Origin of the sequence: Citrobacter sp. wls829 (assembly GCF_005280825.1) — a bacterium.
Taxonomy (GTDB): Bacteria; Pseudomonadota; Gammaproteobacteria; order Enterobacterales; family Enterobacteriaceae; genus Citrobacter; species Citrobacter gillenii.
On the sequence record NZ_SZWP01000052.1, the window covers coordinates 57672 to 115342 of the forward strand.

The 57671-nt window shown below is 52.9% G+C and carries 52 protein-coding genes, 1 tRNA gene and 1 pseudogene (2 of these 54 cut by a window edge); 28 read left to right on the forward strand and 26 right to left on the reverse strand.

The genetic code is table 11. The features are described from left to right. Together FDW88_RS08105 and FDW88_RS08110 are read left to right on the forward strand one after the other, a co-directional pair. Positions 1 to 1345: the 3' portion of an ABC-F family ATPase gene (locus FDW88_RS08105; protein ID WP_135912347.1), read on the forward strand. The gene continues 248 nt to the left of window position 1, outside the view; the window shows 1345 of its 1593 coding nt (coding positions 249-1593); its start codon lies off the left edge, out of view; the stop codon is at positions 1343 to 1345. Between the two features lie 167 nt (positions 1346 to 1512). Continuing rightward, positions 1513 to 2367 carry a hypothetical protein gene (locus FDW88_RS08110; RefSeq protein ID WP_249354879.1) on the forward strand — a complete coding sequence of 285 codons (855 nt, stop codon included), beginning with the start codon at positions 1513 to 1515 and terminating at the stop codon, positions 2365 to 2367. Between the two features lie 69 nt (positions 2368 to 2436). Here FDW88_RS08110 and FDW88_RS08115 read toward each other — a convergent pair whose 3' ends face one another. Continuing rightward, positions 2437 to 3699, reverse strand: coding sequence for a DUF1479 domain-containing protein (locus tag FDW88_RS08115; protein WP_137362349.1), 1263 nt, complete (start codon positions 3697 to 3699; stop codon positions 2437 to 2439). A gap of 270 nt (positions 3700 to 3969) precedes the next feature. Between FDW88_RS08115 and FDW88_RS08120 the strand changes: the two genes are divergently transcribed. Beyond that, entirely contained in the window at positions 3970 to 5901 is a 1932-nt protein-coding gene (locus tag FDW88_RS08120) for a M48 family metalloprotease (RefSeq protein ID WP_137362350.1), read from the forward strand. Between the two features lie 39 nt (positions 5902 to 5940). On the opposite strand, the gene FDW88_RS08125 is transcribed toward FDW88_RS08120, so the two are convergent. The 3 genes from FDW88_RS08125 to FDW88_RS08135 all read right to left on the reverse strand — a co-directional run bounded on the left by FDW88_RS08125 (position 5941) and on the right by FDW88_RS08135 (position 10294). After that, entirely contained in the window at positions 5941 to 6756 is an 816-nt protein-coding gene (locus FDW88_RS08125) for a Cof-type HAD-IIB family hydrolase (protein WP_137362351.1), read from the reverse strand. Between the two features lie 200 nt (positions 6757 to 6956). Next, complete coding sequence (locus FDW88_RS08130; protein ID WP_137362352.1) at positions 6957 to 9389, reverse strand: formate C-acetyltransferase/glycerol dehydratase family glycyl radical enzyme; 2433 nt, start codon at positions 9387 to 9389, stop codon at positions 6957 to 6959. Positions 9390 to 9394: 5 nt separating this feature from the next. Then, complete coding sequence (locus tag FDW88_RS08135) at positions 9395 to 10294, reverse strand: glycyl-radical enzyme activating protein (protein WP_115258979.1); 900 nt, start codon at positions 10292 to 10294, stop codon at positions 9395 to 9397. A gap of 132 nt (positions 10295 to 10426) precedes the next feature. Between FDW88_RS08135 and fsa the strand changes: the two genes are divergently transcribed. After that, a complete protein-coding gene (fsa, locus tag FDW88_RS08140) occupies positions 10427 to 11089 on the forward strand; it encodes a fructose-6-phosphate aldolase (protein WP_117341685.1) in 663 nt (220 codons plus the stop codon). Between the two features lie 85 nt (positions 11090 to 11174). Here the strand turns inward: fsa and moeB are convergent, their stop codons facing one another. Beyond that, the gene (gene moeB / locus FDW88_RS08145; protein WP_137362353.1) at positions 11175 to 11924 is read right to left on the reverse strand and encodes a molybdopterin-synthase adenylyltransferase MoeB; all 750 of its coding nucleotides are present in this window, start codon (positions 11922 to 11924) and stop codon (positions 11175 to 11177) included. Further along, on the reverse strand, positions 11924 to 13159 hold the full coding sequence (moeA, locus tag FDW88_RS08150; protein WP_137362354.1) for a molybdopterin molybdotransferase MoeA: 1236 nt from the start codon (positions 13157 to 13159) through the stop codon (positions 11924 to 11926). Before moeA ends, moeB begins: the two co-directional genes overlap by 1 nt. 201 nt (positions 13160 to 13360) lie before the next feature. Here moeA and iaaA point away from each other — a divergent pair, with 201 nt between their 5' ends. The 5 genes from iaaA to gsiD are packed head-to-tail and all read left to right on the forward strand — an operon-like array spanning position 13361 to position 19628. After that, positions 13361 to 14326 carry a beta-aspartyl-peptidase gene (gene iaaA, locus FDW88_RS08155; protein WP_096757735.1) on the forward strand — a complete coding sequence of 322 codons (966 nt, stop codon included), beginning with the start codon at positions 13361 to 13363 and terminating at the stop codon, positions 14324 to 14326. Continuing rightward, complete coding sequence (gene gsiA / locus FDW88_RS08160; protein ID WP_115258974.1) at positions 14313 to 16184, forward strand: glutathione ABC transporter ATP-binding protein GsiA; 1872 nt, start codon at positions 14313 to 14315, stop codon at positions 16182 to 16184. The genes iaaA and gsiA overlap by 14 nt, the downstream gene beginning before the upstream one ends. A gap of 23 nt (positions 16185 to 16207) precedes the next feature. Continuing rightward, a complete protein-coding gene (gsiB, locus tag FDW88_RS08165) occupies positions 16208 to 17746 on the forward strand; it encodes a glutathione ABC transporter substrate-binding protein GsiB (protein WP_096757733.1) in 1539 nt (512 codons plus the stop codon). A gap of 47 nt (positions 17747 to 17793) precedes the next feature. After that, entirely contained in the window at positions 17794 to 18714 is a 921-nt protein-coding gene (gene gsiC, locus FDW88_RS08170; protein ID WP_137362355.1) for a glutathione ABC transporter permease GsiC, read from the forward strand. A gap of 2 nt (positions 18715 to 18716) precedes the next feature. Next, positions 18717 to 19628, forward strand: coding sequence for a glutathione ABC transporter permease GsiD (gene gsiD, locus FDW88_RS08175; protein WP_096757731.1), 912 nt, complete (start codon positions 18717 to 18719; stop codon positions 19626 to 19628). Between the two features lie 59 nt (positions 19629 to 19687). On the opposite strand, the gene rimO is transcribed toward gsiD, so the two are convergent. Next, complete coding sequence (rimO, locus tag FDW88_RS08180) at positions 19688 to 20995, reverse strand: 30S ribosomal protein S12 methylthiotransferase RimO (protein ID WP_115258973.1); 1308 nt, start codon at positions 20993 to 20995, stop codon at positions 19688 to 19690. Positions 20996 to 21466: 471 nt separating this feature from the next. Here rimO and glgP point away from each other — a divergent pair, with 471 nt between their 5' ends. Further along, positions 21467 to 23917, forward strand: a complete 2451-nt coding sequence (gene glgP / locus FDW88_RS08190; protein ID WP_137362356.1) for a glycogen phosphorylase — start codon at positions 21467 to 21469, stop codon at positions 23915 to 23917. Positions 23918 to 23949: 32 nt separating this feature from the next. On the opposite strand, the gene FDW88_RS08195 is transcribed toward glgP, so the two are convergent. After that, the gene (locus tag FDW88_RS08195; RefSeq protein ID WP_096757727.1) at positions 23950 to 24876 is read right to left on the reverse strand and encodes a LysR family transcriptional regulator; all 927 of its coding nucleotides are present in this window, start codon (positions 24874 to 24876) and stop codon (positions 23950 to 23952) included. A 207-nt stretch (positions 24877 to 25083) separates the two neighbouring features. Here FDW88_RS08195 and bssR point away from each other — a divergent pair, with 207 nt between their 5' ends. Both bssR and FDW88_RS08205 read left to right on the forward strand, forming a co-directional pair. Then, a complete protein-coding gene (gene bssR / locus FDW88_RS08200; RefSeq protein WP_096757726.1) occupies positions 25084 to 25470 on the forward strand; it encodes a biofilm formation regulator BssR in 387 nt (128 codons plus the stop codon). A gap of 102 nt (positions 25471 to 25572) precedes the next feature. Then, positions 25573 to 26685: a PQQ-dependent sugar dehydrogenase gene (locus FDW88_RS08205; protein WP_135912339.1), complete on the forward strand. Its 1113-nt coding sequence runs from the start codon at positions 25573 to 25575 to the stop codon at positions 26683 to 26685. A 16-nt stretch (positions 26686 to 26701) separates the two neighbouring features. Here the strand turns inward: FDW88_RS08205 and FDW88_RS08210 are convergent, their stop codons facing one another. Continuing rightward, on the reverse strand, positions 26702 to 27328 hold the full coding sequence (locus FDW88_RS08210) for a glutathione S-transferase family protein (protein WP_117341693.1): 627 nt from the start codon (positions 27326 to 27328) through the stop codon (positions 26702 to 26704). A 318-nt stretch (positions 27329 to 27646) separates the two neighbouring features. Here FDW88_RS08210 and dacC point away from each other — a divergent pair, with 318 nt between their 5' ends. Continuing rightward, a complete protein-coding gene (dacC, locus tag FDW88_RS08215) occupies positions 27647 to 28849 on the forward strand; it encodes a serine-type D-Ala-D-Ala carboxypeptidase (protein WP_115259972.1) in 1203 nt (400 codons plus the stop codon). 45 nt (positions 28850 to 28894) lie between these two features. Here the strand turns inward: dacC and deoR are convergent, their stop codons facing one another. Together deoR and ybjG are read right to left on the reverse strand one after the other, a co-directional pair. Next, positions 28895 to 29653 carry a DNA-binding transcriptional repressor DeoR gene (gene deoR, locus FDW88_RS08220; RefSeq protein ID WP_115258969.1) on the reverse strand — a complete coding sequence of 253 codons (759 nt, stop codon included), beginning with the start codon at positions 29651 to 29653 and terminating at the stop codon, positions 28895 to 28897. A 66-nt stretch (positions 29654 to 29719) separates the two neighbouring features. After that, positions 29720 to 30328, reverse strand: a complete 609-nt coding sequence (gene ybjG, locus FDW88_RS08225; protein ID WP_115258968.1) for an undecaprenyl-diphosphate phosphatase — start codon at positions 30326 to 30328, stop codon at positions 29720 to 29722. A 297-nt stretch (positions 30329 to 30625) separates the two neighbouring features. Between ybjG and FDW88_RS08230 the strand changes: the two genes are divergently transcribed. Then, positions 30626 to 31858 carry an MFS transporter gene (locus FDW88_RS08230; RefSeq protein WP_096757721.1) on the forward strand — a complete coding sequence of 411 codons (1233 nt, stop codon included), beginning with the start codon at positions 30626 to 30628 and terminating at the stop codon, positions 31856 to 31858. Between the two features lie 497 nt (positions 31859 to 32355). Here FDW88_RS08230 and FDW88_RS08235 read toward each other — a convergent pair whose 3' ends face one another. From FDW88_RS08235 to FDW88_RS08245, 3 genes are all read right to left on the reverse strand, one after another. Further along, on the reverse strand, positions 32356 to 32637 hold the full coding sequence (locus FDW88_RS08235) for a hypothetical protein (protein WP_371414755.1): 282 nt from the start codon (positions 32635 to 32637) through the stop codon (positions 32356 to 32358). A 108-nt stretch (positions 32638 to 32745) separates the two neighbouring features. Continuing rightward, positions 32746 to 33561, reverse strand: a complete 816-nt coding sequence (locus FDW88_RS08240; RefSeq protein ID WP_135912337.1) for a Cof-type HAD-IIB family hydrolase — start codon at positions 33559 to 33561, stop codon at positions 32746 to 32748. After that, complete coding sequence (locus tag FDW88_RS08245; RefSeq protein ID WP_096757718.1) at positions 33561 to 34769, reverse strand: MFS transporter; 1209 nt, start codon at positions 34767 to 34769, stop codon at positions 33561 to 33563. Before FDW88_RS08245 ends, FDW88_RS08240 begins: the two co-directional genes overlap by 1 nt. Before the next feature lie 85 nt (positions 34770 to 34854). Here FDW88_RS08245 and FDW88_RS08250 point away from each other — a divergent pair, with 85 nt between their 5' ends. Further along, positions 34855 to 35403 (forward strand): TetR/AcrR family transcriptional regulator, encoded by a 549-nt coding sequence (locus FDW88_RS08250; RefSeq protein WP_137362358.1) that lies wholly within the window; start codon positions 34855 to 34857, stop codon positions 35401 to 35403. Positions 35404 to 35408: 5 nt separating this feature from the next. Here the strand turns inward: FDW88_RS08250 and FDW88_RS08255 are convergent, their stop codons facing one another. Further along, on the reverse strand, positions 35409 to 36323 hold the full coding sequence (locus FDW88_RS08255; protein ID WP_137362359.1) for a LysR family transcriptional regulator: 915 nt from the start codon (positions 36321 to 36323) through the stop codon (positions 35409 to 35411). 102 nt (positions 36324 to 36425) lie between these two features. Between FDW88_RS08255 and FDW88_RS08260 the strand changes: the two genes are divergently transcribed. Then, the gene (locus FDW88_RS08260; protein ID WP_137362360.1) at positions 36426 to 37340 is read left to right on the forward strand and encodes a DMT family transporter; all 915 of its coding nucleotides are present in this window, start codon (positions 36426 to 36428) and stop codon (positions 37338 to 37340) included. Between the two features lie 289 nt (positions 37341 to 37629). Here the strand turns inward: FDW88_RS08260 and FDW88_RS08265 are convergent, their stop codons facing one another. Further along, positions 37630 to 39315: an aspartate:alanine antiporter gene (locus FDW88_RS08265; RefSeq protein WP_096757714.1), complete on the reverse strand. Its 1686-nt coding sequence runs from the start codon at positions 39313 to 39315 to the stop codon at positions 37630 to 37632. Positions 39316 to 39582: 267 nt separating this feature from the next. Between FDW88_RS08265 and FDW88_RS08270 the strand changes: the two genes are divergently transcribed. Then, on the forward strand, positions 39583 to 39963 hold the full coding sequence (locus tag FDW88_RS08270; RefSeq protein WP_096759440.1) for an inner membrane protein YbjM: 381 nt from the start codon (positions 39583 to 39585) through the stop codon (positions 39961 to 39963). Positions 39964 to 39997: 34 nt separating this feature from the next. On the opposite strand, the gene FDW88_RS08275 is transcribed toward FDW88_RS08270, so the two are convergent. Beyond that, entirely contained in the window at positions 39998 to 40261 is a 264-nt protein-coding gene (locus FDW88_RS08275; protein ID WP_096757713.1) for a GrxA family glutaredoxin, read from the reverse strand. Between the two features lie 172 nt (positions 40262 to 40433). Here FDW88_RS08275 and FDW88_RS08280 point away from each other — a divergent pair, with 172 nt between their 5' ends. The 10 genes from FDW88_RS08280 (at position 40434) to rlmC (ending at position 49293) form a co-directional block, all read left to right on the forward strand. Next, entirely contained in the window at positions 40434 to 40724 is a 291-nt protein-coding gene (locus tag FDW88_RS08280; protein WP_096757712.1) for a DUF1418 family protein, read from the forward strand. Next, positions 40708 to 41430, forward strand: coding sequence for a nitroreductase NfsA (gene nfsA, locus FDW88_RS08285; RefSeq protein ID WP_115258961.1), 723 nt, complete (start codon positions 40708 to 40710; stop codon positions 41428 to 41430). The genes FDW88_RS08280 and nfsA overlap by 17 nt, the downstream gene beginning before the upstream one ends. A 59-nt stretch (positions 41431 to 41489) precedes the next feature. Continuing rightward, positions 41490 to 42392: a 30S ribosomal protein S6--L-glutamate ligase gene (rimK, locus tag FDW88_RS08290; RefSeq protein WP_096757710.1), complete on the forward strand. Its 903-nt coding sequence runs from the start codon at positions 41490 to 41492 to the stop codon at positions 42390 to 42392. A gap of 90 nt (positions 42393 to 42482) precedes the next feature. Further along, entirely contained in the window at positions 42483 to 42959 is a 477-nt protein-coding gene (locus FDW88_RS08295; protein WP_096757709.1) for a YbjN domain-containing protein, read from the forward strand. A gap of 431 nt (positions 42960 to 43390) precedes the next feature. Further along, the gene (gene potF, locus FDW88_RS08300) at positions 43391 to 44503 is read left to right on the forward strand and encodes a spermidine/putrescine ABC transporter substrate-binding protein PotF (RefSeq protein ID WP_096757708.1); all 1113 of its coding nucleotides are present in this window, start codon (positions 43391 to 43393) and stop codon (positions 44501 to 44503) included. Positions 44504 to 44640: 137 nt separating this feature from the next. Beyond that, a complete protein-coding gene (gene potG, locus FDW88_RS08305; protein ID WP_135912335.1) occupies positions 44641 to 45774 on the forward strand; it encodes a putrescine ABC transporter ATP-binding subunit PotG in 1134 nt (377 codons plus the stop codon). A gap of 9 nt (positions 45775 to 45783) precedes the next feature. Continuing rightward, complete coding sequence (gene potH / locus FDW88_RS08310) at positions 45784 to 46737, forward strand: putrescine ABC transporter permease PotH (protein WP_137362361.1); 954 nt, start codon at positions 45784 to 45786, stop codon at positions 46735 to 46737. Then, complete coding sequence (gene potI / locus FDW88_RS08315; protein WP_137362362.1) at positions 46734 to 47579, forward strand: putrescine ABC transporter permease PotI; 846 nt, start codon at positions 46734 to 46736, stop codon at positions 47577 to 47579. The genes potH and potI overlap by 4 nt, the downstream gene beginning before the upstream one ends. 36 nt (positions 47580 to 47615) lie before the next feature. Then, the gene (locus FDW88_RS08320; RefSeq protein ID WP_096757704.1) at positions 47616 to 48125 is read left to right on the forward strand and encodes a YbjO family protein; all 510 of its coding nucleotides are present in this window, start codon (positions 47616 to 47618) and stop codon (positions 48123 to 48125) included. 40 nt (positions 48126 to 48165) lie between these two features. After that, positions 48166 to 49293 (forward strand): 23S rRNA (uracil(747)-C(5))-methyltransferase RlmC, encoded by a 1128-nt coding sequence (rlmC, locus tag FDW88_RS08325; protein WP_137362363.1) that lies wholly within the window; start codon positions 48166 to 48168, stop codon positions 49291 to 49293. A gap of 137 nt (positions 49294 to 49430) precedes the next feature. Here rlmC and FDW88_RS08330 read toward each other — a convergent pair. The 3 genes from FDW88_RS08330 to FDW88_RS08340 all read right to left on the reverse strand — a co-directional run bounded on the left by FDW88_RS08330 (position 49431) and on the right by FDW88_RS08340 (position 51222). After that, positions 49431 to 49518, reverse strand: a tRNA-Ser gene (locus FDW88_RS08330). Between the two features lie 149 nt (positions 49519 to 49667). After that, on the reverse strand, positions 49668 to 50345 hold the full coding sequence (locus FDW88_RS08335) for an isochorismatase family protein (RefSeq protein ID WP_137362364.1): 678 nt from the start codon (positions 50343 to 50345) through the stop codon (positions 49668 to 49670). Positions 50346 to 50361: 16 nt separating this feature from the next. After that, entirely contained in the window at positions 50362 to 51222 is an 861-nt protein-coding gene (locus FDW88_RS08340; RefSeq protein WP_137362365.1) for a pirin family protein, read from the reverse strand. 108 nt (positions 51223 to 51330) lie between these two features. Between FDW88_RS08340 and FDW88_RS08345 the strand changes: the two genes are divergently transcribed. Beyond that, on the forward strand, positions 51331 to 52242 hold the full coding sequence (locus tag FDW88_RS08345) for a LysR family transcriptional regulator (protein ID WP_096757700.1): 912 nt from the start codon (positions 51331 to 51333) through the stop codon (positions 52240 to 52242). Positions 52243 to 52320: 78 nt separating this feature from the next. Here FDW88_RS08345 and infA read toward each other — a convergent pair whose 3' ends face one another. The 6 genes and pseudogenes from infA to trxB all read right to left on the reverse strand — a co-directional run. Further along, positions 52321 to 52539 carry a translation initiation factor IF-1 gene (gene infA, locus FDW88_RS08350; RefSeq protein WP_002211347.1) on the reverse strand — a complete coding sequence of 73 codons (219 nt, stop codon included), beginning with the start codon at positions 52537 to 52539 and terminating at the stop codon, positions 52321 to 52323. Further along, positions 52467 to 52824 (reverse strand): annotated as a pseudogene (locus FDW88_RS08355) (hypothetical protein). Before FDW88_RS08355 ends, infA begins: the two are co-directional and overlap by 73 nt. Continuing rightward, on the reverse strand, positions 52825 to 53529 hold the full coding sequence (gene aat / locus FDW88_RS08360; RefSeq protein WP_096757699.1) for a leucyl/phenylalanyl-tRNA--protein transferase: 705 nt from the start codon (positions 53527 to 53529) through the stop codon (positions 52825 to 52827). Between the two features lie 43 nt (positions 53530 to 53572). Continuing rightward, the gene (gene cydC, locus FDW88_RS08365; RefSeq protein ID WP_137362366.1) at positions 53573 to 55294 is read right to left on the reverse strand and encodes a cysteine/glutathione ABC transporter ATP-binding protein/permease CydC; all 1722 of its coding nucleotides are present in this window, start codon (positions 55292 to 55294) and stop codon (positions 53573 to 53575) included. Then, the gene (gene cydD / locus FDW88_RS08370) at positions 55295 to 57061 is read right to left on the reverse strand and encodes a cysteine/glutathione ABC transporter permease/ATP-binding protein CydD (protein ID WP_137362367.1); all 1767 of its coding nucleotides are present in this window, start codon (positions 57059 to 57061) and stop codon (positions 55295 to 55297) included. Between the two features lie 114 nt (positions 57062 to 57175). Further along, positions 57176 to 57671 carry the 3' portion of a thioredoxin-disulfide reductase gene (gene trxB, locus FDW88_RS08375; RefSeq protein ID WP_096757696.1) on the reverse strand. The gene runs 473 nt beyond the window's last position, so the window shows 496 of its 969 coding nt (coding positions 474-969); the start codon falls outside the window, past its right edge; it ends in the stop codon at positions 57176 to 57178.

Sequence of the window (57671 nt, forward strand, 5' to 3'; positions counted from 1 at the left end):
CACCGTTATTATGGGTCACGCTGAACTGTGGGAAGTGAAACAGGAACGTGACCGTATCTATGCGCTGCCGGAAATGAGCGAAGAAGACGGCTACAAAGTTGCCGATCTTGAAGTTAAATACGGCGAGATGGACGGCTATTCGGCGGAGTCTCGCGCCGGTGAACTGCTGCTGGGCGTCGGTATTCCGGTAGAACAACATTACGGCCCGATGAGCGAAGTGGCACCAGGCTGGAAGCTGCGTGTGCTGCTGGCGCAGGCGCTGTTCTCTAACCCGGACATCCTGCTGCTCGATGAACCGACCAACAACCTGGACATTGATACCATTCGTTGGCTGGAGCAGACGCTGAACGAGCGTGACAGCACCATGATCATCATTTCGCACGACCGTCACTTCCTGAACATGGTCTGTACGCATATGGCGGATCTGGACTACGGCGAGCTGCGTGTTTATCCGGGTAACTATGATGAATACATGACGGCAGCAACCCAGGCACGTGAGCGTCTGTTGGCCGATAACGCCAAGAAAAAAGCGCAAATTGCCGATCTGCAATCCTTCGTCAGCCGCTTTAGCGCCAACGCCTCGAAATCTCGTCAGGCGACTTCTCGTGCGCGTCAGATTGATAAAATCAAGCTCGACGAAGTGAAAGCATCCAGCCGTCAGAACCCGTTTATCCGTTTCGAACAGGATAAGAAACTGTTCCGTAACGCGCTGGAAGTCGAAGCACTGACCAAAGGTTTTGATAACGGCCCGCTGTTTAAAAACTTCAATCTGCTGTTGGAAGTGGGCGAGAAGGTTGCCATCATCGGGGCTAACGGCGTGGGTAAATCGACCATGCTGAAAGTGCTGGTCGGCGACATGGCGCCGGATAATGGCACCGTTAAGTGGTCTGAGAATGCGCAAATCGGCTACTACGCGCAGGATCACGAATATGAGTTCGAAAACGATATGACCGTTTTCGAATGGATGAGCCAGTGGAAACAAGAAGGCGATGACGAGCAGGTTGTTCGCAGCTTCCTTGGCCGTCTGCTGTTCAGCCAGGACGATATCAAAAAGCCTGCTAAAGTGCTGTCCGGTGGTGAAAAAGGGCGCATGCTGTTCGGTAAGCTGATGATGCAGAAACCGAATATTCTGGTGATGGATGAACCTACCAACCACCTGGATATGGAATCTATCGAATCGCTGAACATGGCGCTGGAAATGTATCAGGGCACGCTGATCTTTGTTTCTCACGACCGCGAATTCGTCAGCTCACTGGCCACTCGCGTGATTGAGATTACGCCGGAACGCGTGATCGACTTCACTGGTAACTACGAAGACTATCTGCGTAGCAAAGGCGTCGAATAATTTTTCCGTCGTCTTTCGTGTTACAGGTGTGTTGGCTGCACCTGTTCACCCCGGTCACTTACTTATAATTCCACCCCCGCACTTTTCTGAAAAAAAATTCTGCTGATTAATCTTAGCCACAATTGTGGCTAAGATACTTTCCATAACTACCTACACAAGGAAAGGAAATGAGTCAGATGGAACCGCTTTCTTTAGCCAATCTTAAATTAAAATTACTGAGTTTAAACAACAACAACGAGCATCCTTTCATTTTATGTGAAGATGGCGATGATATCGTTGCATCCTGGAATATCGTAGATGCTGAGTGGAAAGATTATTTCAGTCAATACGGATTGCAAAAACAATATGAGCTAAGACTGTTTTTCAATGAAAGTAAAAATCAGATTAGCTATCGGGAAAAAACTACCGATGTTGAGTGGGATGCAGATTTGGGTGGGTTCAGATTGAGCAAATCTGTCCAAATCGGGAAACGTCTTGAGTTTTCTGCTGGGGGATCCTGGGGTAAAAAAGAAGACGGTAGCTTCGGTAAAATTGACAGCTATAAATTTACATCAACGGAAATTACGGACCCTATTTTTGATATGGCTCGTGATGCGGGATGGCAGGTTCGTGGTCTGTTAGCAGACAAGAAAAAAAGAAAATTTGTTATTGCGGGAGCGGTGATTGCCGCACTGATTATTTTTATTGGCTTGGGTACTTTCCTCTTTTCTTCGATGGGTGAATTGAAGGATGCTGCGCGATCAGAGATAGACTTGCTCCGTGATGGACAATATGTTCAGGCTTATCAGGCAAGCTCTTCTTCTCTGCAAAGACAAATGGACAGTGAGGATTTTAAGCTTGTAACCGAGTCTATTCATTTTGATGATATTAGTGAATACAGTTTTGATAGTTTCAACGTAGAAAATGATGTTGGTTCTTTGTCTGGAAGCGTTGTTTTTAAAAATGGAGAATCCGGCGAGATTAACGTTACTATGCTCAAAGAAAATGATAAATGGAAACTGGTTGCAGTATCAGTAGAATAAAAAAATATCCGGTTTTTATCACGTAATGAAGAAAACCGGACTGTTTTAAAGGCGTTGAAAGGGGAAGGATTATTCCATCCCCAGCGCGCGCTTACCGTGGATATTCAAATCCCCCAGGGTAAAGCGTCCTTCCCAGTTTGTTTCATAGTCTTCACGCGGGAAATCCCCCGGCGAGGCACCTTTCTCCAGCGCGGCCTTCACCTTGTGGGCATAGGCGAGATTTTTTTCGCACATTGGTGCGGCGGGAATATACATCACGTTGCCCCAGCCTTGTTGGTTCTCCACCGGCGCAACGGCGTGGATCACATCACAATGCCACCATACGGAATCGCCGGCTTCCAGTTGCGGAATGCTGGTTAACGCCTCGATGAGTAAGGGATGCCATTGCGCTGAAACCGGCAGCACTCTTCCTGGTGCGACGCCGCACAGTTCATCTTCCGGAACATCATCCAGCAGTGGGCGTAACAGCACATAAGCCATCGCTTCAGGAATGGGAACCACATGTAGCAACCCCTGGCCCGGTAACATATCGGAAAGCGCTGTCCAGCCCTGGAAGGTGCGAAACACCGAACATTTGGTGGTGTTATCGACCGTATACTCTTCGACGTCAGTGCGATGCGCCGCCTGCCACGGATCGTAATCGGCCAGATTGCCGTTAAAAACAGAAGCAAAAACGCGCTGATATGCCGGAAGCAACCAGCGCTCCAGTGCGCCGGAATCTGTATGTGCGCCGAGCCCTTTGGAGGTGGTTCCCGGCGGGCGGCGACGAATACGGTCAGGATAGATCACGCTGACGTCCGGGTTAAACCACTGCTTACCTTCGCTTTCAAAAGTCCACAGGCGATTAAGAAACGACTGTGCGTTAGCCATCTCTTCACTCTGGCGGGCCTGCATTTGTGCCTGTGACCAGTAGATCGGAAAGATTTCAGGACGCGATGCACTCAGGGTGCCGAAAAAATTGTCCCCCGGTCCTTTGTAGACCTCGTCAAAGCGGTTGCGGTCGAGATAATCGAGCATTGAGCGATCCCAACCCAGCGCCTGCTCGCGGGGGAAATGGCCCTTAATGACCGCACATCCACGACGTTTAATCTGTTCTCGCTGCACAGCGGTGACGGTGCCCGCCTGAATATCGGCGTATGGCAGTACCGGCCAGACCGCGTCACTCTGTGCTTTAAGCGCGTTGATCTCCGCCACGCGGGTGGCAATGGTCTCGCTAAGCTGGCTGAAGATCTGCTGGACGTCGCCAAGCTGCGCCCGCAGTTCCCGCTTCATCTGACGGATTGCCGCTTTGTGATCGGCAGGCAACGTGTCGCTGGTAAAAGTAAGAGCCATAACCACCTCGCATTAACTTTCATTCGAAACTAATTTAACTTGCAAATGATAATATAAGTTAAAAATAAGTTAATGCAAGTTTAAAAGTCAGTAAGGCGCGCGGGTGGGTAAGTGAGCGTTGGGCTGACCTATCGATAAAATGGGGGCTGGTGGATAAAAACGTTAACCGGCAACAAGTGGGACTATCTATACTTCTTTGCTCTGGGAGATTTTGCCCGCTAAAGGCCAGCACTAAGAGGGCGGTGCAGGTTGATAAAAGGATATTTTTCAATGGAAAGAAAAGGCACGCTTCATCTCTTCACTGTTCCAGTCTGCATTCTTAGTTATGCGCTATGGCAGTACTGGCGGGTAGCCGATGTTCTCGAAGGCGATGCTGAGGGGCTGCTCCGACAGACGCTAGCGATGTTGGCGATAGCGCTTGGCGGTGCGGCTTTGCTTGTTGTGGGGGCGGCAGTGGGGCTATGTACAACCAGCGCCCGCGCTTCGCGCCATTCCCAAAGCATCTTGATTCGCACATTTACGCGTTGCCGTCGCCTGTTGCCTTTTATGATGGCCGCTGAAATTATGACCTGCGGACTGGCGGTGATTTGTCTGGCGTTATCGGAAGTTACCTGGCTGATGTCGCATTTTGGCGGGGCGGGTGGGTTCAAATTGGCGGCGGTAATCCTGGTCGCCGTCGGCGCGATCCTCTGGATGCTATTAAAAAGTCTGACTTCCATCAGACGCTGTTTCGCTCTCTTTCAACCTGACGATACGGAGATTTACGGGGTGAATGTCACCGTCGCGAATAACCCGGCGCTCTGGCAATGGATACGTGACGTCACCCGGCGTGCAGAGTTGACGGTGCCTGACAATATCGTGGTCGGATTTTTTGACGGCTTCTTTGTCACCGCCAATACCGTACAAATTGAAGAGGGCAAACGACTTACGGGGAATACGCTCTACTTGCCGCTAACCTATATGGCATTGCTGGATGACGCGGAAGCGGCAGCGGTGATTGGCCATGAGCTGGGACATTTTACCGGCGAGGATACGCAATACAGCCTGCGTTTTGTTCCTCTGTATGCCGGGATGCAAAACAGTCTTGAACAGATGGCGAACAGCTCACAGGGGTTTTCATGGCTTGACCGCATCGTACTGCGCCCGTCACTGGATGTGGGGCTATGGTTTTTGCAGACCTTCCATGAAGCGGTCAGTGACTGGGCCAGGATCCGTGAATATGCGGCGGATAATATGGGTGCAAAAGTCTCATCTCCAGCGGCGTTCGCGTCGGCGTTACTGCGGATATCGGTGCTGGATGTGCCGGTTTCCCGATTTCTGGGGGAGCTTTTGCATGGGCGTGTGACCAGCACCAACTGGCTTGTCGATCTGCTTGTCGCGTTACAGAAAATCGGACCGTTTGCGCTGCAGAACAGTCTCGATAATGAAATAGCGCATCCAATGGATAGCCATCCGACGACGCGTGAACGTATTGCGGCACTGACAGTACCGCTCGATAGTGAACTTCTGGCGCGGTCTTTACGCCCGGTTGCCGCAGGTGATAACGCTTTTTTCGGTGGTCTATTCGCCGATGCGGATGTGTTGAGCCTATCGCTTTCACGCACCCTGTCGACAAAAATCACCGCGCAACGTAAGGTCTATCGCCAGACACTTGAAGCCGAAGCCGGGCTGGCAACAGGCTCGGTGGCGCTGTGGATGAGTGCGAAAGTGGCATGGTATATGATAATTGCGGGCCTGGTAATGCTGTTGGGCGGTGGGGCTTTGCTGCTGTTCAAAACGGTCAGCCCTTGGTGCGTGTTGATTCCTTTCGGCGGAATTGCCTTTGGGCTGTTGGGCATTATCACCTTACGACGAACGCGACAGCCGCTGCTGGTGCTGACGCAGGACGCGATCGCCAGCCCGTGGTTGCCTCAGCCGCTACCGCTAAAAAATATTGCCGACTATAACCTGACGATTATTTCCAGTTCGATGACGATTGAATTCTTCATGGACGATGATTACCAACCGACTCTCACCACCAAACGGTTTATGCAGGTTATTCGCTTTAACCCGCGAAAACATGCGGTTGCAATCGTGGTGGCCGGCGATGTGTTACGCCAGCAGGAAAATGGAAAGGTTAAGCTGGATGCGCAAGCGCTGCTGACGCTTATCGGGCAATACATTGTTTCTGCCCACGCTCGCGCTGAGCTGGAGGATTTCTGATGGGGATGTAAAACCCGGAGTACGGACTCCGGGTTTATGTCAGCCGTTAAACGGTGAGGTGTTGTCGAGTACGGCCTGAATCACGTTCAGTGCGCCCTGATGATTGTTGTCATCGGTCTGGTAGCGGGCAATTGCTTTAATGCTGTCGGCGGCATTAGCCATGGCAAAGGAATAGTGTGCCATTTTCAGCATTTCCGCATCGTTGCCGCTATCACCAATGGCAACTACATTCTGCGGTGACAGGTTCCAGCGTTTAAGCAGGCGGCTGATACCGTTGGCTTTATGTAAACCTGGGATTATCAGATCGATAAAGCCAAACCCGCTGGTCACCGGCTTCATGATACCGTCGAGGGCTGTATGCAAGTGGTCAATAACCAACGGGATTTGCCCATCAGGTAAATTCAGTGAGAACTTGAACAGCACATCATCGATGTCCTGAAAGTCCTTAACCGGTTTCAGGCGATGGTAGTGTTTTGACATCAGCGCCACAAACGCCTCCGGGGCATTTTCGCTGATGTAGGCGCTTTGCAGTCCGCAGGCGACAAAATTCAGCTGCTTATCCTTCAATAACTCGCCGATGACAATACGGGATTCGTGGCGGGTAAGCTCACCATGAAAAAGTTGTTTGCCGTGTTCATACACCAGCGCGCCGTTCTCTGCGACAAAAGAGATTTCGTCTTTGAGTTCAGGGAAAAAGGAGATCAACTGGTAATACTGGTTGCCGCTGGCCACGACAAATTCAATATCTCGTTGTTTCAATTGCTGATACTGCGCCATAAATCGCTGGCGATCGTACTGCTTGGCATCGTCGAGAAAAGTGCCGTCCATGTCGGTGACGATAACGTTGATGGTCATATATGCTCCTGGCTTTCACTGCAACCAGAAACATTTTAATAACAATGTGACCTTAAGCACAAATTTAATTTCGAATGAAAGTTTCCCCGTCGTCTATTACAGCACAGTTGTAGGCCGGATAAGCGTCAGCGCCATCCGGCATTGAGGCGGTATCGCTGCCGGATAGCGACGCGAAAACGTCTTATCCGGCCTACGGGAAATTACAGCATATGCTCTGTTCGGGCGATGATATCGTCCTGTGCATCCGGAGACAGGGCAGTGAAGAAGGCGGAGTAGCCAGCAACACGCACCACCAGGTCACGGTACTGATCTGGGTGTTTTTTCGCTTCCAGCAGCGTTTCACGAGAGACGATGTTGTACTGAATATGCCAGCCTTTGTGCTCTTCAAAGAAGGTACGCAGCAGGATCATTAACTTCTGCTTATCGGACTCATTTTCTAGTGTAGCCGGATTCAGCTTCTGGTTTAACAGCACCCCGCCGAGGATCGCGCCGGTCGGCAACTTGCCCACTGAGCCAATCACCGCCGTTGGACCGAGATGGTCGGTACCTGAGGCCGGGCTGGCGCCTTCTGCCAGTGGGGTATGCGCTTTACGGCCATCCGGCGTTGCCATTGTTGCCGCGCCAAACGGTACGTTTGCCGAGATGGAGGAGGTTCCGGCGTAATAGTTACCACCGATCGGACCGCGACCGTAACGCGGATTATGATATTGCTTCAGTTCGTCGATATAGGTCTGGTAAGCGCGGGCCAGCAGGGTGTCGACGCTGTCATCATCGTTACCGTACTTCGGTGCGCCGTTGATCAGACGCTGGCGTAATTGTTCATGCGTGAGGCCTGCAAAGTCATCTGCCAGGGCTGCCGCCAGCTGCTGCTGACCGATAACACCCTGATCGAAGACCAGCTTTTTCACGGCAGCCAGACTGTTGCCAAGGTTAGCAATCCCGACCTGCAAACCGGATACCCAGTCATATTTTGCGCCGCCCTGTTTAATGCTCTTCGCCCGCTCAATGCAATCATCCACCAGCGCAGAGCACAGGATGTCGTGGACGTTTTCTTCCAGCATGGTATCAACCACATACTCAATCTCGATGGATTTACGCGTGTAGTAGCGGATCTGCGTATCCCAGGCGGTCATCACCTCGTCGAAGTTGTGGAAGTTATCCGCCGAGAGCGCCTTTTCCTGCGGCAGGAAGACCTTACCGCTGGTGGCATCGCGACCACCTTCCAGCGCGGCCAGCATCACACGGGCAAAGTTAATAAAGCTCATGCCGGTGCAGCGGTAACCCCATTTCCCGCCCACGGCGGTTTCGATGCAGCCAATGGCTGCGTAGTCGTAGGCATCCTGCGGCTCAATACCCAGCTTAATGAATTCCGGGATAACAATTTCATCGTTGTTAAACGCCGGCATGCCAAAGCCGCAGCGAATGACCTGCACGCAGGCATCAAGGAAATCGTTACTCATCCCGGCATGATAACGCACGCTGAGGTTCGGCTGGGTTGAACGCAGACGACCGCAGGACTCCAGAATGGCATAGGAGAGCGGATTGACCGCGTCCATTGGCTGGCCGTTAACCAGATTCTGACCACCGATAGTGACGTTTTGATACAGCGGGCTGCCCGCGGATGCCTTCGAGTGGGAGCCGGAGCGGATTTTGTTCACTTCCAGCAGCTTCAACCAGCAGCTGTGCAGCAGCTCAATGGCGTGCTCGCGGTCCAGCGTCTGGTTCAGCTCCACGTCGCGACGATAGAACGGGTAGAGATACTGGTCCATGCGGCCAAACGACACCGAGTGCCCGTTCGATTCGATTTGCAGGATAAGCTGGATGAAATAGCACAGTTGCAGTGCCTGCCAGAAGGTTTTTGGCGGTTCGTGGGCGATGACATCGCAGTTTTCTGCCATTGCCAGCAGCTCATCGCGACGACTTTCACGGGTTTCAGTTGCTGCCATTTTACGTGCCAGGCTGGCGAAACGTTCGATATGCAGGCTGACGGCATCCAGTACGATATCAATGGCTTTCAGGAACTGATCGCCATGGAGATCGTCCAGGCAGGTCAGGTTAATGCGCGAACGACGCTCGTCGACTTTATGACGCAGACCATCAAGGCCTTTTTCCAGCAGTAGCGGGAAGTTCACCGCCAGGTGCGCATCGCCGGAAGTCATGTTGCCTTCGGCTTTGATGATGCCGGTTTCCAGCAGGCCTTTTTGTTCGTCGGTAAACATGCCGTAGCAGCGATCCTGTACGGTCTGACCGCGCCACCACGGGCAGATTTCATGCAGTACGTGCTTGTTCTCTTCGCTGACCGCAAAGCCGGCTCCTGGCCGGTCGGCCAAATCGTCGATCTCTTTTTCAATCCACGATACGGTGTATTCCGGGAAGATTGGTGCGGCGCGGACTTCGCTTGCCTGATTACCGATAATCAACTCGTCATGTTTGATCCAGATAGTCCGTTCCGCCAGATGATGCGCCAGCGCCAGCGCGCGGCGTACCGGGATCGGTTTGTCCAGATGCTGTTGATACATCTCGGTATAGTGCTGGGCGCGCTCGGTACACACCGGCGGCTTCACAATGTGGATCAGGGCTGTTTTGTGTGCGTTGATGCGGTCGCTGAGTGTATCCAGTTTCAGTGTGGTCATGGCGGTTATCCTCGTAGGGTCGCGGTTAAACCTTTATGGCTGGCATACTGCTGGGCAAATTCGAGCAGTGCAGGCGCATCCAGCGGTTTGTCCGGGGCGTTGTAGGGTTGGCTGAGTAAGTGGTATTTGTTGATGCCCAAGGTGTGATAGGGCAAAAAATGAATCTCACCGACGTGAAGTTCATCGGCGGCAAAATCGGTAATGGCTTTAATGGCTTCTTCGTTGGCATTGAAGCCCTGAATCAGCGGCACGCGAATAATCATTTTTTTTCCGGCAGTGGCCAGTTTTTTCAGATTATCCAGCACGCGAGCGGCGTTGCCGTCAGTCCACTGCTTAAACGGCACATCGGCGATGTGTTTTAAATCGGCAAGAAACAGATCGATGTACGCTAATGAAGGTTCAATGTACTTCCACGGTACGTGCAGGCAGGTTTCGACTGCAGTATGAATACCCGCCTCATGGCTGGCTTTGAACAACGCCGCAGCCAGCTCCGGCTGCATAAATGGCTCACCGCCGGAGAGCGTTACCCCACCACCGCTGCGATCGTAGAAGGGTTTATCGCGCAGCACGGTGGACATTATCTCCTCTACGCTTTTTACTTCACCACAGACGGTAAGCGCCTGGGTCGGGCAGCAGTGGGTCAGTGCGGTGAGCGACTTATCGGTCAATTTTTCACGATGAATAAGCAGGCCGTTCAGGGCGCGCTGAATGACGTCAGGCGCAGCCTGAACACACAGGTCACAGCCCTCCAGACACAGACGCGCGTCATACAGCAGATCCTGCGTACGGGCACGACTCTCCGGGTTCTGGCACCAGCGACAACCCAGAGAGCATCCCTTAAGGAAGACTACCGTGCGGATACCGGGACCATCGTGGGTGGAATAGCGCTGGATATTGAAAATCATAAGCGGCCTCTCTTCTTTCGTATAAAGATTAAATTACTTTCGAATGAAAGTTATATTGACGTGAGTCAACTAACCGCGCGGTTTCGTCGTGCTACCGTTGATTCATGCTAACGATCAGTTTGAGGAACGGTTATGGAACTCTATTTAGATACGTCTGATGTGGATGCGGTGAAAACCCTGGCGCGTATTTTTCCGCTGGCAGGTGTCACCACAAACCCGAGTATTGTGGCGGCAGGTAGAAAGGCGCTGGAGGTGTTACTCCCGGAACTGCATGACGCGATTGGCGGGCAGGGGCGTTTGTTTGCTCAGGTGATGGCAACGACCGCTGAGGGCATGGTCAGCGACGCGCATAAACTGCGGGCAATGATTCCCGATATCGTGGTGAAGGTACCGGTGACCGCAGAAGGGCTGGCGGCGATTAAGCTGCTGAAGAAAGAGGGGATCCCAACGCTGGGCACCGCGGTTTACAGTGCAGCACAGGGGCTGTTAGCTGCGCTGGCAGGGGCCGAATACATTGCGCCGTATGTTAACCGCGTGGATGCGCAGGGCGGGGATGGTATTCAGACGGTGGTTGATTTACAGAACTTACTGAAAATGCACGCGCCGCACGCCAAAGTACTGGCTGCCAGTTTTAAAACCCCGCGTCAGGCGCTGGACTGCCTGTTAGCTGGCTGTGAAGCCATTACGCTACCGCTGGATGTGGCGCAGCAGCTAATTAGCTCCCCGGCCGTGGATGCCGCCATGGCGAAATTTGCGCACGACTGGCAGAGCGCATTTGGACGTACGTCGATCTGATGCTGTTGCCGGGTGGCGCTAACGCTTACCCGGCCTACGTTCGAGCCGTTGTAGGTCGGGTAAGGCGAAGCTGCCACCCGACTTTTTACCGACTACAAACCTCACACCCCGGGTTGCGCATCAGCTTCATCTCCCGGAACTGGCAGGTCATCGCATCGTACATCACGATTTTACCGCTTGCCGGTTTACCGAAGTTTGTCAGTAACTTGATGGCTTCCATCGCTTGCAGCGACCCGATCACGCCAATCAGCGGTGACATCACGCCGGCCTCCACGCAGGTTAAGGCGTTTTCACCGAACAGGCGGCTCAAACAGCGGTAGCAGGCTTCACCTTCCTGATACGTAAAGACGGTGATTTGTCCTTCCATACGAATGGCCGCACCGGACACTAGTGGCACTTTTGCCGTAAAGCAGGCGGCGTTCAGCTGATTGCGCACGGCGACGTTATCGGTGCAATCCAGCACCAGGTCATGCTCTACAACCAACGCATGCATCGCAGCATCGTCAAGCAGCGCATTCACCGGTGTGAGGGTGATATGTGGATTAATCCGCGCCAGCGCATCGCGTGCCGATTCCACTTTTGGCTGCCCGACAGTCGCGTCGCTATGCAACGTCTGGCGCTGAAGATTGGAAACCGACACGGTATCAAAGTCGAGCAGGGTTAAATGCCCGATGCCTGCGCCCGCCAGATACTGAGTTGCGGCGCAGCCAAGTCCTCCGAGTCCTACGACCAGCACCCGCGCTTCTTTTAACGCTTCCTGACCGTCAAAGTCGAAGCCGCGCAGGATGATTTGCCGGTTATAACGCAGCATCTCCTGGTCGCTGAGTTCTGCCATTACAGGCCTCCAAACAGCGCGTTAAATGGCTCGACGTCTACCCATTCTCCGGCTTCAACGTTGCCGCGATCGCGTTCCAGAACGATAAAGCAGTTGCCAAGGCTAAAAGAGCTGAAAATATGCGAGCCCTGATGACCCGTGGTGGTGACCTCCAGTTCGCCGTCAGCCGTACGCTGCAATACGCCGCGCTGGAAATCCAGACGGCCAGGCGTTTTCTTCAGGCGTGATGCGGTCCGTACGCGCTGGCGTGGGGGTAATCCGCTGGCGGTATTTCCGCTCAGTTTTGCCAGCAGCGGTTGCACCAGCTGATAGAAGGTGAGGGCTGCAGAGACTGGATTACCTGGCAGGCCACAAAACCAGCTGTTGCTCAGTTTACCGAACGCGAACGGTTTACCCGGCTTAATCGCCAGTTTCCAGAAGGCAATTTCGCCGAGTTCTTCGAGAATGGTTTTGGTGTAGTCCGCTTCCCCGACCGATACACCGCCGGAACTTATCACCACATCGGCCTGACTGTCGGCTTCGATAAACGCCGCGCGCAGGGCGTGAGGATCGTCGCGGATAATACCTAAGTTGATGACCTCACAGCCCAGCTGTTGCAGCATCAGGTGTACGGCCAGGCGGTTGGTGTCATAAATCTGACCGTCACCCAGCGGTTGGCCTGGCAGCTGCAGCTCATCACCGGTAGAAAATAGCGCCACGCGCACTTTACGCACAACCTGCACATCGGCAATACCGAGCGAGGCCAGCACCGGGAGCTCAGCGGTTGTCAGACGTGTTCCTGCGGCAAACACCACCGCGCCGTGAGCAATATCTTCACCGCGCAGACGAATATTTTGTCCGGCGCGAACTTCTGCGGTAAAACGAATACCGTCATCAGTGTGTTCTGTTTGTTCCTGCATCACCACGGCTTCGCAGCCGGCGGGCACCGGTGCGCCGGTCATAATGCGGATGCAGGTTCCCGCAGGCCATTCCCCATGAAAAGGCTGACCGGCAAAGGCTTTACCTGCGACAGCAAGCGGCAGACCGGATTGCAAATCCGCTAAACGCACCGCGTAACCGTCCATTGCCGAGTTATCGAATCCCGGCACATCAATCGGTGAGACGACGTCGGTTGCCAGCACGCGACCAAAGCATTCCACCAGCGGCAGTGTTTCAACGGCGGTGAGTGGGGTAATCGACGACAGCATTTGTGAAAGTGCCGTTTCGAGCGGCATCAGTCCGGCGGTAAATTCCATGAGAAGACTCCTGCGAGGCAAAATCGAATCCGATCATTATGTCAGAAAACAGACGCAGACAGTATGCCACCTCAGTCTTAGGTACAGGCCTTTATCTTTACATGACGTCTGCATCTTTCTATATTCGAAAATCGAATCAATAACTCACCGAAATTCTGCTATTTATAACCACGTTTCCTGCCACCTAAATGGACGATAAAAATGGGCAAAGCAGTCATTGCAATTCACGGCGGCGCTGGCGCAATCACCCGCGCGCAGCTGAGTCAGGAACAGGAATTGCGTTATATACAGGCATTGTCAGATATCGTTGAAGTAGGGCAACGAATGCTGGAGGCGGGCCAAACCGCGCTGGATGTGGTGACTGAAGCCGTACGCTTACTGGAAGAGTGTCCTCTGTTTAATGCCGGAATCGGCGCTGTATTTACCCGTGATGAAACCCATGAGCTGGATGCCTGCGTGATGGACGGAAATACGCTGCAGGCAGGCGCCGTCGCTGGCGTCAGCCACCTGCGTAACCCGATCCTCGCGGCCCGTCTGGTGCTGGAAAAAAGCCCGCACGTTATGATGATAGGCGAAGGGGCAGAGAATTTTGCCCATGCGCAGGGCATGGATCGCGTGAGTGCGGATATTTTCTCGACGCCAGAGCGGTATGCTCAGCTACTGGCCGCACGTACAGCGGGGGAAACGGTGCTCGATCACGGCGGTACGCCGCTGGATGAGGGCAGCAAAATGGGCACCGTTGGCGCGGTGGCGCTGGATAAGTACGGTAATCTGGCGGCGGCGACCTCGACCGGTGGCATGACCAACAAACTGCCGGGGCGCGTCGGGGATAGCCCGTTAGTGGGTGCCGGTTGTTATGCCAATAATGCCAGCGTGGCGGTCTCGTGTACCGGAACCGGGGAAGTGTTTATACGCGCGCTGGCAGCATATGACATTGCCGCGCTGATGGATTATGGCGGGCTGAGCTTGTCAGAGGCCTGCGAACGCGTAGTTATGGAAAAATTACCGGCGCTCGGCGGTAGCGGCGGGCTTATTGCCGTCGATCATGAAGGTAACGTGGCCTTACCGTTTAACAGTGAAGGCATGTACCGTGCCTGGGGATACGCTGGCGATACGCCAACCACCGGTATTTACCGGGAAAAAGGAGATACCGTTGCCACACAGTGATGAGCTTGACGCCAACGATGTACTGGCGGTTAGCAATCTGAACATTGCGTTTGCGCAGGAGCAGAAGCGGGTCAGTGCGGTACGCAATTTGTCATTTCGCCTCAAGCGTGGGGAAACGCTGGCGATTGTTGGCGAGTCCGGTTCAGGAAAGTCGGTCACCGCGCTGTCACTGATGCGCCTGATTGAACAGGCGGGCGGAGAGGTGAGCTGCGATGAGATGTTGCTTCGGCGACGCAACCGGCAGGTGATTGAACTGGGCGAACAGAGCGCGTCGCAGATGCGTCATGTGCGCGGGGCGGATATCGCGATGATCTTCCAGGAGCCGATGACGTCGCTCAATCCGGTGTTCACCGTCGGCGAGCAAATAGCCGAGTCGATTCGTTTGCATCAGGGGGCTAGCCGTGAGGCGGCGATGGAAGAGGCCAAACGGATGCTCGACCAGGTGCGGATACCGGAGTCGAGGGCCATTTTATCGCGCTTTCCGCATCAGCTTTCTGGCGGTATGCGCCAGCGGGTCATGATTGCGATGGCGCTGTCGTGCCGTCCGGCGGTATTGATTGCCGATGAGCCGACCACCGCGCTGGATGTCACCATTCAGGCGCAGATCCTGCAGCTGATTAAAGTATTACAGCAGGACATGGCCATGGGGGTGATTTTTATCACCCACGATATGGGCGTGGTTGCCGATATTGCCGACCGCGTCCTGGTGATGTATCAGGGTGAAGCTGTAGAAACGGGCAGCGTGGAACAGATTTTTCACGCCCCGCAACATCCCTATACCAAAGCGCTGCTGGCTGCCGTGCCGCAGCTCGGGGCCATGAGCGGACATGAACTGCCGCGCCGTTTCCCGTTGATTTCGCTGCAGGACCCCGACCACCGTGAACCGCAGACTGAACAGGACACGGTGGTGGCGGGCGAGCCGATCCTGCAGGTGCGTAATCTGGTGACGCGTTTCCCGCTGCGCAGCGGCATTCTCAATCGCGTGACCCGCGAGGTGCACGCGGTGGAAAACGTCAGTTTTGATCTGTGGCCAGGCGAAACGCTCTCGCTGGTCGGGGAGTCCGGCTGTGGTAAATCTACTACCGGACGGGCGTTGTTGCGACTCGTGGAGTCTCAGCACGGGGAGATCACCTTTAACGGTCAGCGGATAGACACGCTGGCCAGCAGCAAGCTTCAGCCGCTCCGTCGGGATATTCAGTTTATTTTCCAGGATCCCTATGCGTCGCTCGACCCGCGTCAGACGGTAGGTTATTCCATTCTCGAGCCGCTGCGGGTGCACGGTCTACTGCAAGGGGACGCCGCGGCAAAACGGGTCGCCTGGCTGCTGGAGCGGGTGGGGCTACTCCCTGAACACGCCTGGCGCTATCCGCACGAGTTTTCCGGTGGCCAACGTCAGCGTATCTGTATTGCCCGGGCGCTGGCGCTCAATCCAAAAGTGATCATTGCCGATGAATCAGTTTCGGCGCTGGATGTCTCGATTCGTGGGCAGATTATTAATTTGTTGCTCGATCTCCAGCGGGAAATGGGCATCGCCTACCTGTTTATTTCTCACGATATGGCGGTGGTCGAACGTATCAGCCACCGTGTGGCGGTGATGTACCTGGGGCAGATTGTCGAGATTGGTCCCCGTCGGGCGGTGTTTGAAAATCCGCAGCATCCGTATACCCGCAAATTAATGGCGGCGGTTCCGGTTGCCGATCCCTCTCATCAGCGGCCGCAGCGGGTGCTGCTGTCGGATGATATCCCCAGCAATATCCGCAAGCGCGGAGAAGAGATTTCCCCGGTTTCACTCCAGTTAGTGGGGCCGGGGCATTATGTTGCGCGTCCGCAGGTGGAAAATGCGCTTTCGCGTCTATAACAGGCAGGGTTCAGGAGAATAACATGAGACAAATTGTTGCTCGTAAATGGCTGGTTGCGCTGGGGGTTGCCTCTGCACTGGCTGCGTCCCCTGCCTGGTCGGCTAAAGACGTGGTGGTGGCGGTAGGGTCTAATTTTACTACGCTCGACCCCTATGACGCGAATGACACGCTGTCGCAGGCGGTGGCGAAGTCGTTTTATCAAGGGCTGTTCGGTCTTGATAAAGAGATGAAGCTGAAAAATGTGCTGGCAGAAAGCTATACCGTTTCCGATGACGGCTTAACCTATACCGTCAAACTGCGGCAGGGGGTGAAGTTTCAGGATGGCACCGATTTCAATGCAGAGGCGGTGAAAGCTAACCTTGAGCGAGCCAGCAATCCGGAAAATCATCTTAAACGCTATAACCTGTATAAAAATATCGCTAACACCGAGGCCGTTGATGCGACGACGGTGAAGATCACGCTGAAACAGCCGTTCTCGGCGTTTATTAATATCCTGGCGCACCCGGCAACGGCAATGATATCGCCGGCGGCGCTGAAGAAATACGGTAAAGATATCGGCTTCCATCCGGTGGGTACCGGGCCTTATCAGCTTGAAACCTGGAATCAGACCGATTTTGTGAAGGTGAAAAAGTTCGCTGGTTACTGGCAGCAGGGCCTGCCGAAGCTTGATACGATTACCTGGCGTCCGGTGACCGACAATAACACCCGTGCGGCGATGTTGCAGACCGGCGAGGCACAATTTGCCTTCCCGATCCCTTACGAGCAGGCCGCATTACTGGCGAAGAACAAAAACCTGGAACTGGTTGCCAGTCCGTCGATCATGCAGCGTTATATCAGCATGAACGTGACGCAAAAACCGTTTGATAATCCGAAGGTGCGTGAGGCGCTGAACTATGCCATTAACCGCCAGGCGTTGGTAAAAGTGGCATTTGCCGGTTACGCCACACCGGCGACCGGCGTGCTGCCGCCCGCGATAGCCTACGCGCAAAGCTATACGCCGTGGCCTTACGATCCGGCGAAAGCCCGTGAGTTGCTGAAAGAGGCGGGTTATCCCAACGGCTTTACCACCACGCTGTGGTCATCGCATAATCACAGCACCGCGCAGAAAGTGCTGCAATTTACCCAGCAGCAGTTAGCGCAGGTCGGCGTGAAGGCGCAGGTGACGGCGATGGATGCCGGACAGCGGGCGGCAGAAGTTGAAGGTAAGGCGCAGAAAGAGAGCGGGGTACGGATGTTCTACACCGGCTGGTCGGCGTCGACGGGCGAAGCTGACTGGGCATTATCACCGCTGTTTGCTTCGCAAAACTGGCCGCCAACGTTGTTTAATACGGCGTTTTACAGTAACAAGCAGGTGGACAGCGATTTAGCCGCGGCACTGCAAACGAACGATCCGAGCGAAAAAGCGCGATTGTACAAAGATGCACAGGATATCATCTGGAAAGAGTCGCCGTGGATCCCGCTGGTGGTGGAGAAACTGATCTCTGCGCACAGTACCAAGTTGACCGGATTCTGGATTATGCCGGACACCGGATTTAGTTTTGATGATGCGGATTTGCAATAAGCTATTCATTCGGCCCCTGAACAGCGGGGGCCGCCGAAGGGAGTCTGATGCTTAATTATGTTTTCAAGCGCCTGCTGGGGTTGATTCCAACGCTACTTATCGTCGCGGTGCTGGTGTTTTTATTTGTTCATTTGTTGCCAGGCGATCCGGCCCGGTTGATTGCCGGACCGGAGGCCGACGCTGAGGTGATTGAGCTGGTGCGCCAGCAGTTGGGTCTGGACCAGCCGCTGCATATTCAGTTCTGGCATTACATGACGAACGTGTTGCAAGGTGACTTTGGCACCTCGATGGTGTCGCGTCGTCCGGTTGCTGAAGAGATTGCCAGCCGCTTTATGCCCTCATTCTGGTTGACGATTGCCAGCATGACGTGGGCGGTCTTGTTTGGCATGACGGCAGGGATCATCGCCGCCGTATGGCGAAATCGCTGGCCGGACAGGTTGAGTATGACCCTGGCGGTCACCGGGATCTCCTTCCCGGCGTTTGCCCTCGGCATGCTGTTAATGCAGATTTTTTCCGTGGAGCTTGGCTGGTTACCCACCGTGGGCGCGGATTCCTGGCAGCATTATATCCTGCCCTCTATCACGCTGGGCGCGGCGGTGGCAGCGGTATTGGCGCGTTTTACCCGCGCCTCGTTTGTCGAAGTGCTCAGCGAAGATTACATGCGCACCGCGCGGGCAAAAGGGGTGAGTGAAACCTGGGTGGTGTTAAAACACGGTTTGCGTAACGCGATGATCCCGGTCGTCACGATGATGGGGCTGCAGTTTGGCTTTTTGCTTGGTGGCTCCATTGTGGTTGAGAAAGTCTTTAACTGGCCAGGGCTCGGACGATTGTTGGTGGACTCGGTTGAAATGCGAGACTACCCGGTGATTCAGGCCGAGGTGCTGCTATTTTCTCTGGAGTTTATTCTTATTAACTTAGTGGTGGATGTGCTCTATGCCGCCATTAATCCGGCTATCAGGTACAAGTAAGGATGCGATTTTTTAACTGGCGCCGACAGGCGATTTTAAATGCAATGCCGCTCGTTAAGCCTGAACAGATCCGCACGCCGTGGCACGAGTTCTGGCGTCGTTTTCGTCGCCAGCGTGTGGCGATGATCGCCGGGTTATTCGTGCTGGCCTTGATCCTGGTGGCGATATTTGCCCGTTGGTTGACGCCGTTTGATGCCGAGAATTACTTCGACTATGACCGCCTCAATGATGGGCCGTCGATGTTGCACTGGTTTGGCGTCGATTCGCTGGGGCGGGATATTTTTAGCCGCGTGCTGGTTGGCGCGCAAATTTCGCTGGCGGCAGGGGTGTTTGCCGTATTTATTGGCGCGGCCATAGGTACGGTGTTGGGTCTGCTGGCAGGTTATTACGAAGGCTGGTGGGATCGGCTGATTATGCGTATCTGCGATGTGCTATTCGCTTTTCCGGGTATTCTGCTGGCGATAGCGGTGGTGGCGGTGCTCGGCAGCGGCATTGCTAACGTGATAATTGCCGTCGCTATCTTCTCCATTCCAGCCTTTGCGCGACTGGTGCGTGGGAATACGTTGGTGCTCAAACAGCAGACGTTTATTGAGTCGGCGCGCAGCATTGGCGCCAGCGATACGACCATTATCTTCAACCATATTTTGCCGGGGACGGTCTCGTCGATCGTGGTCTTTTTTACCATGCGCATCGGGACGTCGATCATCTCCGCCGCGAGTTTGTCGTTCCTGGGATTGGGTGCTCAGCCACCGACGCCGGAGTGGGGCGCGATGCTCAACGAAGCGCGGGCGGATATGGTGATTGCTCCACACGTGGCGATATTCCCGGCGGTGGCAATATTCCTGACGGTGCTGGCGTTTAACTTATTGGGTGATGGCCTGCGCGACGCGCTGGACCCGAAGATTAAAGGATAAACAGTAGGCCGGAGGACGGCGTAAATGCCTTATCCGGCCTACTGTTGGGTGACGATGAGTTAAACGCGGCTGCCCCACAGATCGTATTCGTCTGCGTTTTCGACTTTCACGCGGATGATATCGCCAGGCTTCACGTTGGTTTCGCCATTCATATACACCGCGCCGTCGATTTCCGGGGCGTCTGCCATGCTGCGACCAATCGCGCCTTCTTCGTCAACTTCATCGACGATGACCAGAATTTCGCGGCCGACTTTCTCCTGCAAGCGTTCAGCAGAGATCTGCTGCTGCAATTGCATAAAGCGGTTCCAGCGTTCTTCTTTCACCTCTTCCGGGATTTGATCCGGCAGCGCATTGGCTCCCGCACCTTCTACCGGGCTGTATTTAAAGCAGCCGACGCGATCCAGACGCGCTTCTTTCAGGAAATCGAGCAGCATCTGGAAGTCTTCTTCGGTTTCACCCGGGAAGCCGACGATAAACGTTGAACGCAGGGTCAGTTCAGGGCAGATTTCACGCCACTGCTTAATACGCGCTAACTGGCGGTCTACCGAACCTGGGCGCTTCATCAGCTTAAGAATACGCGGGCTGGCATGCTGCAGCGGGATGTCCAGATACGGCAGGATTTTGCCTTCCGCCATCAGCGGGATGACATCATCGACGTGCGGGTACGGATAGACGTAGTGCAGACGAGTCCAGATACCCAGTTTCGACAGCTGCTCGCACAGATCAACCATGCTGGTTTTCACTGGCTCACCGTTATGGAAGCCGGTGCGGTGCTTCACATCCACGCCGTAAGCGGAGGTATCCTGGGAGATAACCAGAATCTCTTTGACGCCCGCATCAACCAGACGCTTGGCCTCGCTGAGTACCTCGCCGATGGGACGGCTGACCAAATCGCCGCGCATGGACGGAATGATGCAGAACGTGCAGCGGTGATTGCACCCTTCAGAGATCTTCAGATAGGCGTAATGACGCGGCGTCAGCTTGACGCCCTGCTCAGGAACCAGGCTCTGGAACGGGTTATGTTTTGGTTTTGGCACGTAATGGTGAACGTGTTCCAGAACCTGCTCGTAACTGTGCGGTCCGGTGATTTCCAGCACCTTCGGGTGAACTTCACGGATCTGATCGACTTTCGCGCCCAGACAGCCGGTGACAATCACCTTGCCGTTCTCGTTCAGCGCTTCGCCAATCACTTCCAGTGATTCTTGTACCGCGCTGTCGATAAAGCCGCAGGTGTTAACGATAACCATATCCGCGTCGTCGTAATTCGGCACCACGTCATAACCTTCGGTACGAAGTTCAGTCAGGATGCGCTCAGAATCAACGAGGTTTTTCGGACAACCTAGTGAAATAAAACCAATTTTTGCCATTTTCTTATACTGTACATTGCTCGTAATCGGGGGATTATACAGATGCCATCGCGTGACATCTATCTCTGATGTTCATAAGTCGGACGCTCTAAATGGGGAGTACCGGTAATTGGCTTATCGGCAGGAGCAAGGTATTTAGAGAGTCTAATTCCGGCTTTAAGTGTCACTTCTTGGCTATAGAGAAAAAGTCTTCTAAATTTAATATGTCGAGCGTTATTCATGAGGTTAAATTTGAAAGATATTGCTTTGCAGTCAAAACTTAAAATGGCGAGAACCCTTTATGCTAATGGTGTGAGCTTATATTATATTTCGCTCGCCACCGGTTTAAGCTGGCGCTTATTAATGAATGAACTTCATTCTATTACTCGTCATGAAGTGAGTCCGCAAAAGAATCAACGCTCATAAATTTATTTGTGTTTTATTTTTATTTTATTCTTCTGCCCCTGTCCGATTCTGCGAGGTCACGCTGATATGTATATTTCCCCACTTCCTACAGCCGCCGAAATTGATGTTGATAAACTCAGGGATGATATTGCCAATAAACTCTTATTTACCATTGGTAAAGATCCGGCCATTGCCACTAAACGTGAATGGTTAAACGCTACGCTATATGCCGTGCGCGATCGCATGGTCGAACGCTGGCATCGTTCAAACCGGGCGCAATTCTCTCAGGATGCCCGTCAGGTTTATTACCTGTCGATGGAGTTTCTGATTGGGCGTACATTGTCGAATGCGCTGCTGTCTCTGGGGATTTATGACGAAGTGAACAGCGCGCTCGAGGCCATGGGGCTGGATCTGGAAGAGCTGATTGACGAAGAAAACGATCCAGGGCTTGGCAATGGTGGTCTCGGACGTCTGGCGGCCTGTTTCCTTGACTCGCTGGCCACGTTGGGTTTACCGGGATGCGGTTACGGTATCCGTTACAACTACGGTATGTTCAAACAAAATATCGTTAATGGGGTGCAGAAGGAGTCGCTGGACTATTGGCTAGAATACGGAAATCCGTGGGAATTTAAGCGTCATAATACCCACTATAAAGTGCGCTTTGGCGGTCGTGTTCAGCAGGAAGGCAGCAAAGTCCGCTGGATTGAGACCGAGGATATTCTGGCCGTAGCGCATGACCAGATTGTCCCAGGTTATAACACCGACAGCACCAATACATTGCGCTTGTGGAATGTGCAGGTTAATAGTGAAGTCAATTCAGGCAAAGTAAATCTGAATGATGATTTTACCGTTGAAGTGGAAAACAAATACCATTTTGAAAAGATCTCGCGGGTGCTGTACCCGGATGACTCCACCGACGCCGGGTGCGAGCTGCGCCTACGCCAGGCTTATTTTTTGGCCTCAGCGACCATTCAGGACATATTGAGCCGGCATTATCAACTGCACAAAACTTATCATAATCTGGCTGATAAAATCGCGATTCACCTTAATGATACCCACCCGGTTCTGGCGATCCCGGAATTGATGCGTCTGTTAATCGACAATCATCAATTTGCATGGGATGATGCGTTTGACGTGACTTGTCAGATTTTCTCCTATACCAACCACACTTTGATGAGTGAAGCGCTGGAAACATGGCCGGTAGAGATGCTGAGCCGGATCCTGCCGCGCCATTTGCAAATTATTTTTGAAATTAACGATCGCTTCCTGAAATCCGTGGCGGATAAATATCATGATGACAGTGAGCTGCTTAAACGGGTCTCGTTAATTGATGAATCGCATGGCCGGGTGGTGCGGATGGCCTGGCTGGCCGTCGTGGTCAGTCATAAAGTGAACGGCGTGTCGGCATTACATTCAAAATTGATGACGGAATCACTGTTTGCTGATTTTGCGCGTATCTTCCCGATGCGGTTTACTAATGTCACGAATGGCGTGACGGCCCGTCGCTGGCTGGCATTGGCGAACCCGCCGCTAGCAAACGTACTGGATGAGAATATCGGTCAGAACTGGCGCACTAACCTGATGCAGCTTGCTGATCTGAAACAGTATATTGATTATCCAAGCGTGAACGACGCGGTGCATCGCGCGAAGCACAAAAATAAACAGCGGCTGGCGCACCATATTGCCACCCAGTACGGGGTGGTGGTGGATCCTGCGGCCCTGTTTGATGTACAGGTGAAGCGTATCCACGAGTACAAGCGTCAATTATTGAACGTGCTCCACGTGATTACACGCTACAACCGTATTAAAGCTGCACCGGAGGAAAACTGGGTTCCTCGTGTGAATATCTTTGCCGGTAAGGCTGCTTCGTCGTACCACATGGCGAAACAGATTATTCGCTTAATAAATGACGTGGCACAGCGGGTGAATAACGATCCACAAATCGGCGGCAAGCTGAAGGTGGTGTTTATCCCGGATTACAGCGTCAGCCTGGCGCAGCTAATTATTCCGGCGGCGGACCTTTCCGAGCAAATTTCACTGGCAGGGACCGAGGCTTCCGGTACCAGCAATATGAAGTTTGGCTTAAATGGTGCGTTGACCATTGGCACGCTGGACGGGGCGAATATTGAAATGCAGGAATATGTCGGCGAAGATAACATCTTTATCTTTGGTAATACGGCGCCGGAAGTCGACGCCTTACGACGTGACGGCTATAACCCAAGAACGATTTTTGAGAATGATGCCGAACTGCATCAGGCACTGACGCAAATTGGCACCGGCCTGTTTAGTCCACAGGATCCTGGGCGGTATCGTAACATCCTCGATTCATTGATCAACTTTGGTGACCATTATCAGGTGTTAGCGGATTATCGCCGCTATGTTGATTGCCAGGACTCTGTGGATGAGTTGTATCGTACTCCCCGTGAGTGGACGACGAAAACGCTGCATAATATTGCCAATATGGGGTACTTCTCGTCGGACAGAACGGTACAGGAATACGCCAATAATATTTGGCGTATTACCCGGATCCATGTCTAACCCTTAATCACAACGGGTGTTCTCCCTGGTTTTCAGAACAGGGAGGATGCTTGTAAATCGGCGAGAATTGGCGCCAGGAGCTTATGGGTATTGGTTTCTTTGCGCGATGAGGCAAAAATACTGAATTGCGGTAACGGGAACGGCGTATTGATTTTTTTCAGGCCATAAAGTGGCGCATGCGTGGCGAAGACTTTTTCCGGGATCACCCCTAAACATTGGGTATTCGCGACAATCGTGAGTATCGCGGTAAAAGAAGAGGTTAGCAGGCAGCGATCCCCGGTTCTGAATTTTTTATCCACGATGCTGCGGTGATAAATTATTTTCTCGTTTTTAGTGTTGTAACCCACCAGATTGGCACTTCTGAACATTTCCTCACTGATCGAATGACCATACAACGTATTATTTTGTGACGCTGCCAGTACCAACCGCATATCACATATTTTTTGACAGGAAATACTGCCTGATTCCACGGAAAAGGTAGAAAAAACAACATCAGCCTGCCGCATCGTGAGCAGTTCGATAATACTCTGCTCATTTAAATCAGCGGTAAGATGCAGGAGACTGATATCCGCGTTATTGCTGATTATTTTTTCCGTAACGTCGGGAATAACGATCGGTGAAATAAACGATTCCGTATACAGCGTGAGCCTTTTTCTGGATGCTGGGGAAGTATGTGGCATTAGCAGCGACAGTTTATCAATAATCGGGATTGCATTGTCGTAAAGCTCGTCGGAATAGACGGTTGGTAATAACGCATTGCCGCTGCGGACAAAAAGATTATCTCCCATCAGTTCGCGCAGTTTTTTTAACGACTGACTGACAGCCGAGGGAGAAATATTCAGCATATCGGCGACGCGGGTAATGCTCCCTACGCTATAAATTAAACAGAAAATGGTGAGCAGATTCAGGTCTATCTTTGATAGCGTGCGTATCTTCTCGGCATCATTTGCTTTTGACATAGACCCCTCATCATCCGTGTCGCGACAGTAACCCCATCAGGTATAGCAAAAAATTATCGCTACGTCAGAAACAGACGGTTTCTCTGTGCGTTGTAACATTGTAAATAATGTTAATCAATTAGGGTTTATTGACGTGGAGCATCAATTTGTTCAAAAAACGACCATACTATTAAGTTGCACCATGGTTGGAAAGAGGAGGAACAAAGTATGGTCGTTGACAGACTGAGAACCGATCTTCTCAACAAGTTGATAAACGCCCGTATCGATCTCGCCGCTTATCTGTTGTTGAGGAAAGCGAAAGGCTATATGTCAGTGAGTGAGAGCGATCGTCTGCGTGATAATTTTTTTGCACTGAATCGCGAACTGCATGATGACCAATCACAGCTCCACGGTATGCATCTTGACCAGGAAGAGTGGAATGCCCTGCGCCGTGCTGAAGGCGCGTTAGCCGCCGCGGCTGTTTGTCTGATGAGCGGACATCACGATTGTCCGACCTTTATCGCCGTTAACGCAGAGAAACTGGAAAACTGCCTGACAACGCTGACGCTGAGTATCCAGTGTTTGCAAATGTACTCAACGCTGGAACATGTCTGAATCCGGGGGAGGGCGCTCCCCCTTTTCGTTAAGATTGTGTAAAAGTTGCGGGAAATTGCCCCTTGCTGGCTACGCTTTATGCAGAGCCATTAAGGAGGTGTTATGCGGCGACTCTTTCTCTGTGCGGCCCCACTGTTACTGTTTGCCCCTCACACCAGTGCTGAACCGTCTGCGCTGAAGGTTGAGGTGCTGCAAACCAAACTTGATCACCCCTGGTCCTTGGCCTTTTTACCTGACAACCGCGGCATATTACTCACGCTGCGGGGTGGACAGTTGCGACTATGGCAGGCGGGGGAAGGACTTTCCGATCCGCTAACCGGGGTACCAAAGGTTTGGGCGCACGGTCAGGGGGGGTTACTCGATGTGGTGCTCGCCCCGGATTTTGAACGTTCCCGGCGGGTTTGGCTCAGCTTTGCTGAAGCCGACCATGAGGGTAAGGCCGGTACGGCAGTCGGTTATGGACGACTGAGCGACGATCTCAAACATCTGCAGGCGTTCCAGACGGTTTTTCGCCAGATGCCAAAACTTTCAACCGGCAACCATTTTGGTGGCCGCATGGTGTTTGACGGTAAAGGCCACCTGTTTATTGGTCTGGGTGAAAATAACCAGCGCGCTACCGCTCAGGATCTGGACAAGCTGCAGGGTAAGGTGGTGCGACTGACTGATGAGGGCAGCATTCCGCCGGATAATCCATTTGTGAACCAGGCCGGTGCTCGACCTGAGATTTGGTCCTATGGCATCCGTAATCCACAGGGGATGGCGATGAATCCCTGGAGTGACACGCTGTGGCTCAACGAACATGGCCCGCGCGGTGGCGACGAAATTAATATCCCCGAGAAAGGCAAAAACTACGGCTGGCCGTTAGCGACCTGGGGGATGAACTACAGCGGTTTAAAAATACCTGAGGCTAAAGGTGGAATTGTTGAGGGTACGGAACAGCCTGTTTTCTACTGGGAAAAGTCGCCGGCGGTCAGCGGGATGGCTTTTTACAATAGCGATACCTTTGCGCAGTGGCGGCAGAAGGTGTTTATTGGCGCGTTAAAAGACCAGGATGTGATCGTTTTAAGCGTTAACGGGAATCAGGTTACTGAGGACGAGCGTATTTTACGCGAAAGAGGACAGCGGATCCGCGATGTGCGTGTCGGACCAGACGGTTATTTGTATGTGTTAACCGACGAGTCCGACGGGCAACTACTGAAGGTGAGCCCCCGGTAGCCGCAGCGCTACAGTATCAGCTGACCGGGATCATCACCGCTTTTTGGAACGCTGGACGTTCGGTAAGCTGCTGGTACCAACGCTCAAGGTGAGGACGTTCGGTCCAGCTCAGGCCAACGTTAAACAGGTTGTAGATAAACGGGGCGATGGCGATATCGCCGGTACCAAACTCGTCCCCGGAGAACCACTGTTGGTCGGCCAGCGCATTGTCGAGCATGGCAAACAGGTTGTCGCAAACCTTCGCGCCTGCGTCAATGGCCGCCTGGTCGCGTTGTTCTGCCGGTGTTCTGACCAGACCAAATAAGATGACCCGATGAGCAGGGCTTAGCGTCTGGTTAGCCCAGTCCATCCATTTTTCGCCTTCTGCACGTTTTGCCGGGGCATCGATCCACAGCCGTTTTTGCCCGTATTGGGCGGCCAGATAGCGGACGATGGTATTGGATTCCCACAGTAAAACGTCGGTTTCATCATCGCGTAGCAGGGGGACCAGACCGTTTGGATTCATCGCCAGGTAGTCAGCATCTCGGTTGATACCGTGCTGCCCGCCCGCCAGTATTTGGTTATACGGCAGTTCCAGTTCTTCGAGCGTCCACAACACTTTTTTCACGTTGGTCGAGTTATTGCGACCCCACAGTGTAATCATAGTAACCCCGCGTAATCATTGAGCAGCTTGATGGCTGCATTCGGTATTAAACCCGTTACATGGTGGGGTAAACCTAATATTTACGCAACAACACGTAAAAAAATCGTGATGAAAGCGGCGCAGCGCAGTGTTATTGCATAAACTTTAAAAACTTTACCAACTTACGGTTTCTTTAAGCTCGTTAGTGCGTTATTACTCACCGCACTTATTTTACACGTCATCCATCAGGCCGCTTCTGCGCGGGTTTGGCCGATGCAGTTTGTGTAAACATGGTGTGTTATGACGTGGTTTTTTGGAATGGATACTCGGGTGGCATTTATGACGCAATACTTCTCTTCCCTTCGCAGTTTCGCCGCAGGTTCAGCGCTGTTATTCCTTTTGGCACCGACCGCACAGGCGGTAGAGCAACCCACCGCGCCGCCGAGCGTGGATGCGCGCGCGTGGATCTTAATGGATTACGCCAGCGGCAAGGTGCTGGCGGAGGGCAATGCTGATGAGAAATTGGATCCAGCCAGTCTGACCAAGATCATGACCAGCTATGTGGTTGGCCAGGCGCTGAAGGCCGGGAAAATTAACCTGAACGACATGGTTACCGTAGGAAAAGATGCCTGGGCGACGGGCAACCCGGCTCTGCGTGGGTCTTCAGTGATGTTCCTGAAACCCGGCGATCAGGTAGCGGTCTCCGATCTGAACAAAGGCATTATTATTCAGTCGGGTAATGATGCATGTATCGCGCTGGCAGATTACGTGGCTGGCAGCCAGGAATCCTTTATTGGTTTGATGAACGGCTATGCGCAAAAGCTGGGACTGACGAATACCACCTTCCAGACGGTGCATGGTTTGGATGCGCCGGGGCAGTTCAGTACCGCGCGCGACATGGCCTTGCTCGGTAAAGCACTCATCCACGATGTGCCGGAAGAGTACGCCATTCATAAAGAAAAAGAGTTTACCTTTAATAAAATTCGCCAACCGAACCGCAACCGCCTGCTGTGGAGCACCAACCTGAACGTGGACGGGATGAAAACGGGCACCACTACGGGCGCGGGTTATAACCTGGTGGCTTCCGCCACCCAGGGCGATATGCGCCTGATCTCGGTAGTGCTGGGAGCGAAAACCGACCGTATTCGATTCAATGAGTCAGAGAAGCTGCTGACGTGGGGCTTCCGCTTCTTTGAAACGGTCACGCCGATTAAACCGGATGCCACCTTTGTGACCCAGCGCGTCTGGTTCGGTGATAAGAGTGAAGTTAACCTGGGCGCAGGCGAAGCCGGTTCGGTGACTATTCCGCGCGGTCAGCTTAAAAATCTGAAAGCCAGCTTTACACTGACCGAACCGCAATTAACCGCGCCACTGAAGAAAGGCCAGGTTGTCGGGACGATCGACTTCCAGCTGAACGGGAAATCCATTGAACAGCGTCCGCTGATGGTGATGGAGGCCGTTGAAGAGGGCGGTTTCTTTAGCCGGATGTGGGACTTTGTGATGATGAAATTCCACCAGTGGTTTGGTGGCTGGTTCTCTTAATCACCGTTATTGCCGGACAGCGTTTGTGCGTCCGGCAATGTCATTTCAGTACACCAGTTTAATGTGCTGCGCTTTTGCGTAATCAACAAACTCATCGTCAGGACGGGTATCGCTAATGATGCTATCAAAGCGTTTCAGATTACCCATCCGAGCGGGACGCACCTTACCAAACTTGCTGTGATCCACCACCAGTACATGATACTGCGCCATCGACATCGCCCAATGCTTCACCGGTAGTTCTTCCAGGTTAAAACAGGTTGCACCTTTGTCAATGTGTACGCCAGCCGCAGAATAAAACGCGATATCCGGGCACAGGTTATTCAGCGTTTCCTGGAAATCGAGTGGTTTGAAAATAGCGTTGCTGGCGTGGAATTCACCGCCACATAGGATGACGCGACACAGCGGTTTTTCCTGGAGTACCAGAAAGGTATTCAGCGAGTAGCAAATCGCGGTGAAAGGCAGATCGTTATCAATAGCTTCAATGATCCACGGCGTGGTGGTGCCGCAGTCAAAAAAGATCGTCTGATGCGCTTGAACGAGGCTCGCAGCTTGTTGGGCCGCGCGACGTTTCTCATCCACCAGCCGGGACTTTTGGTCGCTGATTAAGTAATGGCTGGCGCTACGGGGTTCCAGAACAATATATCCCCCCAGCAACACGACCGGGGCATCGTTATTATTCAGGTCGCGACGGATGGTCATCTCAGATACGCCAAGTAGCGTCGCGGCTTCTTTAAGGTGTAATTTATCGCTGCGTTTCAGCGCCTGCAGCAATTGACCAATACGCTCGTCGCGTCGTGTTTCCATAGTTCCCCTGGTGAGTAGAATAAGCGTTTCATATCGCGCGCTTAATACTACTCTTTTTACCGTGGATTAGTCACGCACCCAGCCTTTACGGATCGGCAGGGCGAAGCAGGTGCGATAGCAGGCCTGCAACGCGGAATACAGCGAGGTGCCGAACCGTTGCCAGATCATCTGGGCGCTCAGGCAGCCGATTAACGCTGCCAGGAACCCACCCAGCATATCCAGCGGCCAGTGTACGCCGAGGTACACCCGTGACCAGGCGATCGCCACGGCAATCGCCATAAACAGGGCGCCAGACCACAGGCGATGCCAGAATATAAAGGCCAGTGCAAAGGTGAAAATAACGGTGCCGTGATCGCTTGGGAAAGAGTCATCAGGTGCATGGTGCAGGAAGTTGTAGCCGATGTGGTTAACAAACGGGCGATCGTGTGGGAACAGATGTCCTATCAGCCATGAAATGACCAGGCTGACAATTATTGCCAGCGCCATTTTGATAACCAGTTTGCGCTGAGTCGTCACGTGGTCGCGCGGGCCCCAAAGCCACAGGATTACAGCTAACAACGGCACGATGCTGATCAGATCTTTAGCAATAAAGATGGCAAACGCGATCGCCCATTGCGCAGAGTCCGGCGTGGCGTTGATCAGGTAAAATAGCGAGTTGTTCAGATTTTCCAGCATAACATCCAGATTCACGACAGTAGTTAAAAGAGTCCCATCAGGCAGAGCATAAGTTCGCTTTAGCGGGATAAAAAGCGGTGTTGTCTTATTTGTCAGCTAAATGACTATTTTTAAGATAATTAATGACGTCTATAGAGCATGATAACGGGTTCAACTTAAATTAACCTTAAAGCAAAAGAGCATTGTGAAACTGAGTGTAAAAATGTGCGCATTTTGCGGCCAAATCACATAATTCACTATCACCAGTCCGGCGCATTTATTACACTTTGCGCGTTTTTTCATTGGTTAAGAGACTGCATGCACAACCGTTTATCTTCAGGCGCCCGACTGGGGCGTCAGGCATTACTTTTCCCTCTCTGTCTGGTGCTTTACGAATTCTCTACGTATATCGGCAACGATATGATCCAGCCCGGTATGCTGGCGGTGGTGGAGCAATATCAGGCCGGATTAGACTGGGTTCCCACCTCCATGACTGCGTACCTGGCAGGCGGCATGTTTTTGCAGTGGTTATTAGGACCGCTGTCGGATCGTATTGGTCGTCGGCCGGTGATGTTAACCGGTGTGGTGTGGTTCATTGTTACCTGCCTTGCGACGCTGTTTGCGCAGAACATTGAACAATTCACTTTCCTGCGCTTTTTGCAGGGCATTAGCCTGTGCTTTATTGGCGCGGTGGGCTATGCCGCGATTCAGGAATCCTTTGAAGAGGCGGTATGCATTAAAATTACCGCCCTGATGGCGAACGTGGCGCTGATTGCCCCGTTGCTGGGCCCGCTGGTCGGCGCTGCCTGGGTGCACGTGCTGCCGTGGGAAGGGATGTTTGTGCTGTTTGCGGTACTGGCCGCCATCGCCTTTGTTGGCCTGCAGCGCGCGATGCCTGAAACCGCGACCCGACTGGGTGAAACGTTGTCGATTAAAGAGCTGGGCAAAGACTACAAGCTGGTGCTGAAGAACGTGCGTTTTGTCGCCGGTGCCCTGGCGTTGGGCTTTGTCAGTCTGCCGTTGCTGGCGTGGATCGCTCAATCCCCGATTATCATTATTAGCGGTGAACAACTGAGCAGCTATGAATATGGTCTGCTACAGGTGCCGATTTTTGGTGCGCTGATCGCCGGTAACCTCGTGCTGGCGCGCCTGACCGCACGACGCACGGTACGGTCGCTGATTATTATGGGCGGCTGGCCAATCGCCGTGGGGCTGATTATTGCCGCGGCGGCCACGGTGGTTTCTTCCCATGCCTATTTGTGGATGACGGCAGGGCTGAGTGTTTATGCGTTTGGGATTGGCGTGGCGAATGCCGGGCTGGTACGCCTGACGCTGTTTGCCAGCGACATGAGTAAAGGGACGGTTTCCGCCGCGATGGGCATGCTGCAGATGCTGATTTTTACCGTTGGTATTGAGCTGAGCAAACATGCTTATTTACTCGGCGGTAACGGCCTGTTTAGCCTGTTTAATCTGGCCAGCGGGATACTGTGGCTGGCGCTGATGTTTATTTTCCTGAAAGATAAGCGGGTAGGAGATTCACGGGAAGGATAAAGCCCGGCTATCCGTAATACCGTTCAGTTAACGTCTCGGTATCAGAAAGCATCAACATGTGTTGGCGGCGGGGGGGATGAATATGCTCTCTCAGAGAAAGGGTTCCGTTCACCTCATGTTCATCGTTTCTCTGAGGCACTGATTCCTGTGAACGTGTAAAGGGCGTTCTTCGCCACGCCCTTTACAATCCCGGCTCCCGGCAGGAAAATTGCCACTTCGTGGTTCCCTCCGCTTATTCCTCGAGGCTATCGGGCCGAGCGCGAGGTAGCGTCCCTGCAAAACGCGCCCTGAACCCGCATCCCTGCGGGTTCTCCCGGCCTTGCGGAAACACGTCGGCAATTTTTAGCCGGACCAGCCCACACCTGACTACCTGCGCTTTTACTTGAATATCTCTGAACAGCAAAACGGATATAGCTGAAAGCCAGAGAGCTGAAGCGACACCCTGGTCCGGCTGAAAATCGATGAGGCGTTGACGGCTGCCCGGGCTTTACGCGAACTTAGTGGTGATCGTCAATCTGATGCTCAATAACCATCCCTTCGCCTACGCTGGCGACATGCCGTGCATAAGGATGTGCACGATAAACGGGGGCCGGCGCAGGAGCCGGAGCAACATAAACCGTTTGTGGCGCAGTGGCCACGCTGACCGCCTGGGGAACGCTCACGGAAGAAGGAACCACGACAACTTTATAACCGCTTGGTACATCAACGGTGACGCTTTGCGCCAGTGCGGTTCCCGCAAACCCCAGCAATATTGCCGCTATTAGTACACTTTTCTTCATCATCAGATCACCTGAAAATATTCACTGGAGATATTTATCCAGCGGGTTAATGTGACGCGGATTATGAAGAGATCATGCCATTCTTTTGTTGCCGTCTGTGCTGAGGTGTTATTGCGTAAACGGTGCGTCGTTTTTTAGCACCCGGTCGATAATATCCAGTACGCCTTCTTCGTTATTCGACCCCGCACGATATTTTGCCGCACGGGCCACGGTATCGTTGGCATTGGCCATCGCAAAACTGAACCCCGCCTGACGCAGCATCTCAATATCATTACCGCCATCACCAAACGCCACGACTTCCTCATCGCGAATATTCCAGCGCTGTTGCAGCAGACGCAGACCGTTTGCTTTATGTACGCCAGGGATAATTAAATCGATGCTGCCGTAGCCGGTATGCACTGGAACCATAATGTCGCCAATCGCGTCATGCAGTGCAGACTGAACCTGTGGGATCTGTTTTTCAGAGATATTCAGCCCGAATTTGAAAAATACATCGTTGATGTTGTTGAAATTATCAACAAATTCGAGGCGGTGGTAGTACATGGCGGCGACGGATTTTAGCTCGTCGCTGTAGTGCTTCAGGGTGTAGGCGCTGTTTTTTCCGCAGGCAATAATGTCAATGTCGGTGCGCGTTAGCAGATGATCCACGATGGTCTGAAAATCGTCTTTAGCCAGCTCGCCGTTAAACACATCTTCCCCTTCGCTAACGACCCAACCGCCGTTTTCCGCCACAAAGGAGATTTCATCGGCCAGTTCGGGGAAAAAGGAGATCAGTTGGTAGTACTGGTTACCGCTGGCGACCACAAAGCGGATCCCCTGAGCTTGCATCTGGCGGTACTGCGCCATAAACCGTTCACGGTTGTAGGTTTTTTGGTCACTTAAAAAGGTGCCGTCCATGTCGACTGCAATTAACTTAATAGCCATTAGCTGTTCTCCGTCACAGGGGTATTTTTAACGTCTGGTTTGGCGACAGCCTTCGCGACGATGGCCGCAACCAGCACCAGCGCCAGCACCACCAGCATGGCGCTGCGCAGGCCATAGTGTTCACCCAGATAGCCCAGCAGCGGCGGCCCGACCAGAAAGGCCAGATAACCGGTGGTTGCTACAACGCTCACGCGGGTTGGTGCATCGGGGCCGGTATCGCTGGCGGCTGAAATAGTCAACGGGAAGCCCAGCGACGCACCGAGTCCCCACAGGATAACGGACACACCTGCGACCCACGAACTGTCGACAAAGATAATCAGGCTAATACCCAGCGCGCCCATTAACGCACTGGCACGTACGACCGCAACGCGGCTGTAGCGATCGATAAACCAGCCGCCGGTAAACCGTCCGACGGTCATGCCCAGCGTAAACCCGGCATAAATCAAGGAGCCTGAGGTCGGGCTAAATCCGTGTCCGTCTACCATCAGGAGCGGAAGCCAGTCATTGGCGGAACCCTCGGCAAATGCCATCGCCAGTACCACGACGCCGATGAGCAGCAGCTGGATATCGCGGTAAAAGGGCAGCCCTTTTTCGGCTGAGTGAGAACCGTCAGCGGCATTTTTACCGGTGCCGTCAGGAATCGCTTTGATGGCGATAAATATTGGCGCAATAGCCACCAGTGCCGCCAGCAGAATATGCGCATTGGCGGGAACGCTAAAGGCGGTGAGCACCATCCCGACGCCTGCACCTGCCAGGGTGCCGAGGCTATAAAAACCATGCATCATCGGCAGCACGGTTTTGTTCATCTCACGCTCAACCGCTGCACCTTCGACGTTAATGGCAACCTCTGCGGCACCAAAGCTGGCACCAAAAACCCCCAGCCCAAACGCAAATAGCCAGGCGGAATGCAGCCATAGCGCCACGCTAAGGATCGCCATACCAACAACCGCACATGACATGGTGGTGCGGATCACTTTCCGCGTGCCAAATCGTTTCACTAGCCAGGCCGAACAAAGAATGCCACTCATCGAACCAATAGAGAGTCCAAATAATACTGCCCCCATTTCAGCGGTAGAAACGGAGAGGATATCTCTGATGGCTGGGGTACGCGTTGCCCAGGAAGCCATTAATAATCCTGGTAAAAAGAAAAACATAAACAGCGCCCAGGTTCGGCGTCTTAAGGCTTTGCGTGATGAGATGCCAGTCATGAATTCGAGCCAAAGAAATGAGGAAAGGAGACAACATTAGCAAGGTTGTGTACATTTGTACACAAATGCAAGAAGAGGAAATGCGGTGCGACGCGCGAACGATCCACAACGGCGGGAAAAAATAGTTCAGGCTACGCTGGAAGCGGTAATAACTTATGGTATTCATGCAGTTACGCATCGTAAGATTGCAACGATTGCGCAGGTGCCGTTGGGTTCAATGACCTATTATTTTTCGGGAATCGATGAGCTTCTGATGGAGGCATTCGGTCATTTTACCGAAACTATGTCGCGGCAATATCAGGCATTTTTTATGGACGTGATGGATGCGCCACAGGCCTGTCATGCCATTACCGAGATGATTTACAGTTCGCAGGTCACCACACCGGATAACATGGAGATTATGTACCAGTTGTACGCGTTCGCCAGCCGTAAACCGGCGTTGAAAACGGTGATGCAAAACTGGATGCAACGCAGTCAACAAACCTTAGAGCAGTGGTTTGACCCCGCCACGGCCCGTGCGCTGGATGCCTTTATTGAAGGCATGACGCTGCATTTTGTGACCGATAAAAAACCGCTGCAGCGAGACGATATCCTGGTGATGGTGGAGCGCATAGCGGGAGTATTGCCGCAGTGAGACGCTCAAAATGGTCTGTCGAGGCGCATCGTCGCCTGACGTAAAAAATCGATAACTCTCCCGGCTTCAATGGTTAGCGGTTGGGCGGCTGTTTTCACGATCCCGACGTCCATATACGTAATAAAATCATCAAGGGTTCTGCGCATGACGCGCAGTCCATCCAACGACCACGGGCGATAAACCAGATCGGACAAAATGGTAATACCTCTTCCTTTGGCGACCAGACTACGTATTGCCTCAAAAGAATTACTGCGAAAACAGATGTTGGGTCTGTAGCCACGCTGTTGCCAGTAATCAGTGATGACGTCAGGGTATTTGTCGGTTTCCAGCAGTAAAAATGGTAGCTTCTCAACATCTTTAAGGCGGATTGATGACTGGCTTTGTAGCGGGTGCCCAATTGAGGTCCACAGACGCCGCTGCGAGCGAATAAAGGTTTCGATTTCCAGGTCGGGATCGTGACTGATATTTGAGGTCAGCAGCAGACAAAAATCGACGTTCTTCTGCCGCAGCACCCGCACTAATTCTGGCGCGGTGGCTTCATGGAAAACGATCTCCAGCAGAGGGAAACGTCGTTCAATGTCACCGAGTATCTCGGGGATCAGATACGCAGAGAGTGTTTCGGCGATCCCAATACGCACCGTACCGGTGAGGATATCCGTTCTCTCATGCAGATCATCAACGGCGGCGCGGCTATTGTTGATAATGTTACAGGCATGCGCCAGAAAACGCTCTCCTTCGGCGGTCAGTTTCACCCCTTTGGGATATCGTAACAGTAGCTGCACGTCTAATGCTTCTTCCAGGTTACGCATGGCTATGGTCATTGATGACTGAGAAATATGACAACGCGCCGCTGCTTTGGAAATTTGTAATGTTTCAGCGATCGCGATGTAAAACTCAAGTTGCCTTAGCGTAAATTTCATAGTTTTAATCTATGCACATGGATGAAAACGTTATATTAGCATTCATTCCCGTGCCGCCGTAGCCTTGTTGCGATACCGCAAACGTGACAAGAAGGCGTATATATGCCCTATATTTTACTCAGTCTGGCAGCCTGCTTTTGGGGTGGGAATTATGTGGTTGGCCACCTATTGGTTGCCGAGGTTAATCCCATTGTTTTATCAGCCGCGCGCTGGATATTAACCGCACTGTTATTGATAGCGCTTTATTTTCGACAGGTCAGAGATCAGTGGCCAGCGATGAAAGCGTCGTTTGGCACTATCGCTTTTCTCGCGTTATGTGGCCAGGTACTTTTTCCACTGACATTGTACATTGGTCTGCAATATACGACATCGCTGAATGCCGCGATTTATATGTCAACGACGCCAGCGATTGTGCTGCTCATCAATAAATTCTTTTTCAAAGAACAGATCTCTTCTCGCAATATTGCAGGCGTTGTTCTCAGTACCATTGGCGTTATCTGGCTGGTGTTGCAGGGCGATCTGATGCATCCGGATAGGTTTAATCATCTGAATCAGGGCGATCTCTGGACCATGGGGTCAGCGCTGAGTTGGGCCATCTACTGTGCTTTTCTGCGAACAAAACCCCGTGAGGTAAAGGGCAATGCATTTGTCGCCGTTAGCGCACTGCTAGGCGCAACGCTGCTCCTTCCTGTACTGATCCTGGAAATGATGCTTAATGGTATGCCAGATTGGGGCAGTTATGTGAATTCTGACGTTATGACCGGCGTCGTATACCTTATTATTTTCCCTTCCTGGCTGTCGTATTTACTCTGGAATAAAGGAATTGGCTCCATTGGGGCTACGCGTGGGGAAATTTATTCACATCTGATTCCGCTGAGTGGGGGATTATTCAGCGTCATCTTTTTGCATGTGACACTACATTCGTACCATCTGGTGAGTGCGCTGGTTATTGTCTTTGGCATTGCGCTCTGTTCGCGGGAGGCAGTGCACAATATAACGCAGCGGCATACGGCGTGAGGGATGCTGTATATCAGCTGACGGTTGCTCCCCTATGACATTCCACCGTCGCGGTCATCGCGCTGGCGTGACTAGTTGCCATAACCGGCATGATGCAAATTGGTCGAAGGGATAGGAAGGGAGACAAATTTCAGACAACAAAAAACCCATCAACCTTGAACCAAAACGGCGGGGTTGATGGGCTCCACAAATTGGGGACATCAAAGAAAAGCAGTGGCAATAGTTATGACTGACACCTTGAAGAAAAGTTCTGCTTATCTGCAAAAAAATTTCATAAAAGGGTAAATTTTTAACCGAGGCCAGGCCAGACGATGACGATCAGTGTCCCCGCCAACGTCAGTAAGACGTTGGCAATAGCATAGGTGCCTGCATAACCTAAAGCAGGGATGTTGCTGCGCGCGGTGTCGCTGATGATTTCCATCGCCGGTGCACAGGTTCGTGCGCCCATCATGGCGCCAAACAGCAGGGCGCGGTTCATGCGCAATACGTAAGCGCCGAACAGGAAACAGATAACCACCGGCACCAGGCTGACAATCAGGCCCGCTATCAGCATTTGTCCGCCGACTGCGCCGAGGCCATTGCCAATACCGCTGCCTGCGCTTAAGCCGACGCCCGCCATAAAGACCATCAGGCCAAACTCTTTCACCATGTTCAGCGCACCCTGTGGGATGTAGCCAAACGTCGGGTGGTTGGCGCGCAGGAAGCCAAGCATAATACCGGCAAACAGCAGGCCAGCTGCGTTTCCGATGCCAAAGCTGAAATTACTGAACTGGAAGGTGATCATCCCAATCATCAGGCCGATGATAAAGAAGGCGCAGAAGGCCAGCAAGTCGGTGACCTGGCTGTGAATTGAAATAAAGCCGATACGGTCTGCAATGGTTTTTACGCGGCGGGCATCGCCGCTGACCTGCAACACATCACCTTTATTGAGCACGACGTTGTCATCAATCGGCATTTCAATCTGGCTACGGATCACGCGGTTAAGGAAGCAGCCGTGATCGGTCAGTTTTAACTGCGCCAGACGACGACCGACGGCATTGTGGTTTTTCACCACAATCTCTTCGGTGACGATGCGCATATCGAGCAGGTCGCGATCGAACACTTCTTTGCCGTTACGGAAGCTGGGGTCGAGGCGGGCATGTGCATCCGGGTAGCCCACTAAGGCAATTTCATCGCCCATCTGCAGTACGGCGTCGCCGTCCGGGTTAGCCAGAATGCCGTTGCGGCGGATACGCTCGATATAACAACCGGTCTGGCGATAGATACCCAGCTCGCGCAGATTTTTACCATCAGCCCAGGCAACCAGTTCCGGACCGACACGGTAGGCGCGGATCACGGGCAGATAGACCTTACGGTTGGCGTCGGTGTCGAGGCCACGTTCACGGGCGATTTGTTGGGCGCTGGTTTGCAAATCCTGATGCTGCAGTTTTGGCAGGTAGCGTGCGCCGACAATCAGGCTGACTAGTCCGATCAGATAAGTCAGTGCGTAACCGAGGCTCAGGTTATCAAGAGCCGTTGACAGCTGTGTTCCTGTCATCCCTGAATGGCGCAATGTGTCACCCGCGCCGACCAGCACCGGCGTGGAGGTCATTGAACCTGCCAGCATGCCAGCTGTCAGGCCGATGTCCCAGCCAAATAGCCTACCCAGTCCCAGGGCGATCAGCATTGCGCTGCCGACCATGACCAGAGCAAGCATTAGGTAATTTTTCCCATCGCGAAAAAAAATCGAAAAAAAGTTGGGACCAGCTTCGACGCCGACGCAAAAAATAAACAGCATAAAGCCGAGATTTAAAGCATCAGTGTTAATACTAAAGTGCTGCTGGCCTAATAATAGGGAGACTACTAAAACGCCAATGGAATTACCGAGTTGGACTGTACCCAGGCGTAATTTCCCCAGACACAGCCCCAGCGCCAGGACCACAAATAATAACAGGATGTAATTCCCATTTAACAAATCTGCGACGTTTATATTCACGGAGACTAACTTCTTGTTTACTAGTAAGCTATTGAAAGAAATGGCAATTTACGCTAATGTTTTTGCCAGAAATTAAGGGGCGACAGCATCGTACACAGCCCCAAATAAAGCAGCATGACGATATATGCGGCTAGTTTAATCTCATTACGTTTCAACGGCTATAAGAATCGTGTGAGTGCGTTTTTGGCATGGAATGCCGAACGACTTTATCTGACTGGACGCCTTTGGGCGAAAAGAGTGTTCGATAGAGAGTGTCAGGAGGAACGATTGAAACATAGGCAAGGTTGGGCGGGTGCGATCTGCTGCTTTGTGCTTTTTATTGTGGTGTGTCTTTCATTGACGCTGAACGTGAAAGGAGCATTTAAGGCGGCTGGGCATCCTGAGGTTGGGTTGTTGTTTTTTATATTGCCAGGAGCAGCGGCCAGCTTTTTTTCCCATCGTCGTGAGGTGCTTAGACCTCTTCTCGGTGCAATGCTGGCGGCACCGTGTTGTTTGTTATTGATGCGATTTGTGTTTATGCCTACGCGTTCGCTGTGGCAAGAGCTTGCATGGTTGTTTAGTGCGGTGTTTTGGTGCGCGCTTGGCGCATTGTGTTTTCTGTTTATCAGTAGCCTATTTAATCAGCATCAGCAGCGGAAAAAACACTGATTACGCCCTCCAGTGGAGGGCGTAGAGACGGCAATCAGGCGAACAGATTCACATTCTCTTTTGCCCATGCTTCGAAATCCGTGCAGCCGCCGATGTGTTTCTGATCGACAAAAATCTGCGGTACGGTCTCTACCGGCTTACCAACCGTCTTTTCCAGATCGGCTTTTGAGATCCCTTCAGCATGAATATCAATGTAGCGGAAGTTAAAATCTTCATGCTCATTGCTTAATTTTTCTGCCAATTCTTTTGCGCGCACGCAATACGGGCACCCTGGGCGACCAAAAATAACAGCAAACATCTCACTCTCCTCGAACTTATCAGGCCAGATGGCGAATGACTGTATGATGCCGCGATTTATGTCGGATGGAAAGTAGGTTCGGCCTGTTGCTTTGATACATCTACGCTATATCTGTTAAACATGAGAACTCGGAACGTTTTATACTACGAGCCACTTCGCCGGGAGGCCACGTATGCGCACTGTGGGTGTGTTACCTAAAAGCATATTGATTCTGGAAACGATCGGTATGGTGTCGTTAGCGCTGGCGCTATTGTCGCTTAACGATTATCTCACCTTACCCGCGCCGCTTAACAGTCCATTGGCCTGTGTGGTGATGATTTTTCTGGGGGTTTTGTTGATGCTTCCCGCCGCTGTGTTTTTAATGTGGCGCATTGCGCAACTGTTGGCGCCGCAGCTGATGTCGCGAACATCCAGCGTATCTTCCCGTTCAGCCAGAGAAAAAAGAGATGACTCCAACCATTGATTTACTTCGCAGCCACCGTTCTATTCGCCATTTTACCGAGGCGTCGATTTCGGATGCGCAGCGCGAGGCGATTATAGCTGCCGCGCAAGGCACCTCGAGCTCCAGTTTTTTACAGTGCAGCACGATTATTCGGGTGACGGATAAGGCCCTGCGAGAGTCGCTGGTGACGTTGTCGGGTGGGCAGCCGCACGTGGCGAAGGCTGCCGAATTCTGGGTGTTCTGCGCCGATTTTAACCGTCATTTACAGATTTGCCCTGACGCACAGCTGGGACTGGCAGAACAACTGCTGCTTGGCGTGGTTGATACGGCGATGATGGCGCAAAATGCGCTGACGGCTGCAGAGTCGCTGGGGCTTGGCGGTGTATATATTGGCGGACTGCGCAACAATATTGCGTCAGTAACTGAGTTACTGAAACTGCCGCAGCATGTTCTGCCGCTGTTTGGTCTGTGTCTCGGTTGGCCTGCGGATAATCCCGATATCAAGCCACGACTGCCTGCGGCCATTGTGGTGCATGAAAATCAATACCAGCCGCTCGATAAGGACGCCCTGGCTCACTATGATGAACAGCTTGCGCAGTATTATCTGACCCGTGGCAGCAACACTCGTCGTGATACCTGGAGCGATCATATTCGCCGGACCATCATCAAAGAAAATCGCCCCTTTATTCTGGAATATTTGCACAAACAGGGATGGGCTACGCGCTAAAGATTTTAACCCGGTGTATGATACGCCGGCTTTCAGCAGGTCTTTCAGAGAGGTGCAGGGTGAAAATTGCCATTTTGTCCCGGGACGGAACGCTCTATTCTTGTAAGCGCCTGCGTGAAGCGGCGATGCAGCGCGGTCACCTGGTTGAAATTATCGATCCCCTTTCCTGTTATATGAACATTAGTCCGGCGGCGTCTTCGATTCATTACAAGGGCCGCCAGCTCCCTCATTTTGATGCGGTCATCCCACGAATCGGCTCGGCGATTACCTTTTACGGTACGGCGGCGTTGCGCCAGTTCGAGATGTTAGGGAGTTATCCGTTGAATGAGTCAGTGGCGATCACCCGTGCGCGCGATAAGCTGCGCTCATTGCAACTGCTGGCACGTCAGGGAATCGATCTCCCGATTACCGGAATCGCGCACTCACCGGACGATACCAGCGACATGATTGATATGGTCGGCGGCGCACCGTTGGTGGTGAAACTGGTAGAAGGCACGCAGGGTATCGGTGTGGTGCTGGCCGAAACGCGTCAGGCCGCGGAGAGCGTCGTGGATGCATTTCGAGGACTGAATGCACATATCCTGGTGCAGGAATATATTAAAGAGGCCAAAGGGCGGGATATTCGCTGTTTTGTCGTAGGGGACGAGGTGGTGGCCGCGATTGAGCGTCGGGCTAAAGAGGGCGATTTTCGTTCTAATCTCCATCGCGGTGGCGTGGCCAGTATTGCCAATATTACGACGCGTGAAAGGGACATCGCGATAAAAGCCGCCCGAACCATGGGCCTGGATGTGGCTGGCGTTGATATTTTGCGCGCAGACCGCGGGCCGCTGGTCATGGAAGTTAACGCTTCTCCGGGGCTTGAAGGCGTGGAGAAAACCACGGGGGTTGATATTGCCGGACGGATGATCCAGTGGATCGAACGTCATGCAACTCCGGAATTTTGTCTTAAAATCGGCGGCTGAACGCAATATCGATGGCGATCGTGGTATGACGCGGTCTTTTTGCGTAAGCTGTGCCGGTAATTTTTTCATCGAAAGAGGTCGCACATTATTATGACATCACTGGTCGTTCCCACTCTGGATACGTTGCGTCAATGGCTCGACGACCTGGGCATGAGTTTTTTTGAATGCGATACCTGTCAGGCGCTGCATTTACCTCATATGCAAAACTTTGACGGCATCTTTGATGCGAAAATTGATTTGGTGGATAACGTCATTCTGTTCTCTGCGATGGCGGAAGTCAGGCCATCGGCGTTGCTGCCGTTGGCCGCCGATCTGTCATCCATTAATGCCAGTTCGCTGACGGTGAAAGCCTTTCTGGACATGCAGGATGATAATCTGCCAAAGCTGGTGGTTTGCCAGTCTTTATACGTTGTGCCGGGCGTCACGTTTGAGCAGTTCGAATGTTTTGTTCGCCAGAGCGAAGAGCAGATATCCATGGTGATCCTTGAGGCCGGGGCGCATCAGCTGTTATTTAACGCTGAAGAAGATGTGCAAAACAGCGGTACTGAGACCCATTTCCTCCATTAATATTTCCTGAGCAATGATGCCAAAAGCGCAGCCGCTGCCAGAGCGGTTGCGTATTACCCTATTTTTATTCTGCATTTAACCTTTTATTAAAGAATTATTCACCTAACTTCCACGCCTTCTGCCTTATGTCATAGATAAATCCTGCATAAAAAATTGATAAAAGACGTTTTTTTAACTGGGCTATATCCTCGAATCCTGGCTAAAGTTATTCTGGCGAGGCTTATAAACGTCATCCTTCAATGAACCCTTTATGGGCTGCATGCGACCGCAATGCATGTTGAATGATTCCGCGATTATTAGCGAGCCATAGCGGCACAGGGGAAGCCTCTTTTCTTATTTGTGCTGAATGAAAAAATATGCACGTTTTTTGCATATCATAGAGTGTGAATTTTTTGTTCGTTTGTGAACGAACTTTCAGAAGGAAAGAGATTATGACCGCCTTAAATAAAAAATGGTTATCAGGCCTGGTTGCGGGTGCTCTGATATCCCTCTCCGCCGGCACGCTCGCTGCTGAACAAAAAACGCTGCATATTTATAACTGGTCTGATTATATCGCCCCCGACACGGTGGCTAATTTTGAAAAAGAGACCGGCATTAAAGTGGTTTATGATGTGTTCGACTCCAATGAAGTACTGGAAGGTAAGCTCATGGCGGGTAGCACTGGCTTTGACCTTGTCGTTCCTTCCGCCAGCTTCCTTGAGCGTCAGCTTACTGCGGGTGTTTTCCAACCGCTGGACAAAAGTAAACTGCCAGACTGGAAAAACCTCGATCCCGAATTGCTGAAGTTGGTGGCGAAACACGATCCAGACAACAAGTTTGCGATGCCGTATATGTGGGCAACCACCGGTATTGGCTACAACGTGGATAAAGTGAAGGCGGTGCTGGGCGCGGATGCGCCGGTCGACAGTTGGGATCTGATCCTGAAGCCGGAAAATTTGGAAAAACTCAAAAGCTGCGGCGTCTCGTTCCTTGATGCCCCCGAAGAAGTGTTTGCCACCGTGCTGAATTACTTGGGTAAAGACCCCAACAGTACCAAAGCGGACGATTACACCGGACCGGCAACCGATCTGCTGTTGAAGCTGCGTCCTAATATTCGTTATTTCCACTCTTCTCAATACATTAACGATCTGGCAAACGGTGATAGCTGCGTGGCAATTGGTTGGGCAGGGGACGTATGGCAGGCCGCTAATCGCGCGAAAGAAGCGAAAAATGGCGTCAATATTTCCTTCTCAATTCCAAAAGAAGGGGCGATGGCGTTCTTCGATGTTTTCGCCATGCCTGCGGATGCTAAAAATAAAGACGAAGCTTATCAGTTCCTCAACTATCTGCTGCGTCCGGATGTGATTGCCCATATTTCCGACCACGTGTTCTACGCCAACGCGAACAAAGAAGCGACGGCGTTGGTCAGCCCTGAAGTTCGTGACAATCCGGGGATTTACCCGCCGGCCGATGTGCGAGCTAAGTTGTTCACTCTGAAAGTACAGGATCCGAAGATCGATCGTGTCCGTACCCGTGCCTGGACCAAGGTGAAAAGCGGGAAATAACCCGCGTCAGGGAGATGACCCGGCGGCGCGTAAGTCAGCCGGGACACCCGAACCCTGAACACTCATAACCCGGCAATACGCACCATGCTGGTGCGTTATTTGCACTGTTTCTTTGTTTTATGCCGGAGAGCACTCACGTGAATGATGCGACCCCCCGCCCACAGGCGAAGACCCGTAAAGCGCTAACCCCGCTGCTTGAAATTCGTAATCTGACCAAGTCTTTCGATGGCCAGCACGCCGTCGATGACGTCAACCTGACTATCTACAAAGGCGAAATATTTGCCCTGCTAGGGGCCTCCGGCTGCGGCAAATCAACCCTGCTGCGCATGCTGGCGGGCTTTGAACTGCCGACCACCGGGCAAATTATGCTCGATGGTGTCGATTTAGCACACGTCCCGCCGTATCTGCGCCCGATTAATATGATGTTTCAGTCCTACGCGCTGTTCCCACATATGACGGTGGAGCAGAACATTGCCTTTGGCCTGAAGCAGGACAAGTTGCCGAAAGCTGAAATTACCAGCCGGGTCAACGAGATGCTGGGCCTGGTGCATATGCAGGAATTTGCCAAACGCAAACCGCATCAGCTTTCCGGCGGTCAGCGACAGCGTGTGGCGCTGGCGCGCAGCCTGGCAAAACGTCCTAAACTGCTGCTGCTGGACGAACCGATGGGGGCGCTGGATAAAAAGCTACGTGACCGCATGCAACTGGAAGTGGTCGATATCCTCGAACGTGTAGGCGCGACCTGTGTGATGGTAACGCACGATCAGGAAGAAGCCATGACGATGGCGGGGCGTATTGCGATCATGAATCGCGGCAAGTTCGTGCAAATCGGCGAGCCTGAAGAGATTTACGAGCACCCGACCACCCGCTATAGCGCGGAATTTATTGGCTCGGTAAACGTGTTCGAGGGGCTACTGAAAGCGCGTCAGGAAGACGGCCTGATCATTGACTCTCCGGGGCTGGTCCATCCGCTGAAAGTCGATGCTGATGCCTCCATCGTTGATAACGTCCCGGTGTACGTCGCGCTGCGTCCGGAAAAAATTATGCTCTGTGAGACTCCACCGGCAGATGGCTATAACTTTGCGGTGGGGGAAGTAGTGCACATTGCCTATCTTGGTGATTTGTCGGTGTACCACGTGCGTTTAAAAAGCGGCCAGATGTTGAGTGCCCAGCTACAAAACGAACATCGCTACCGTAAGGGGCTACCGACCTGGGGCGATGAGGTGCGTTTGTGTTGGGATGCGGACAGTTGCGTAGTGTTGACGGTTTAAGGAGTGAAAATGCGTACACTTGAACCTCCGGCGCGCGTGGACAACGCGAGCCGTTTCACGCTGTTTATGTCGCGGATGCAGATGAGGCATGGGCGCAAGGTGGTGATTGCGCTGCCGTATATCTGGCTGATTCTGCTGTTTTTGCTGCCATTTTTAATCGTTTTTAAGATCTCTTTTTCTGAGATGGCGCGGGCGATACCCCCGTATTCTGACCTCATCTCATGGGCAGACGACCAGTTCTCCATCACGCTTAATGTTGGCAACTTCCTGCAACTGACGGCTGACCCGCTGTATGTTGATGCTTACCTGCAGTCGTTGCAGGTGGCGGGGATTTCGACGATCTGCTGTTTGCTACTGGGATATCCACTGGCATGGGCTGTGGCACACAGCAAACCGTCAACGCGGAATATTCTGCTGTTGCTGGTGATCCTGCCTTCCTGGACCTCGTTTTTGATTCGCGTGTATGCCTGGATGGGGATCCTGAAAAATAACGGGATCCTGAATAATTTTCTGATGTGGCTGGGAATTATCGATCAGCCGCTGACGATCCTGCACACCAATCTGGCGGTCTATATCGGGATTGTTTATGCATATTTGCCGTTTATGGTACTGCCGATCTACACCGCGTTGACACGTATCGACTATTCGCTGGTGGAAGCGGCGCTGGATCTTGGGGCTCGACCGCTGAAAACGTTCTTTAGCGTGATCGTGCCGTTGACCAAAGGCGGGATCATCGCAGGCTCAATGCTGGTGTTTATCCCGGCGGTCGGGGAGTTTGTGATCCCTGAACTGCTGGGCGGGCCGGACAGCATTATGATTGGCCGTGTGTTGTGGCAGGAGTTTTTCAATAACCGTGACTGGCCGGTGGCGTCGGCTGTGGCCATTATTATGCTGCTGTTATTGATTGTGCCGATCATGTGGTTCCATAAATATCAGCAAAAAAGTGTGGGGGAACACGGATGAATAATTTACCCGTCGTTCGCTCACCGTGGCGTATTTTTATCCTGGTCGTCGGGTTCACTTTCCTGTACGCGCCGATGCTGATGCTGGTTATCTATTCGTTTAACAGCTCCAAACTGGTGACGGTCTGGGCAGGGTGGTCAACGCGCTGGTACGGTGAATTGCTCCACGATACTGCAATGATAAGCGCTGTCGGGATGAGTTTGACCATCGCTGCCTGTGCGGCGACGATGGCGTCGATCCTCGGCACGATTGCTGCGGTGGTGCTGGTGCGCTTTGGTCGTTTCCGGGGTTCGAATGGCTTTGCCTTTATGATAACAGCGCCGCTGGTTATGCCGGATGTCATCACCGGCCTGTCGCTGTTGTTGCTGTTTGTCGCCATGGCGCATGCTATTGGCTGGCCGGCAGATCGCGGGATGTTAACCATCTGGCTGGCGCACGTCACTTTCTGTACGGCGTATGTGGCGGTTGTTATCTCCTCGCGTTTGCGCGAACTGGATCACTCCATCGAAGAAGCGGCGATGGATCTTGGCGCCACGCCGCTGAAGGTCTTCTTTGTCATCACGCTGCCGATGATTATGCCGGCGGTGATTTCCGGCTGGTTGTTGGCTTTCACCCTGTCGCTTGACGATCTGGTGATCGCCAGCTTTGTTTCCGGTCCTGGGGCGACGACGTTGCCGATGCTGGTGTTCTCCAGCGTACGTATGGGGGTTAATCCAGAAATTAACGCGCTGGCGACGCTGATTCTTGGCGTGGTAGGAATTATCGGATTTATCGCGTGGTACCTGATGGCCCGGACAGAAAAGCAGCGGTTGCGCGATATCCAGCGTGCAAGACGCGGCTGAAAAAACTAAAATCTGCCAACCTCTACTCGGTGCAGCATGTGGCGCTGCACCGTTTTCACGGAAGACGACGCGTTGGGATTTTTTAAGAAATCATCCACATCACATGCTCGCTTAAACGTTCCTGCTTTAGTGCAGGTGGCGGCGCTCGCTATTATTATGATCCGCGGCCTCGATCTGTTGATGATTTTCAATACGTTGGGTGTGAGCGGGACAATGGCATTTATCCAGCGTAGCGTGCAGACCTGGAATTTAACGCTGGTGTTTTTAAGCAGTCTGATACTAGTGTTTATCGAAATTTACTGTGCCTTTTCATTGGTCAAAGGACGTAACTGGGCGCGCTGGATTTATCTGTTTACCCAGGTGGTGGCCTCCGGTTATTTGTGGGCGGCATCGTTAGGTTATGGTTACCCCGAGCTGTTCAGTATTGCGGGTGAATCGAAGCGTGAAATTTTTCGCACGCTGGTGATGCAGAAATTACCGGATATGCTGGTGCTGTTGTTGCTGTTTGTTCCGGCATCCAGTCGACGGTTCTTCCGTCTGCAATAATGTGTATAATCTTCGCCCCGGTTAATTTGAAGGTTTTCTTATGCAGTGCGCTCTTTATGACGCCGACCGCTGTCGTTCCTGTCAGTGGATAACACAGCCCGTTGGCGATCAACTCCGTGCAAAAATGGCCGATCTCCAGACTCTTCTTACCGACTATTCGGTCGGGGAGTGGTGCGCGCCCGTCGCTGGCCCGGAGAGCGCTTTTCGTAATAAAGCCAAAATGGTGGTGAGCGGTAGCGTGGAAAAACCGCTATTGGGCATGCTGCATCGTGACGGTACACCTGAAGATTTGTGCGACTGTCCGCTTTATCCTGCCTCATTTGCGCCGGTATTTTCCGCACTAAAACCCTTTATCGCCCGTGCCGGGTTGACGCCTTACAACGTAGCGCGTAAGCGGGGCGAACTGAAATATGTGCTGTTAACGGAAAGCCAGTTTGACGGCGGTATGATGCTGCGTTTTGTCTTACGCTCAGAGGCCAAGCTGAGCCAACTGCGCGCGGCGTTGCCGTGGCTGCAGGCGCAGGTACCGCAGTTAAAGGTGATAACGGTCAATATCCAGCCGGTGCATATGGCGATTATGGAAGGGGAGACAGAAATCTTCCTGACGGAGCAGCAGGCGCTGGCTGAACGTTTTAATGATGTACCGCTGTGGATCCGCCCGCAGAGTTTCTTTCAAACCAACCCGGTAGTGGCTGAGCGTTTGTATGCCACGGCTCGCGATTGGGTGCGTCAGCTTTCGGTCAACCATATGTGGGATCTGTTTTGCGGTGTTGGCGGTTTTGGCCTGCATTGCGCTACGTCGCAGATGAAACTGACGGGTATCGAGATCGCACCAGAGGCGATCGCCTGTGCGAAACAATCTGCGCAGACGTTGGGGTTACAGAATCTGCACTTTCAAGCGCTCGATTCGACCCAATTCGCGACGGCACAGGAAGACGTTCCGGATCTGGTGCTGGTGAACCCTCCGCGTCGGGGCATTGGTAAACCCCTGTGTGATTATCTTTCCCACATGGCACCGCCGTTTATCATCTACTCCAGCTGTAATGCGCAAAGCATGGCGAAGGATATTGGCGAGCTGCCAGGCTATCGCATAGAACGGGTTCAACTTTTCGATATGTTCCCGCACACCGCGCACTATGAAGTATTGACGCTGCTCAGCCGACAATAGTTTCTTTTCTTCGCAGGGAATGCCTGATGACGCTTCGCTTGTCAGGTCTAAGGATGGATGCGGGTTGTTGGCCGCATTCGGTAAATGCAATAGACGAAAAAAAAGCCCGTACTTGCGTACGAGCTCTTTCTCAAATGTGGCGGTGAGAGAGGGGTTCGAACCCTCGATACGTTGCCGTATACACACTTTCCAGGCGTGCTCCTTCAGCCACTCGGACACCTCACCGTATTGTATTGCTGCCTGACCGCTTGGGGGGGCAACGGGGCGCTACTATAGGGAGTTGCGCTAAAACGGTCAAGCAGAATTTACGTCTTCACTCTCGTTTGGTTACGCAATAGACATATTCTGCGCCCGGACAGGCGCAGAGAACATGATTAGCGCTGAGAGTCCAGTTTTTCACCGCTGGTGACAACTTCCTGAGCCTTGCTGTAGCTTTCGATCAGCAGCTGATAGGCCGGGAAGATTTTGGTATACACTTCCGCCCATTCAGCGGCATCTTCCCGGTTCCAGGTCCGCTGTATTTCAGACGCAACGGCTGCGGTATCCATTGGCACCACGCCTGCCTGTACCACTCGCGCCAACGTGATTTCCTGCGCCATCTTGCTGTAAGTACCGGAAGCGTCAATGACGGCAAACACTTTATACCCTTCCGCTACCGCGCTGATGGCCGGGAAAGCCATGCAAACGCTGGTAATGGTACCGGCGATAATCAGCGTTTTACGACCTGTTGCTTTGACGGCTTTAACAAAGTCTTCGTTATCCCAGGCGTTGATCTCGCCTTTGCGCGCCACGTACTGAGCATGGGGCGCATTGGCGTGGATTTCCGGAATCAACGGGCCGTTGGGTCCCTGTGGAACGGAGGCGGTGGTGATCACCGGCATCTTCGCCAGGGTGGCTATTTTTGCCAGCGCAGCGGCACGGGCACGCAGTTCGGGCATTGGCATATCACCGACGGTCTGAAAAAGACCGCTCTGGTGATCGATAAGCAGCATCACGGCATCATCTACGTCGATAACCGGGCGTGAACCATTAAAATTTGCAGGACTGGACATCGTATTCTCCTTCGCTTTAGATTTGGCCAAAACGGCCGGAGTTGAAATCGCGTACGGCTTCGGCGATCTCTTGTTTTGTGTTCATCACAAACGGACCGTAACCGACAATGGGTTCATTTAACGGTTCGCCTGACAGCAGCAGCACGCTGGCGTCGCTACTGGCCTCGATATGTAGGGTTTTACCCTGCTGGCTTAATACCACCAGCTGCGCCTCACCCGCGGAGGTGGCACCGTTGATGGTGATCGTGCCTTTCAGCACCACCAGCGCAGTGCTCCATCCTTCCGGTTGGGACAGCGTGACCGGGTGATTACTTTGCAGGCGCATGTCCCACACATTTAACGGTGAGAAGGTATGCGCGGGGCCTTTCGTATCCTGATAGCTGCCCGCAATCACGCGCACGGTACCTGCGTCATCTGGCAGGTCGACGGTGGGAATAACGTCGCTGCTGATGCCCTGATAACCCGGCACGGTCATTTTGTCTTTGGCTGGCAGGTTGACCCACAGCTGGACCATTTCCAGCTCGCCGCCCTTACGGGTAAATTCCGGCGAATGAAATTCTTCGTGTAAAATCCCGGCCCCTGCTGTCATCCACTGCACATCGCCTGGACCGATAATGCCGCCGCGCCCGGTCGAGTCGCGATGTTCAACTTCACCGCTGTAAACAATGGTCACCGTTTCAAAACCACGGTGCGGGTGCTCACCGACGCCGCGCTTTTCATTACCCGGTGTAAAGGTATGCGGACCCGCGTAATCCAGCAGCAGGAACGGACTGAGCTGCTCAGCATGAGACTGGTAAGAGAACATCGAGCGAACTGGAAATCCATCGCCAACCCAGTGTGGGCGAGGTGCGGTATAGACGCCTGTTACGTGTTTCATATGTATCTCCTCAGTGGCGTTATCTTGATGTGAATAAGCTTATATCCATGACAGCGAGCTGAGTAGTGGCTAAAATAGTCCTCACCGTCTCATTAATAGGACAATAAGATGACGAAGCTGGATCTCAATGATTTCGCATGGTTTGTGCATGTTGTCGAAGAGGGAGGATTCGCAGCGGCAGGCCGTGCGCTTGATGAGCCCAAATCCAAACTCAGTCGGCGTATTGCGCAACTGGAGGAGAGACTGGGGGTGCGTTTGATTCAGCGAACAACCCGGCAGTTTAATGTCACGGAGGTCGGACAGACCTTTTACGAACACTGTAAGGCGATGTTGGTGGAGGCGCAGGCGGCGCAGGATGCCATTGCGGCGTTGCAGGTTGAGCCACGTGGCATTGTTAAACTGACGTGCCCGGTGACGCTGTTGCATGTCCATATCGGTCCGATGCTGGCCCGGTTCATGGCGCGTTATCCAGATGTTGCAGTACAGCTTGAAGCTACGAATCGCCGCGTCGACGTCGTCGGAGAAGGTCTGGATGTGGCGATTCGCGTCCGACCTCGTCCTCTTGAAGACAGTGATTTGGTCATGCGGGTGCTTGCTGACAGGGGGCACCGGCTGTATGCCAGCCCGCGATTGGTTGAGCAGATGGGGACATTACACGCCCCGGCAGAGCTGACCCGTTGGCCCGGGCTGAGTCTGGCGGCGGGGAAACATGTTCATCGTTGGGAGTTGTTTGGCCCACAGGGTGCCCGCGCGGAAGTGCATTTTACGCCGCGTATGATCACCACAGATATGCTGGCGCTGCGCGAGGCCGCGGTTGCCGGGGTAGGCGTGGTACAACTCCCGCAGTTAATGGTCAAGGATCAATTAGCCGCAGGGGAGCTGGTGGCATTGCTGGATGGCTGGGAACCGAGGCGGGAGATTATTCACGCGGTCTTTCCATCGCGTAGGGGGTTATTGCCCTCGGTGCGCGCATTAGTGGATTTCCTGACGGAAGAATATGCACGCATGATTGAGGACTAAAGCCTCAAATTTGGCCCACAAAAAAGGCCGGATATACCGACCTTTTATTATCTGGACGCCAGTCTGGCGTGAAAAAAATCAGCGACTACGGAAGACAATGCGGCCTTTGCTCAGGTCGTACGGGGTCAGTTCAACAGTCACTTTGTCTCCCGTCAGGATGCGGATATAGTTTTTACGCATTTTACCGGAGATGTGTGCAGTAACCACGTGACCGTTTTCTAACTCTACGCGGAACATGGTATTAGGTAACGTATCGAGAACGGTACCCTGCATTTCAATATTGTCTTCTTTGGCCATCTAATCCTCTGGGGTATCACTACCGTAATTTGAACCGGCAAGATAATGCCGAAGTTCTTTTAATAAGTAAAGATTTGCGCGATTAAAATACAGCAAATCAAGTTTGGCGCATTACTCTATCCACACACGGCAAAGCCGCACTTAAAGCGCAACGTGTAAGGGAACGATGAGATAAACGATAGGCGTTGCCTGACGCGAACTGTTCCTTAACGGCGGCGGGGTAATGGGCTAAACCAACTCTGCGACGCAATTATAACACCCCGACAAAAAATGTGCCGAAAACATTCACTCCTGAGGTAAAAATAACGTCCGGGGTACCCAAAAATGGCTGGGTAACCGCTGCTGGCGCAGTCTGCTCAAGTGTTCAAGGTACTCCCGACGCGGCGTTTCGACGGCGCCCAGCGACGCTGTATGTCCATTTAACACCTGACAGTCAATTAACTTCCCACCCTGCTGGCTAAATTCAGCGCAAAAAACAAGCAACGCGGTTTTTGAGGCATTTTCCTGACGACTGAACATTGATTCACCGCAGAAGAGCGTGCCTTGCGAAACGCCGTACATACCGCCGACTAATTCATTGTGCCGCCACACTTCAATGGAATGCGCGTGCCCCAATTCATGCAGGCGGTGGTAAGCGTCAACAATATCACGCGTTATCCAGGTCCCTTCTTCGCGGTCATTGGCACAACCTTCAATCACCTGACCAAAGGCGTAATTTAACGTGACACGATAAGGTGAGTGTTTATGAAAACGCTTCATGCTACGGCTAAGATGAAATGTCTCAGGCCACAAAATGGCGCGCGGATCGGGCGACCACCAAAGAATTGGGTCGCCAGGAGAAAACCACGGAAAAATACCGCGCTGGTACGCCATAAGCAGACGGGCAGGGCTGAGATCGCCACCCAGCGCTAACAAACCGTTAGGTTCGCGTAACGCGCCTTCCGGTGACGGGAAGGCGATAGAATTGCGGGACAGTTGCACCAGGCGCATGACAGCGAAACTCCACTACGCGAGTCGATCGTTCAATAATAGCTTACAGACGTTGCTTAAACTGGTAATAACGCCCCTGCCTGGCTAACAGATCTGCGTGATTACCTTGCTCAATAATGTGTCCGTTGTCCATCACTATTATTTGATTAAAACGCGATAGCCCGCGCAGGCGATGCGTCACCATCAATACCGTTTTATCTCGCATGACATCACTAATCAATTCAAGCATTTGACTTTCGGTGGTGGCGTCCAGTCCTTCGGTAGGTTCATCCAGCAGCATCAGCGGGGCATCGTGGAGTACCGCTCGAGCGATTGCCAGACGGCGGAGTTCGCCGCCGGAAAGCTGACGACCCCCTTCACCTAACCAGGCGTTGAGACCATCATCTTCCAGCAGTTTTTCCAGACCAACGCGGCACAGTATTTCGGATAATGCGTCATCACTGGCCTGCGGCGCGGCCAGCAGCAGGTTGTCGCGTAATGTGGCGCTAAAAAGGTGCACACGTTGCGGCACGACGCTGATGCTTTGACGCAGCGTTGACTCACTCAGAGTTGAAATCGGACGGTCGTTAAACAAAATTTCACCGTGTTGCGGGTTCCAGGCGCGGGTCAGCAGTTGTAGCAGGGTGGACTTTCCACAGCCGGTGCGGCCGAGAATCGCAACATGCTCGCCGGGTTTTGCTTGCAGGGAGAGGGTATCCAGCGCATTTTGCGCCTGGCCCGGGTAGCTGAAACAAACGTCGCGCAGCGTGAGGGTAATCGGCCCAGAAACCGTCGATCCTGCGTCGGGGAAAGTGACTTCCGGTTTTTGTTCCGTCAGTTCTGTAATGCGCAGGGCAGAGGCGATCACTTGACCGAGGTGCTGAAATGCACCCGTTACCGGGGCCAGGGCTTCAAATGCGGCCAGTGCGCAGAACACAAACAGCGCAATCAGCGCACCTGGCTGGGTATTGCCTCCCACGCCGCCCGAGGCCATCCAGAGCATCACGATGACGGCCAGTGCGCCAATCAGCAGCATTAGGGCCTGAGACAGCGCCGTTAATTCGGACTGGCGACGCTGAGCTTCGTGCCACTGTAACTCTGTGGCTTCCATTTGTGCTCGATAGCGAACACTTGCGCCAAAAATGGTCAGCTCGGCCTGGCCCTGCAGCCAGGAGGTCAGCTGTTGGCGATATTGCCCGCGCAGGTGCGTCAGGTTTTGCCCGGTACGTTTTCCGGCCTGATAAAACAGCGGAGGCAAAATAAACAAGGTCAGCAGCATGATGCCGCCAAGGGTGATGGCCAGCGTGAGATCGAGAACGCTCAGACCCAGCGTCACCACCATAATCACGACAAATGCCCCAACCAGCGGAGAGATGACGCGCAGATAAAGATGATCAAGCGTATCGACATCCGCAACGATGCGGTTAAGCAGTTCACCCTGGCCATAACGGGCCAGACCCGCCGGAGAGAGTGGCAGCAGCTTACTAAATGTATAAATACGCAGGTGCTGCAACACGCGGAATGTCGCGTCGTGACTGACCAGTCGCTCGAAATAACGACCTGCGGTACGGGTGATCGCCGCACCGCGCACGCCGGCAGCGGGGAGCATATAGTTAAAACTGTAAATCCCGGTGACGCCAACCACCGCGGAAGCGGAGAGGAACCAACCGGAAAGTGTCAGCAAGCCGATACTGGCTAATAGCGTGATGATCGCCAGAATAATTCCCAGCGTTAACATCCATTTATGACGTTTATACAGCGTCAGATAAGGTAGCAAAGCGCGCATTTAGATGTCCTCCTGACGGTGAGCCAGCAGTGTTGCAAAAGCCCCGTTGGCTGCGCTCAGTTGAGCATAAGTGCCTTGCTCGACGATCTGTCCGTCCTGCATGACCCAAATGGCATCCCACTCGGTAAGGTCTTCAAGCTGGTGCGTGACCATCAGCGTGGTCTGGCGGCGTGATGCTGCATTCAGCGCCTGCATGACGCGCTGCTCGCTGTGCGCATCGAGGCTAGCGGCGGGTTCGTCCAGTAGCATTAGCTGACACGGATTGAGCAAGGCGCGGGCGACGGCAACGCGCTGCGCTTGCCCGACGGAAAGTCGGGCGGCCTGATCGCCGACCGGGGTATCCACGCCCTGAGGCAGCAGAGGTAAAAACTCACTTACCCAGGCGCTGTCGAGCGCGGCCTGAAGCTGTTGCTCGCTGGCATCTGGACGTGCCAGCAGCACATTATCGCGCAACGTTGGGGCAGGAAGCTGTGGGTTCTGTCCTACCCACGACAGCTGTTTTCGCCAGGAGTCAGGGGCCAGGGAGCGAAGCTCAAAACCATTAATTCTCAGCGAACCCTGATACGAGAGAAAACCAGAAAGGGCATTCAGCAGCGAGCTCTTACCGGAGCCGCTACGTCCCACCAATACCGCGCGCTGACCGGCTGGCAGCGAGAAGTTAAGTGGACCAGCAAGCACTTTACCTTCCGGGGAGGTGATAACCAGATCTTCTGCGGTAATCGAAACCGGCTCTTTTACGGCCAGCTCAATGTCGCCACGTTCAGGATGCGCCAGCGGCGTTTCCATGAACGTTTTCAGGCTGTCTGCGGCACCGACGGCCTGGGCTTTGGCATGATAAAACGTGCCCAGATCGCGCAAGGGCTGGAAAAACTCAGGCGCAAGAATCAGTGCCAGGAATCCAGAGGCTAAGGTAACACCAACGCCATAGTGGCCGAAGTTGAGTTCGCCGAGGTACGAGAAGCCAAAGTAAACCGCCACCAGCGCGATGGACAGCGAGGTGAAAAATTCCAGTACGCCGGAGGAGAGGAACGCGAGGCGCAGAACTTCCATGGTGCGCTGGCGAAAATCTTGTGATGCCGCACGAATGCTTTCTGTTTCCGCTTCGCCGCGACCAAATATTCTTAACGTTTCCATACCACGCAAGCGGTCGAGGAAATGACCGCTGAGTCGGGCTAGCGCCTGAAAGTTACGTCGGTTAGCATCAGCAGCGCCCATACCGACCATTGCCATAAACATGGGGATTAGCGGTGCAGTGCCAAGCAGAATAAGGGCAGCTATCCAGTTAGACGGGAAAATGGCCGCGACAATCAAAATGGGGACGCAGACGGCAAGCGCCATTTGCGGCAGATAACGCGCGTAGTAATCATGCATATCGTCAATCTGCTCGAGCACCAACGTGGCCCAACTTCCGGCTGGTTTACCCTGGATCCACGCGGGGCCTGCCTGTTGCAGACGGTCCAGAACCTGACGGCGAATTTCAAAACGAATGTGCTGTCCCGCGTGAAAACCGACCCGCTCACGTAGCCAGACCACCCATGCACGCAGGATGAAAATCAGCACTAATACGATGAAAGGGAGCAGAAGGGCTTCGCGGGGAATATTATCCATGATCATGTGATCAAGAATGCGTGCCAGGAGCCAGGCCTGAGCGACAATTAACAGGCCGCTGACGAAGCCTAACAGGCGTGAAATATTCAGCCAACGCTGGGAAATGACACTTTGCTGTTTTAACCAGCGTGTTAGCTCTTTTTGACGGGTTTTATTCATTGCTCGCTTAGCAGGTGAGTTATAGGAATTTTTAGGCAGGACAATGTTACAACGGGGCAAAAATAAAGGCGACTGATAGTCGCCTTTTTTACTTTTGTTACTGATTTGTAAAACTTATTTGCAGGCGTCAGCCAGACCGTCGAGATAACGCTCTGCATCAAGGGCTGCCATACAACCCGTACCTGCAGAGGTAATCGCCTGGCGATAAATATGGTCCATCACGTCACCGGCCGCGAACACGCCTGGAATGCTGGTTTGCGTCGCATTACCGTGAATGCCGGACTGAACCTTGATGTAGCCGTTTTCCAGCTCAAGCTGGCCTTCAAAAATCGCGGTGTTCGGGCTGTGACCAATGGCGACAAACAGTCCTGCAACGTCCAGAGACTCGACGTTATCGGTGTTTTGGGTATCACGCAGACGCAGTCCAGTGACGCCCATCTGATCGCCGGTCACTTCTTCCAGCGTACGGTGCGTGTGCAGCACGATGTTGCCGTTTTCGACTTTATCCATCAGGCGCTTGATAAGGATTTTTTCTGCACGGAAGCTGTCGCGACGGTGAATCAAATGCACTTCAGAGGCGATATTCGCCAGATACAACGCTTCTTCTACA

Coding starts and splice junctions, on each gene's coding strand:
- FDW88_RS08110 (WP_249354879.1), top strand. CDS start 1,513: ATGAGTCAGATGGAACCGCTTTCTTTAGCCAATCTTAAATTAAAATTA.
- FDW88_RS08115 (WP_137362349.1), bottom strand. CDS start 3,699: ATGGCTCTTACTTTTACCAGCGACACGTTGCCTGCCGATCACAAAGCG.
- FDW88_RS08120 (WP_137362350.1), top strand. CDS start 3,970: ATGGAAAGAAAAGGCACGCTTCATCTCTTCACTGTTCCAGTCTGCATT.
- FDW88_RS08125 (WP_137362351.1), bottom strand. CDS start 6,756: ATGACCATCAACGTTATCGTCACCGACATGGACGGCACTTTTCTCGAC.
- FDW88_RS08130 (WP_137362352.1), bottom strand. CDS start 9,389: ATGACCACACTGAAACTGGATACACTCAGCGACCGCATCAACGCACAC.
- FDW88_RS08135 (WP_115258979.1), bottom strand. CDS start 10,294: ATGATTTTCAATATCCAGCGCTATTCCACCCACGATGGTCCCGGTATC.
- fsa (WP_117341685.1), top strand. CDS start 10,427: ATGGAACTCTATTTAGATACGTCTGATGTGGATGCGGTGAAAACCCTG.
- moeB (WP_137362353.1), bottom strand. CDS start 11,924: ATGGCAGAACTCAGCGACCAGGAGATGCTGCGTTATAACCGGCAAATC.
- moeA (WP_137362354.1), bottom strand. CDS start 13,159: ATGGAATTTACCGCCGGACTGATGCCGCTCGAAACGGCACTTTCACAA.
- iaaA (WP_096757735.1), top strand. CDS start 13,361: ATGGGCAAAGCAGTCATTGCAATTCACGGCGGCGCTGGCGCAATCACC.
- gsiB (WP_096757733.1), top strand. CDS start 16,208: ATGAGACAAATTGTTGCTCGTAAATGGCTGGTTGCGCTGGGGGTTGCC.
- gsiC (WP_137362355.1), top strand. CDS start 17,794: ATGCTTAATTATGTTTTCAAGCGCCTGCTGGGGTTGATTCCAACGCTA.
- gsiD (WP_096757731.1), top strand. CDS start 18,717: ATGCGATTTTTTAACTGGCGCCGACAGGCGATTTTAAATGCAATGCCG.
- rimO (WP_115258973.1), bottom strand. CDS start 20,995: ATGGCAAAAATTGGTTTTATTTCACTAGGTTGTCCGAAAAACCTCGTT.
- glgP (WP_137362356.1), top strand. CDS start 21,467: ATGTATATTTCCCCACTTCCTACAGCCGCCGAAATTGATGTTGATAAA.
- FDW88_RS08195 (WP_096757727.1), bottom strand. CDS start 24,876: ATGTCAAAAGCAAATGATGCCGAGAAGATACGCACGCTATCAAAGATA.
- bssR (WP_096757726.1), top strand. CDS start 25,084: ATGGTCGTTGACAGACTGAGAACCGATCTTCTCAACAAGTTGATAAAC.
- FDW88_RS08205 (WP_135912339.1), top strand. CDS start 25,573: ATGCGGCGACTCTTTCTCTGTGCGGCCCCACTGTTACTGTTTGCCCCT.
- FDW88_RS08210 (WP_117341693.1), bottom strand. CDS start 27,328: ATGATTACACTGTGGGGTCGCAATAACTCGACCAACGTGAAAAAAGTG.
- dacC (WP_115259972.1), top strand. CDS start 27,647: ATGACGCAATACTTCTCTTCCCTTCGCAGTTTCGCCGCAGGTTCAGCG.
- deoR (WP_115258969.1), bottom strand. CDS start 29,653: ATGGAAACACGACGCGACGAGCGTATTGGTCAATTGCTGCAGGCGCTG.
- ybjG (WP_115258968.1), bottom strand. CDS start 30,328: ATGCTGGAAAATCTGAACAACTCGCTATTTTACCTGATCAACGCCACG.
- FDW88_RS08230 (WP_096757721.1), top strand. CDS start 30,626: ATGCACAACCGTTTATCTTCAGGCGCCCGACTGGGGCGTCAGGCATTA.
- FDW88_RS08235 (WP_371414755.1), bottom strand. CDS start 32,637: ATGAAGAAAAGTGTACTAATAGCGGCAATATTGCTGGGGTTTGCGGGA.
- FDW88_RS08240 (WP_135912337.1), bottom strand. CDS start 33,561: ATGGCTATTAAGTTAATTGCAGTCGACATGGACGGCACCTTTTTAAGT.
- FDW88_RS08245 (WP_096757718.1), bottom strand. CDS start 34,769: ATGACTGGCATCTCATCACGCAAAGCCTTAAGACGCCGAACCTGGGCG.
- FDW88_RS08255 (WP_137362359.1), bottom strand. CDS start 36,323: ATGAAATTTACGCTAAGGCAACTTGAGTTTTACATCGCGATCGCTGAA.
- FDW88_RS08260 (WP_137362360.1), top strand. CDS start 36,426: ATGCCCTATATTTTACTCAGTCTGGCAGCCTGCTTTTGGGGTGGGAAT.
- FDW88_RS08275 (WP_096757713.1), bottom strand. CDS start 40,261: ATGTTTGCTGTTATTTTTGGTCGCCCAGGGTGCCCGTATTGCGTGCGC.
- FDW88_RS08280 (WP_096757712.1), top strand. CDS start 40,434: ATGCGCACTGTGGGTGTGTTACCTAAAAGCATATTGATTCTGGAAACG.
- nfsA (WP_115258961.1), top strand. CDS start 40,708: ATGACTCCAACCATTGATTTACTTCGCAGCCACCGTTCTATTCGCCAT.
- FDW88_RS08295 (WP_096757709.1), top strand. CDS start 42,483: ATGACATCACTGGTCGTTCCCACTCTGGATACGTTGCGTCAATGGCTC.
- potF (WP_096757708.1), top strand. CDS start 43,391: ATGACCGCCTTAAATAAAAAATGGTTATCAGGCCTGGTTGCGGGTGCT.
- potH (WP_137362361.1), top strand. CDS start 45,784: ATGCGTACACTTGAACCTCCGGCGCGCGTGGACAACGCGAGCCGTTTC.
- potI (WP_137362362.1), top strand. CDS start 46,734: ATGAATAATTTACCCGTCGTTCGCTCACCGTGGCGTATTTTTATCCTG.
- FDW88_RS08320 (WP_096757704.1), top strand. CDS start 47,616: ATGTGGCGCTGCACCGTTTTCACGGAAGACGACGCGTTGGGATTTTTT.
- rlmC (WP_137362363.1), top strand. CDS start 48,166: ATGCAGTGCGCTCTTTATGACGCCGACCGCTGTCGTTCCTGTCAGTGG.
- FDW88_RS08335 (WP_137362364.1), bottom strand. CDS start 50,345: ATGTCCAGTCCTGCAAATTTTAATGGTTCACGCCCGGTTATCGACGTA.
- FDW88_RS08340 (WP_137362365.1), bottom strand. CDS start 51,222: ATGAAACACGTAACAGGCGTCTATACCGCACCTCGCCCACACTGGGTT.
- FDW88_RS08345 (WP_096757700.1), top strand. CDS start 51,331: ATGACGAAGCTGGATCTCAATGATTTCGCATGGTTTGTGCATGTTGTC.
- infA (WP_002211347.1), bottom strand. CDS start 52,539: ATGGCCAAAGAAGACAATATTGAAATGCAGGGTACCGTTCTCGATACG.
- aat (WP_096757699.1), bottom strand. CDS start 53,529: ATGCGCCTGGTGCAACTGTCCCGCAATTCTATCGCCTTCCCGTCACCG.
- cydC (WP_137362366.1), bottom strand. CDS start 55,294: ATGCGCGCTTTGCTACCTTATCTGACGCTGTATAAACGTCATAAATGG.
- cydD (WP_137362367.1), bottom strand. CDS start 57,061: ATGAATAAAACCCGTCAAAAAGAGCTAACACGCTGGTTAAAACAGCAA.